The sequence below is a fragment of the Pseudoalteromonas sp. APC 3691 genome (genome assembly GCF_030408135.1).
GTDB lineage: Bacteria > Pseudomonadota > Gammaproteobacteria > Enterobacterales > Alteromonadaceae > Pseudoalteromonas.
In genome coordinates this window covers 1-57,671 of the sequence record NZ_JASDCB010000013.1, presented here as the reverse complement: position 1 = coordinate 57,671, position 57,671 = coordinate 1, and the positions used below count along the sequence as shown (strand labels likewise).

Genomic DNA, 57,671 nt, shown 5'->3' with positions numbered 1-57,671 from the left:
TTAATACCGTGGTTTTGATCTTCGTTGTCGCCAACTAAATCAACTAGCTTGCTAGCAGCACGTACAAGTGCAACACCGCCGCCAGGTACTACGCCTTCTTCAACCGCTGCACGAGTTGCATTTAATGCATCTTCAACGCGGTCTTTTTTCTCTTTCATTTCGATTTCAGTAGCAGCACCTACTTTGATAACTGCAACACCGCCAGCTAGTTTAGCCATGCGCTCTTGAAGTTTTTCTTTATCGTAGTCAGATGTAGCTTCTTCAATTTGTGCTTTAATTTGAGAAACACGACCAGTAATACCCGCTTCTTCGCCAGCACCATCAATGATAGTTGTATCATCTTTAGTGATAATTACGCGTTTAGCTGTACCTAGGTCTTCAACTGTTGCTTTTTCAAGCTCTAAGCCGATTTCTTCAGAAATAACAGTACCGCCAGTTAATACAGCAATATCTTGTAGCATTGCTTTACGACGATCGCCAAAGCCAGGTGCTTTAACAGCTGATACTTTAACAATACCGCGCATGTTATTAACTACTAATGTAGCTAGTGCTTCGCCTTCAAGGTCTTCTGCAATGATTAGTAGTGGTTTACTTGCTTTAGCAACCGCTTCTAATGTTGGTAATAATTCACGGATGTTAGATATTTTTTTATCTACAAGTAGAATAAATGGGTTATCTAGTTCAACAGTGCCTTTTTCTGGGCTGTTGATAAAGTAAGGAGATAAGTAACCACGGTCAAACTGCATGCCTTCAACAACATCTAGTTCGTTTTCAAGTGATTGACCTTCTTCTACAGTAATAACACCACTGTTGCGGCCTACTTTTTCCATTGCTTGAGCAATGATATTACCAATCTCTTGATCAGAGTTAGCTGAAATAGTACCTACTTGTGCAATTGCTTTAGTATCAGAACAAGGAACAGATAACGCTTTAAGCTCTGCAACAGCAGCAATAACTGCTTTGTCGATGCCGCGCTTAAGATCCATTGGATTCATGCCTGCTGCAACAGCTTTAAGGCCTTCATTAACAATAGACTGTGCAAGTACTGTAGCGGTAGTTGTACCATCGCCGGCTGCATCATTTGCTTTAGATGCAACTTCTTTAACCATTTGTGCGCCCATGTTTTCAAACTTGTCTTCAAGTTCGATTTCTTTTGCTACAGATACACCATCTTTAGTGATAACTGGAGAGCCAAATGATTTGTCTAGTACAACGTTACGGCCTTTAGGACCTAATGTAACTTTTACTGCGTTTGCCAGGATGTTTACGCCAGTTAGCATTTTAGCGCGTGCGTCACCTGCAAAAAGTACTTCTTTTGCTGCCATGTTTTAAATTCCTCTAAATTCTTAAATGTTTATAAACGAAAAGTAGGTTTAGCCTACAATGCCTAAAATATTATCTTCACGCATGATCAGGTACTCTTGACCTTCGATCTTTTCAACTTTTTCAACATATGAGCCAAATAACACAGTGTCACCGGCTTTAACTTCTAACGCTCTCACGTCACCGTTATCTAAAACGCGACCATTACCTACGGCTACAACTTCTCCGCGAGTTGATTTTTCAGCTGCAGAGCCAGTTAATACAATACCGCCAGCAGATTTTGTTTCTTCTTCTAGACGTTTAACGATTACGCGATCTTGTAAAGGACGAATGTTCATGTTTTTTAGTTCTCCTAACAGTTTCTGAACAGTACAGAAAAAAGCTTTTCTAATTTGCATTCATTAATGGGGGTAGAGTGTAAAATTCCAAGAGAAAAAATGATAAATTTTTAATCTTTTCGCTCATATTCGCCATCAATAGTCGTTGGTCGTTCCATTTGCCCTTGCTCTCGTTCAGCATGTTGCTGCCCAGCAAACGGCGATGGCCCTTGTTGCCTACCTGCGCTCATTCTAACAGTTGCTTGGCTAGCAAGACCTGCGGCCAGTTTGTTACGAATTGCAGGCGTTAATAATAGTAACCCAAACACGTCGGTCATAATGCCAGGGGTAAGTAATAATACCCCTGCAATTACAACGCATATTCCGGTAAATAATTCTTTGGCTGGCATTTGCCCTTGCGCCATTTGCGCTTGTACGTTTTGCAGCGCACCCATACCTTGTGTTTTAACCATTTTGGCACCTAAAATCGCGGTAATAACAACAAGTGCAATTGTTGCAAATCCGCCAATCACATCGCTTACTTGAATCAGCAAAGCGATTTCGATAATAGGGATGATGATAAACAACACAAATAAAAATCTAAACATAGCGCTCTCTAAATAATGACACTCAAAAGAGTTGATGAAATATAAATGAGGGTGACTAGGTCTCTTTTCAAGGTTAGGGCATAGGTATAGTCATTTTACTGATATTTAAGCGTCTACACATTGTATCGGCTATCAGATACTATGAAGCTAGACACTGTCCAATAAGAATAGGTTCATAATGACTACGCATTTTAAAATGATTTTTACGACTTGCAAAGACGAAGCAGAAGCACGCAGCCTAGCAAGGGCGTTGGTAGAAAAAAAGCTAGCAGCTTGTGTAAATATTTTACCTAACATGGGCTCTATTTATATGTGGGAGGGCGAAGTAGCAGAAGCAACTGAAGCCAAGCTACTTATAAAAACAAAAGCAGATAAAATGAACGATGTGTTTTTAACAATAAAAGAGCTACATAGCTACGAAGTGCCGGAGATTCAGGTTGTAGAAGTTTCAACCGGTAATTTGGCGTATTTTAATTGGATGGACGAGGTACTGAATTAATGCGTTTTTTCTTTTTATTGTTGGTTACATTATTAACTGTACCCGTAAAGGCTGCGACTAATAATGTGCTTGGTGATCTACTTGGGCCTCCGCAACAGACTTTTTTACCTGTAGACCAAGCGTTTGTTTTTGATTTTGACCAGCAAGGCAGTACCTTGTTTGTAGGTTGGGATATAGCGCCAGACTATTATTTATATAAAAAGAAAATAGAAATTATCGCCAAAGGTGCAAACATTCAAGTAGGCGATTCTGGCCGTGGCGAAATTATTGAAGATGAATTTTTTGGTAAAACAGAGGTTTTTTTTAATTCCGCGAGTGTTATTAGTAAGCTAAGTAATGTAACCGAAGGCGCTGTGGTTAAAGTTCGTTACCAAGGCTGTGCAAAAGCAGGGCTTTGCTATCCACCAGAAGTAATCAGCATCCCACTTAGTGTTATTAGTGGTGCACAGGTTAAAAATGTAGACCAAAATAACACTACAGATGAAGCAGCAACTGCGCAAAGCACATTTGCAGCACTCAACGAGCCAGCTACTGAACCTACAACAAATTCGGATGATACCGAAAAAGAACTTACTTTTACTGAACAGTTAGCAAGTCAGGGCTTAATAACTAATTTACTTATATTTTTTGTTGTTGGTGTAGGCCTTGCTTTTACGCCTTGCGTATTTCCAATGTTTCCTATTTTGTCGAGCTTAATTGCGGGTCAGCAAAACCTTTCAACTAAAAAAGCGTTTGCGTTGTCGTTTGTATATATACAAGGCATGGCAGTTACCTATGCAGCGCTTGGTTTAGTTGTTGCGGCGCTTGGTGGGCAAGTGCAGGGGTATTTACAGCATCCATTTGTATTAGTTAGCTTTAGTTTACTATTTGTATTATTGGCTATGTCGATGTTTGGTTGGTACGAAATAAAACTGCCAAGCAGTATGATGAGCAAGCTAACTCAAGTAAGTAACAATCAAAAAGGCGGCAACTACGTTGGCGTATTTTTAATGGGCGTACTGTCGGGGCTAATTGCATCACCGTGTACTACAGCGCCACTGTCGGCGGCGCTCTTATTTGTTGCGCAAAGTGGTGATTACTTAGTAGGTGGTTTAACACTATACGTGCTTAGTTTAGGTATGGGGTTACCACTTTTATTACTTGGTACATCTGGCGGTAAATTGCTGCCTAAAGCAGGTGGTTGGATGGAGCAAGTTAAAACCTTGTTTGGTTTTGTGATGCTCGTTGTGCCGCTTATATTACTTGAGCGACTAGTAAGCGCCGACATTATATTATTAATGGCAGGTGTGCTTGCATTAGCAACGGCACTTTACCTACATCACTGGCAAAGTAGCCAAACACAAAGCAAGTTAAAAACTGCATTATGGTTTGCTGCAACGCTATTAGTTATGACAGGGTTTACGTTAACTAAAAACTACTTTTGGCCAGTACAAGCTGTGCAAGTTAGCTCACAAAGTAATGAGTTTAAAAAGGTGGCGGATTTAGCTGAGCTAAAAGAAGCCGTAGCGCAAGCGAGTAATGAAGGTCGAATGGTTATGGTCGACTTATATGCTGACTGGTGTGTGGCGTGTAAAGAGTTTGAGCATTACACGTTTCCAGATGCCAAAGTGCAAAGTGAATTTAGCCATTATCAGCTAATTCAAGTTGATTTAACAAACAGTGACAATAAAACAATTGAGTTAATGGAAGAGTACACCGTGTTTGGTTTACCTAGTATTTTGTTTTTTAACACCCAAGGTAAAGAGCTAACTACACAACGTGTAACCGGCTTTTTAAACGCAGAAGATTTTGCTAAACACCTTGCTACAGTGCGCGCCAGCGCACAATAATAGTGCAATAGAGCCACTTGGATATACCAAGTGGCTTACGACTCCCTCCTAGTTCTTCGTTCCGAAAATAGAGATTGGACCAGTATTTTGCTGCTATTTACATCGAAATCACTATAATAGTTGGTTAACGTGAGAATTTGTTGCTACATTACTTTTTTCTGCTTACTTAAAAGCGAAAAACTACTTAGCAACCGCTTAACTCATTACTTATAGGATATATCGCGTATTATGGCTGCAAAATTTAACCTTTTAGTTATAAATGGTCCAAATTTGAACATGCTTGGCAAACGTGAACCGGATAAATACGGTTTTCAAACGCTAAGTGAAATTATGAGCGAACTAACCAGTGCCGCTGATAGTCTAGATGTTGAGTTAGCACATTTTCAAAGTAATAGTGAGCAAGCCCTCATTGAGCGAATACACAGTGCTTGGCAAGCGGTTGATTACATAATAATTAACCCTGCTGCATTTACGCATACAAGCGTTGCATTACGTGATGCATTGCTGAGTGTTGATATTCCGTTTTTTGAAGTGCACTTAAGTAATGTGCACGCACGTGAAGCCTTTCGTCATCATTCGTATTTTTCTGATGTGGCACAAGGCGTGATATGTGGATTAGGTGCAATGGGTTACCACGCAGCATTAAATGCCGCTGTGAGCCGGTTGAAAAACTCGATTTAATTTTAAATTAACACACAAACAAACAGGCGGGTCGTGTAATGGATATTCGCAAGATAAAGAAGCTTATCGAATTAGTAGAAGAATCAGGTATTGCTGAGCTAGAAATCACTGAAGGTGAAGAATCAGTACGTATTAACCGTAACAACATGAGCGCAGGCCCTGGTTACCCGCAATTTGCTCCACAGCAATATGCACCAGCGCCAGCAGCCCCTGCTCCAGTTGCAGCAGCTCCTGTAGCAGTTGAAGCAGCAGCTCCAGCAGAACCTACTGGCCATCAAGTTAAATCACCAATGGTTGGATCTTTTTATGCAGCAGCGTCTCCTGAAGCTCCAGCGTATGTAGAAGTTGGTCAGCAAGTTAAAGTTGGCGATACGCTTTGTATTATCGAAGCTATGAAAATGATGAACCAAATTGAGTCAGATAAAGCCGGTACAGTAAGAGCTATCTTAGCTGAAAATGGCGAGCCAATAGAATTTGATCAACCTCTATTCATCATTGAATAATAGCGTAACCTAAAAGGCCAACTCTAATGTTAGATAAAGTAGTCATTGCAAACCGAGGTGAAATTGCACTTCGTATATTGCGCGCCTGCAAAGAGCTTGGGATCAAAACGGTTGCTGTGCATTCAACGGCGGATCGCGATCTTAAGCATGTATTGCTTGCAGATGAAACCATCTGTATTGGTAGACCATCAGCAACTGAAAGTTATTTAGATATCCCGCGCATTATTGCTGCGGCTGAAATAACTGACGCTGTAGCGATTCATCCAGGTTACGGTTTCCTTGCAGAAAACGCTGATTTTGCCGACCAAGTTGAGCAAAGTGGTTTTGTATTTATTGGTCCAAAAGGTGACACTATTCGCCTTATGGGTGATAAAGTTTCTGCTATTTCAGCAATGCGTAAAGCAGGCGTTCCATGTGTACCAGGGTCTGATGGTCCGGTATCAGATGATAAAGAACGTAACATGCAAATCGCCAAACGAATCGGTTACCCGGTAATCATCAAAGCCGCTGGTGGCGGTGGTGGCCGTGGTATGCGTGTTGTTCGTAGCGAATCTGAACTTATTGATTCAATTGCATTAACACAGCAAGAAGCTAAGCAGTTCTTTGGTAATAGCATGGTTTACATGGAGAAATTCCTTGAAAACCCACGCCATATCGAAGTTCAAGTATTAGCAGATGGTCAAGGTAATGCAGTACATTTAGGTGAACGTGATTGTTCTATGCAACGTCGTCACCAAAAAGTAGTTGAAGAAGCACCAGCGCCAGGTATTACTGCAGAAACACGTAAATTTATTGGTGAACGCTGTACACGTGCATGTATCGAAATCGGTTACCGCGGTGCAGGTACGTTTGAGTTTTTATACGAAAACGGCGAGTTTTACTTCATCGAAATGAATACACGTATTCAGGTTGAACACCCTGTAACTGAAATGGTTACTGGTATTGATTTAATCAAAGAGCAGTTAAAAATTGCTGCGGGTCAACCATTATCATTCACGCAAGACGACGTTGTTATTCGTGGTCATGCTATTGAGTGTCGTATTAATGCTGAAGACCCTGAAACGTTTATCCCTTCACCGGGTAAAATTACACGTTTCCATCCTGCTGGTGGCTTAGGTATTCGTTGGGACAGCCATATTTACGCTGACTATACGGTTCCACCACATTACGATTCAATGATTGGTAAGTTAATCACTTACGGTGAAAACCGTGACGTAGCTATTGCCCGCGCGCGCAATGCACTTAACGAGCTAGTAATTGACGGAATTAAAACTAATACTCCTTTGCATAAGAGAATTCTTGCAGATGAAAACTTCCAAAATGGTGGTACTAACATCCACTATCTTGAGAAGAAATTAGGATTGTAATTCTAGCCTGTAAAAAGGCGTTTTATCTTAGTTAATAACCCGAGTTATTAAGCTGATTTAAATAATTGAAAATCCGATATCAGGAGACTGATATCGGATTTTTTAATGCCTGTAATTTAAGTTTTATAGGCAATAAAAAAGTCCATAAAATATACTGCAAAGAGTAAATTCGATGGACTCAATATTTATATAATATGTTGAACTAACATTACACTAATTTAGATTCAATTAACTGTAGTGCTTCTTCTAAAATTGTTTCTACTGCTTTTTTAGCGCGCTCAGGATCGCGTGACTTTATAGTCTCTAAAATATCAGCGTGCTTAGCAACATCTGCGCCCGGTACACCTTTAATGTGGTTTGTATAACGAATACTTACTCTAAGAGCTGTACTAATAAACTCAGTTAACTGCACAAAAAAGCGATTGTTACTGGCCACTAATATGCTGGTATGAAAAGCAATGTCGGCTTCTAATGGGTCGTCTAAGCCTTCGTCTGCTTCAGCCATACGGGCTAAGGCACTATCTATATCAGCGAGTTGTTCAGCAGTTGCATTTAGTGCTGCAAGAGCGGCCGCTTGTGGTTCAAGGGCTACGCGTACTTGAGTAAACTCTTTTAATAATGACAGTGACGGTTTGCTGCTTAAAATCCAACGTAGTACGTCGGTATCAAACATGTTCCAGCTACTTTCAGGTAATACACGAATACCTTGCTTAGGACGCGATGAAATTAACCCTTTAGCAGAAAGCATTTTTACCGCTTCGCGGGTAGCGCTGCGACTTACATCATACTTTATACATAAATCGGCTTCAGAAGGCAGGCCTTCGCTTACAGGGTAAACACCACGCACAATAGCAAAACCCAAATCGTGGGTTAATTGTTGTGTTAAATTTTGACGGGGTTGGCTTTTCATTGCGCAGGATTCCGAGTTGATACATTGCTTTATTATATATCATATATCATATATCATATTAATGTACTTAAGGATATGATATAAACTTTTAATTAGTTAAATATTTTAGCACAGCAATAACAACTTAGTTTGGCTCTTTATACTGTAAATGTAAGTTTATAAAGGGTTTAATTAAAATTGAAAATGCGCTGTATGGAGAGTTGAATTTGAACACCCTAGCTCAATATCATAGTCTTTCTGGTAAAGTTATTTTTATTACAGGCGGTGCATCAGGCATTGGTAGAGCAATGGTTAAATCCTTTGTAAACCAAAATGCAAAAGTAGCATTTATAGATATTGATGATAAGGCCGCGCAATCGCTTATTCGTGATTTACCCAATGCAAAACTATGGTATAGGCAAGTTGATGTAACTGACTCTCATGCACTTCAGCAATCACTTGTGGATGCATGCGCCGCTTTTGGTGCCATTAATGTACTAGTTAATAATGTAGCGAACGACCGCCGCCAAGCGAGCGAAGACGTTACAGTGCAAGACTGGGATCAGTGCTTACAAATAAACTTAAACCCTGCATTTTTTGCCTCTCAAGTTGCTATGTCTTTTATGAAAGGCGATGGAGCCGGCAGTATCATTAATTTTAGCTCTATTAACGCGATTATGGGCCAGCCACAAATGGCAGGCTATGTAACCGCAAAAGCAGGCCTTATTGGTATGACTAAGGCACTGGCTCGCGATTACGGCGAGTTTGGTATTCGCGTTAACGCTATTTTACCAGGGTGGGTGGCTACCGACCGTCAACTAGCAAGCTGGTTTACCGAAGAAGAGCAAGTTAAGTGGATGGAAGCCATGGCACTTAAAAAATTAGTAACTCCTGAAGATGTTGCTAATTTGGCACTCTTTTTAGCCGCCGATGAAAGCAGTATGATCACCGGGCAAAGTATTAAAATTGACGGTGGGAGGCTTTAAAGCTTGGCTACTTCATCTCTTTTTATTGCTGTTGACTGGGGCACGAGCCATTTACGCGCTTATTTGTGCGAAGTACGAGCGCAATCAACACTTAAACTATTAGCACAACGTGATGGCCCTGGTGTTGTTAAGGCAAATCAGAATTTTGAGCAAACCCTAATCGACACCATTGCGGTGTGGAAGCAAGAATATGGCAGCTTACCTATATATATTGCAGGACAAATTACCTCAAGCATCGGCTGGCACGAAACGCCTTATTTAGAATGCCCAATTAATCCCGAAGGGTTACTTAATGCTGCTGTTAGCTTTGATTGCGATGGACATATTACTAAAGCGTTACCTGGCACAAAGTGTACGCTGCAAAATGGCTTGTTTGATGTAATGCGCGGCGAAGAGCTGCAAATTTTAGGGTTTTTAAAGCAAAACCCAGAGTATCAACAAGGTAAAATATTACTCTGTTTGCCTGGCACACATACCAAATGGGTGCTTATAAACAATGGCGAAATCATTTGCTTTAAAACAGCCATGACCGGTGAGTTATATGATTTGTTATGTCATCAAAGTGTTTTAATTCCTAACGACTGCGCAGAAGGTGAGTTTGACTTTAAAGCATTTGAGCAAGGCTGTGAGCTAACTTTAGGTAGTGATAGCGGTAACTTGGCACATGGTATTTTTAGTGTGCGTACCCGCCAGCTTTCAAAGGAGTTAACGCCAGTACAAGCTAAAGCCTATTTGTCGGGCGTATTAATAGGGAGCGATGTACGAGCAGCTCGCCATGCAAGCGAGTGGCAATTATTGAGTGATACACAAGTTGTGGTGATTGGTACAAAGCAACTTAATATGTGTTTTACCACAGCACTTAAGCAAATTGGTGTTAAGTGTGTTGAGTTTGATATTAAAACTGCCACGCTAAGTGGCTTTAATTATTTATTTAATTTAGAGTCAAAAAATAAGCCCCTCTATAATAATCAATTATAAAGGGGTTGCACGGGAAGTTTTTAGGACTACAACAGCCAATTACTTTAGCGGTTATTAAGCAATTTTAGCCGCTTTGGTTTGCTCAATATAATCATTAAGCGTAGCAACTTGTGCCTCATTAAAACGTAGTCCTAATTTACTACGACGCCATAAAATATTGTATGCGTTTTCTGCCCACTCTTCATTTAGCAAGTAATTTACTTCTGCTGCAAATAAACCATGGCCAAAATCTTGGCCTAAATCACTCAGTCCAGTTGCACTACCTAGTATAATTTTAGCGCGAGTACCATAAGTGCGCACAAAGCGTTTAAGTGTTATTTCAGGTAGCCATTCATATTTCGCTTTTAGCTCTGATTTAAGAGCTTCTACAGAGCTAAAATCGCCACCAGGGAGTGAGCTGTGCTTAGTCCACGCTTCGCTCATTTGTGGGTAAAATTCTTCAAGCTTATTAACTGCAGCTTCGGCGAGTTTACGATAAGTAGTAATTTTTCCACCAAACACACTCAATAGTGGTGTTTGCTTGGCGTCACTCGAAAGCTCTAATTTATAATCGCGAGTAACGGCTTGTGCATTAACTGATTCGTCATCAAGTAATGGGCGTACACCCGAGAAGGTATGTACTATATCTTCGCGTTTAATATGGTTTTTAAAGTAACTGTTAGTAATATCAATTAAGTAATCGATTTCTTCATCACTAATTTTAACGTCTTGCGCTTCACCTGTGTGTTCTACATCGGTTGTGCCAACAAGTGAGAAGTCATCTTCAAACGGAATAACAAATACAATACGCTGATCTTTATTTTGTAAAATGTAAGCTTGCTTCTCATCGTGAATGCGCGGCACCACTATGTGGCTGCCTTTCACAAGGCGAATATTTTGTGGCGACTTTTCTGCTAGCGCTTCATCAAATAATTTAGCAACCCAAGGGCCCGCAGCGTTAACAATACCTTTGGCAGAAATGCTGTATTTAGCTTTACTTTTTTGCTGATCAAGCGTTACCTGCCACTTACCTTGCTCGCGTTTGGCATTTACACACTTAGTTTACGTGGTAATAACGGCGCCTTTTTGCTGCGCTGCTAAGGCATTTAAAACGACTAAGCGAGAGTCATCAACCCAGCCGTCTGAGTATTCAAAACCTTTGGTAATAGAAGGTTCTAGTACGCTATTTTCGCCAAACTTGATGCTTCGAGAACCCGCTAGTGTTTCACGCTTTGCTAGATTGTCATACATAAACAAACCAATGCGAATCATCCATGCAGGGCGTAAATGCTTTTGATGGGGTAATCTAAAAGTAAGTGGCCACATAATATGAGGTGCGTTTTTAAGTAGCACTTCACGCTCGGCTAAGGCTTCTTTTACTAATCTAAATTCGTAGTGCTCAAGGTAGCGCAGACCACCGTGGATCAGCTTAGAACTGTTTGAAGATGTTGCACAGGCAAGGTCTGATTGTTCGCACAAGAGTACTTTTAATCCTCTGCCTGCTGCATCAGCTGCTATTCCAGTGCCGTTTACACCGCCACCGATGACTAGTAAGTCATATTCGTTATCTGCTAATTCCACCGAGCTAACCTTTTTATTTGTAATATAAATAAGATATAAGCATCATAAAGCTGCTGTTTTCATTTGACAATAGAAAACCCAGTTTTTTATTCGTAAATTTTGACGCTGATCCATTTTCAATTTAAAGCAGTAAAGCATCCCTTTTAAATCTAGCTATTGGCTAAGTTAAAAAGGCGAAGTGGCTAAAGTATTCGCTTAGCCACTTAGTACTTACTCCGGACAGTTTTTATTCGTTAAACATACTTGAGCAACGCAGTGCTGCCATTTTGCATATAAATCATTACGTTCGTCGGCGCTCATAGTTGGCTCAAAACGACGGTCGCATGTCCACATTTTAGATAACTGCTCGGTTGACTCGTACACACCTGTTTGTAAGCCAGCTAAATATGCTACGCCTAAAGAGGTCGTTTCGGTCACAGTTGGGCGCTCAACTGTTGCGCCTAAAATATTTGATAAGAAGGTCATAACCCAGTTATTTTTTACCATACCGCCATCTACACGAAGCACACTTGGGCGAAGACCATCACGCTCCATCGCTTTTTGTAAATCTTTGGTCTGGTAACCAACTGATTGCAGAGCAGCCGCAACAATAGTGCTAATACCTGAATCGCGTGTTAGGCCTAAAATAGCGCCACGTGCATTAGGATCCCAATAAGGAGCACCTAAACCCGTAAACGAAGGCACTAAAAATACACCATGATCGAGCGGTACATCTTTAACCATCGATTCACTTTCGCCAGCATGGCTAAGTAGTTTTAAGCCTTCAACAATCCACTGCATCGTTGCGCCAGCCATAAATATGCTGCCTTCAATGGCGTAAGTTGGCTTGCCATTTAATCTATAGGCAACAGTGGTCAGTAAGCGATTTTCTGAGGTCAGTGCTTTTTCGCCAGTATTAAGCATTAAAAAACAGCCTGTACCGTAAGTGCTTTTTGCCATGCCTTGTTCAAAACATGCGTGGCCAACAAGTGCAGCTTGCTGATCGCCTGCAATACCACAAACACGAATTGGCGCGCCAAAAATGTCAGCACTCGTTGAACCAAACTCGTCAGCTGAATCCATTACTTCTGGCAGCATAGATTCTGGAATATCGAATAACTCTAGAAGCTCTTGATCCCACTGCTGGGTGTGAATATTAAATAACATGGTGCGCGATGCATTGGTTGCATCGGTGCGGTGCTCTTTGCCGCCTGTTAGCTGCCAAAGTAGGTAAGTGTCAACCGTACCGAAGGCGAGCTCACCTGCAAGGGCTTGTTCGCGTGCGCCTTCAACGTTATCTAAAATCCAACGAATTTTAGTGGCCGAAAAATAAGGGTCGAGCAATAAGCCTGTTTTATCGCTTATCGTTTGGCAAAGCTCATCAGTTGTTAGGCTTTCGCAATAGTCACTTGTGCGACGGTCTTGCCATACAATAGCGTTATAAATTGTTTTGCCTGTTTTTTTGTTCCACACTAAAGTGGTTTCGCGCTGGTTGGTGATACCAATGGCAATAATTTCTTCAGGCTTTACATCGTTTTTAGTTAACACTTCGCGACTAGTGCTAAGCACTGTTTGCCAAATATCGTTAGGGTCGTGTTCTACCCAACCATTTTGTGGAAAATGCTGCGAAAATTCTTGTTGTGCTGTACCAAAAACGTCTGCATCTTTTGTAAACAAGATGGCCCGAGAGCTTGTGGTTCCTTGATCAATTGAGAGTATGTATTTGGACATGATATTTGTGTTATTTATCTTATCTTATATATGACTAGATTGCCTTTAACCGAAGTTATGGCAATGGTTTTTTCTTAAAATAGCAGATTAAAAAATAAACACGCTAATATTTTCTGGTAACTCTTTTATATAAAAGGCGTTTTATTTTTGCATTATTTTAAGGGCGTACGCGGCTATTGATTAAAACAGCCGCTTAAAGCTTATTATTACTTGGTGTGAGGTTTAGCTTGTTGCCAATCCATACCGGTAGAAAAGCGATTATCAAACCCGCGCCACTGTGGCAGCGGTTTACCATCAACAACAGCTTGGTCGCCGTTTTGTGGTAAATCTAAGTATTTACACTCGCTGGCTATGCCTTTTACGTGGCAATCCATCATGGCAAGTACAAAGTGTTTGTTAATTTCGTTTAGTGTACGCATAGACCACGAAGGCTCGTAGTAATGGCCTATATCTAGCTCACTGCTACTTTGTGCAATAGCAGGGGCTGGGTGTGGTGCAATATTATGGCGTGCATTTTTGTAAGTAAGCATGTACTTATCTTTGCTGCCTGTTTGTTCATAAAGACTTTTAATGCTTTCATAGCCTGAAATGTCATCTAAGTTACCGGCTATATAAAGCGAAGGTACTTTAATATTTTCCATTGCTTTGGCATCAAATATAGTGTGCTGTCCGCCCCATGGCGCAAAGGCCACCATCGCTTTTATACGTGGGTCTACTTTTGGGTTTTGGTATTGTCCACCAGCGCAGCTGTTTAGTAATTGCTGTACTTGTTTAATTTGAGCAGGGTCTTTCATACCCGTAAACATAGCTGTAGTTTGCTCATTAAAAGCGTAACAACCACCTATCGTATTTACAGCGCCATAGCCACCCATTGAGTAACCAATTACGCCTGCGCTTTTGTTATCTACCTGCTTGCTTGCAAAGTTGTTTTGCTCATTAAAGTAATTAATAACAAACTGCTGATCGCGTGAGCGATTTATAAGCGTGCTAAAAAAGCCAGAGAACGGTGCATTTTTAAAATCAACATCGGCATTGGTTGAGTCAGTATGATCAATAGCTACCACAATGTAACCGTGCGACGCTAAATGCTCGCCAAGGTAGTACATAATTGTACGGTAACCGGTATAACCGTGCGAAAGCACTATCACAGGGTAGTGCTCTTTATTATTAATGGCGACATCACGCATTGCATCGGCTTGCAGAATAAACTCTTTACCTGAGCGAGTTTGATCGGTGTAGCTGGTAAGTGGCGCTTTTGCTGTATTTGCAGCCGGATACCACACCTCTACTTTTAAAGGACGATCTTTTTGGCCTTGTGTAGCGGGGTCAAATTGCGCAGGGTTAACTAAATCAAGTGTTTGCACACCTACATTGTAGCTACCTTTAGCTGCAAGCTCTGGCAGTACTTCGCTAGTGATTGGCGGGTATAGCTGCTCTGGTTTATTAGATTCAGCAACAGCTACACTGGCAGATAAACTGCACGTAGCAAGTAATATAGCTTTTGAAAGCGCCTTGAGTGTGTGTGTCATTGTGTGTCCTTGTTGTGTATTTTTATTTCTTAATTTGTCAGTTCAGCCGACTCAATAGCATTGCTATATTGCAGCTGCCATTGTGCTCGCAAGGTATCCATTATGTTCATAACCCGTAAGCTAGTACCCAGTGGTAATACGCTGCTTTGGGTTTGTTTTTGTAATATACACTGCGTGACATGTGCAATTTCAAACTTAAAGTTTTCATCGTCACTAAAGTTGTATTCAAAGTACTGAGGGTCTTGGTCTTTTATGTGTAGCTCTAGCGTTTGTGCACCTACAAACTGAGGTATTCGAATATAGCCAAGCTCACCATTAATACATGCTTCTGTTGGGCCATTTTGCTGCAGTGCGCTGGCAAGAGATGCAAATTGCCCGTTACCGTAATCAACTATAGCAGTGCTTCGCTCATCAACGCCGGTTGTGCTTTTATGTACAAAGGAGTTGATGTGTTCAGGGGCTTTATTAAATACCACATCAGCAATCGAAATAGGATAAATACCTAAATCGAGCAGGGCGCCACCCGCTGTTACAGGGTTCATTAATCGATGAGTATCTGCAAAGCTGCCAGGTAAACTAAAGTTAGCATTAACACTGTGTACATTACCAATAACACCTTCACTTAGGAGCTGTTGTAATTTTACTATGGCAGGTAAAAATCGCATCCAAACGCCTTCCATTAAAAAGCAGTTTTGTTGTTTTGCAAGCTCAGTGAGACTTTGCAACTGCTTAGCATTAACGGTAATTGGTTTTTCGCTTAGCACGTGCTTATTGTGTTTTAAGCATTGGGCTATCGTTTTAAAGTGTTGATCGTGGGTATTGGCAATATAAATAGCATCTATATTTGGGCATTGCATAAGAGCTTGATAGCTTTCATAGCCTTGAATATTGTACGGTGTGGCAAATTCTTTAGCGCGCTGCTCACTCGTTGATGCAGCGCCAATAAGCTGTGCATCACTGCAATGCGCAATGCTTTTAGCAAAGGTGTGAGCTATATTGCCACACCCAATAATTCCCCAATTAACCTTTGCCATGCTTATTCCTTAAGTTTATTTAAAAAGACGTTATTTGTAATCCTGAACCCGCTGAACATACGTAAATATCAGCATTTAAGTTAAAGCGTTCAAAGTAATGCTTTTCTACCGCTGCTTTAATTAGTGGTACTTCCGCATCACGACATAAACATACAATTGCGCCACCAAAACCACCCCCTGTCATACGAACTGCGCCACGCTCGCCCATCGCTTCTTTACAAATTTCTACTAAGCCATCGGTTGCAGGTACGGTTACTTCAAAGTCGTGTTTAAGTGATTGATGCGATGCTGCCATTAGCGTGCGAAGTGCATCCATATCGTTATTTTGTAGTGCAGTAGTTGCTGCAATTACACGGTCGTTTTCGCTAATTACGTGGTGTGCACGTTTATATTCGTTTTCGCTTAATGTCGCTTTTACTGCTTGCAGGCCAGCCATGGTGGCTTGGCGAAGTGTTTCTACACCCATTTTTACAGCAGCTTGTTCGCAGTCAATACGGCGCTGGTTGTATTCGCTATCAACCAACTTACGCGGGTAGTTTGAATTAACAATAACAATATTTAAATCATCAGGAACTTTAACTGATTTGGTTGCGAGGTTTTCACAGTCGATTAATAGTGCATGACCATTCTCGCCTTTAGCTGAAATAAGCTGATCCATAATGCCGCATTGGCAATGCATAAAGTCGTTTTCGGCTTCTTGACCAAATAGCGCAATTTGCTCTGGCGGTAAACCAAGCTGTGCAATATGGTTAAACATACCGCCTACAGCAACTTCTAGTGCGGCCGATGACGACAAGCCACTACCTTGCGGTAAGTTGCTGTCAATAAGTAGGTCGGCGCCACGCAGTGTGTAGCCCGCTCTTTTAAGAACATAAGTAACAGCACGAATGTAGTTACCCCATTGCGACTGGCCTTCAGTGATTTCTTCATCAACGCTAAAGCTGTCTTTTTCGCCAGGGTAATTTAAAGAATGCACAGTAATAATATTGTCGTCGCGCTCTTTAAACATTACTTGGGTACGAAACTCTAACGAACACGGTAAAACAAAACCATCGTTGTAGTCGGTAAATTCGCCAATAAGGTTTACACGCCCCGGTGCTGCTGCAATACCTTGAGCAGGCGCGCCATACAGTGACAAAAATTGTTGTTGGAATTCGTTAAGCTTCATCTGTGTGTCCTGCTGTATCTTTATAGTGTGTTGTACTGGCTGCTTTTAAAATAGAAGCAGCGGTTTCTGCGCTTAAATCGCGTTGGCTTTCGCCTAGCATTTCGTAGCCTACCATGTGTTTTTTAACAGTAGCAGAGCGAAGTAGCGGCGGATAAAAGTGTGCATGCAAACGCCAATGTTGCTCATCAGAGCTTCTATCAGCAGGTGCATTGTGCCATCCCATTGAGTATGGGAAGCTGCAATTAAATACGTTGTCGTACTTAGTGGTTAATACTTTAAGTGCCTGAGCCAAAGAGTCGGTTTGCGCATCGTTTAGCTGGCTAAAGTTTTGAATGTTATCTTTAGTTACTAGCATTGTTTCAAACGGCCACGCTGCCCAAAATGGCACAACAACAAGCCAATGTTCGTTTTCAAATACAACACGTGTTTGATCTGCTTGCTCTTTTTGCGCGTAATCGGCAAGCATGGCTGTGCCATGCTTTTTATAATAGGCAAGCTGCTGGTTATCTTCGGCTTCTATTTCGGTTGATAAATGCGAGTGAGCCCATACTTGGCCGTGAGGATGAGGTTGCGAACAACCCATGATCTCGCCTTTATTTTCAAAAACTTGTACGCATTCGTACTGCTGTGCAAGCTCTGTGTAATTTTGTTTCCAGGTTTTTACTACTTCGTGCAATGCGTTTTGGCTAAGCTCTGGTAGTGTTTTATTATGCTCTGGAGAAAAACAAATTACGCGGCATTCGCCGCTGGCTTCGTCGGCAATAAATAAATCGCTGTCTGATTCTAAGCTTTGTAATTGCTCGCTGGCATTAGGCGTTAATGCGCCAAAATCATTTCTAAATACGTGTGTGTATTTATAATCAGGGTTACTGTCACCATTTGCACGGGTATTACTTGGGCAAAGTGGGCAGCTTTCATCGTGTTTTGGTAGTACGTTTTCGTTAACGGCTTCTGTTGCGCCTAACCATGGGCGGTTATTACGATGTGGTGACACTAATACCCAACGACCCGTTAGCGGATTTTTACGTCTGTGAGTACTTTCTAATAAAGCCATATTAACTCTCCAACCCACTTGGGTAATTAGTTTGCCAGCGCCATGTGTCGTTTGTCATGTCGCTAAGTGTTAGTTCTGCGTGCCAGTTAAGTGTGTTTTGCGCTTTTGTGGCATCGGCGTAGTTACAGGCAATATCACCTGCACGGCGCGGTGCAATCTTATACAGAATATCTTTATTGGCTGATGCGCTAAATGCTTTAATCATATCAAGCACAGAATAACCTTGCCCGGTGCCTAAGTTGTAAGCATGAAAGGCGGTATCTGTTTTATGCTGCATAAATGCCGCAACATGACCTTTCGCTAAATCTAAAACATGAATATAGTCGCGCACGCCTGTGCCATCTTCGGTGTCGTAGTCGTCACCAAAAATATTAACCACGTCGCGTTTGCCTACTGCAGTTTGAGCAATAAAAGGCATTAAGTTATTAGGAATACCATTAGGGCTTTCACCTAATAAACCACTTGGGTGTGCACCTACTGGGTTAAAATAACGAAGCGCAATACCCATAAATTGACTGTTGGCATTACATACGTCTTGCATGGCTTGTTCAACCATGACTTTAGTCCAACCATAAGGGTTAGTTGCGCGTATAGGATGCTTTTCGTCAATAGGGAGGTAGTCTGGCTCGCCGTACACCGTAGCCGATGAGCTAAATATAATATGGTTAACGCCTTCATCTTGCATGTTTTGTAGCATGCTTAATGTGCCCGACACATTATTTTGATAATAACGCAGTGGTTGCTCAGTTGATTCGCCAACGGCTTTTAAAGCCGCAAAGTGAAAAACAGCTTCGGCTTTAGTCTGTTTTAGGGCGAGCTTAAATTGTTGCTCGTCTTGAATGTCACCTAAAATAAACTCAAACCGAGTACCTGTAATCTTTTCGAGTTGGTCAAGTACCCGCGCACTTGCATTAGACAAGTTATCATAAATAACAGGTGTAATACCTGCTTCATGCAATGCAATACATGTGTGGCTACCTATGTAACCCATGCCGCCAGTAACTAAAACTCTCATATTATTTCTCGAAAAGTGTATTTATATGATAAATACTACTATTAAGGGGGTTTAAAAACAATAGTTATGATTGCTGGGTAATTCAAATAAAAGCATAAAAAACATTCAGCTTAAACACTTACCTGCCTTTTAAAGGAATGCTTTTATATTAACTAACATAGGCTTAGCTTTATCAATTAATTCTATAAACTGATTCAACTATTGGCCTAATTATCAGCAGTAAGTCGGGGTGCTAATATAGCGAAAATAAAGTAAGGAGAGATCAACATGAACAAAACAATTTTACTTACCGGCGCAACCGATGGCATTGGGCTAGAAACGGCAAAGATGTTATTAGCACAAGGTCACACCGTATTATTACATGGCCGCAGCCAAGCAAAGCTAAATGCGCTACAAGTAGCTTTAACCGAGCAATACCCAAATGCAAGTACACATACTTATATTGCTGATTTAAGCGATATGAGCCAAGTTCAAACTTTGGCAAAAAATGTATTAGCCGATTTGGCCGAAAATAATAACCAGCTTGACGTACTTATTAATAATGCAGGCGTTTATCAATTAGTTGATGCTACAACAATTGACGGCCTTGATGCTCGCTTTGTTGTAAACACGATTGCGCCATATCTTCTTACAAAACTATTGTTACCTGTTCTTGGTCATGATTCGCGAGTGGTTAATGTGTCATCAGCTGCGCAATCAAGCGTTAACTTAAATGCACTTATAGGTAACACTGAACTTTCTGATAGTGCGGCTTATGCACAAAGTAAATTGGCTATTACTATGTGGTCGCGTCATTTAGGGCTTGAGCTTAAAGATACTGGGCCATTAGTTGTATCGGTAAACCCTAAATCGTTACTGGGAAGCAAAATGGTAAAAGACGCTTACGGTATAGATGGTGGGGATTTAAAAATTGGCGCAAATATTTTTTGTCGCGCAGCGCTTAGTGATGAATTTAAAGATGCCGCAGGCCTGTATTTTGATAACGATACAGGACGCTTTGCGCCTCCTCATGTTGATGCACTTGATAATGCTAAAAATCAACAACTCGTAGATACGTTAGACAGTATTTTAGCACAGCTTAAATTAGGTAAAGCATAATGAAAAATCATGTTACCTGGACAGTACAAGGCCAAATTAAAGAAGGTAAATACGATGAGTTTTTACTGGTAATGGCACAATTAGTTACTTTGGCTAAAAGTGAAGCGGGCACTTTAATGTATGAGTGGACAGTAAGTGAAGACAAGCGCAATGTACATATTTACGAGCGTTACCAAGATGAAGATGCTGCTAAAGCGCATCTTGCTGGTTGGGGCGAAAGTGGCCCACTATTTTTAAGCGTAGTTGATATGGATAAAGTAACGGTATTTAGTCAATTATCAGAAGAGTTTGCACAAGCCTTTGCAGGCCCAAGCAGTGTATTTATGAAACCTGTGGGTGGCTTTGTAAAGTTTTAGAGAAAATACCCATTGTTGATCTAAAGAGCTCACCTCATCAGTGAGCTCTTTTTTTAGTGGCATTACTGCTCTTGCTGCAAGCGCTCGTATAGCCAATCTTTTAATTCTGTACGTTCGTGTTTTAATAGATGCATTTGTTCATCGCTTATGGGCGCATCTTTGAGCTCTAACACTCTAATCTCTTTATCTAGCTTGTCGTACTTATCTGCTTTTTTTGCAAATTCAGTATCGCTTTCATTTAACTCGGCAATGGTCTTTAAGTACTCTGGAAAGTCATTTGTTAATGAGTGGTCTTCGCCTAACATATTCGCTCCTTAGTAGGATATAAATGAGCTCACAAGTAAGTGAGTTGTATAAGTGAATTACTGCCTTTCATATAATACACTGGGGCTTACATAGATATAATTCAACCATCGAGCCGCTAATTTGATGTAGCACAAGCAATCTGTTTATTTTGCTCAGTAAGGCATTTCACCAAAGTATTTAATAGTGCGATCAATAAATGCACGTACTTTAGAGGTCAATAATTTATTGTTGGGGTATACAGCCTACGTAGGTGTGTTAACTACTCGCGAAAAGCTTAAAACTCGATATTATTGCTCAAGGTGCAAGGAATCTCTGGCTTGAGAGAATAAATTTAAATATCACCATGATTTAATACGTTAATAAATCTCTTAACCAGAGTTCGGGTTAAGTGAACCAGTACCCACTAAAGACTTTAAAGAACTTTTAGCAAAAACAGTTAATTTTTAACGCTTTTTGCTAATTTATGTTGGCTAGTTAATAGTGGTAGAATGCAACGCTTAGTACCGCTTGCGTGAAGTAAGTGGTCAATAATTTATAAGGTTTGTTGTGTAATGCTGTTAATGATCGATAACTACGATTCGTTTACTTACAACTTAGTGCAATATTTTCAGCGTTTAGATCAAGACGTTTTAGTAAAACGTAATGACGAGCTAAACATTGCACAAATAAAACAGTTAAACCCGCAGCACATCGTGTTATCGCCGGGACCATGCACGCCTAACGAAGCGGGTATTTCATTAAATGTTGTTGAGCAACTAAAAGGGCAATATCCTATTTTAGGGATTTGCTTGGGGCATCAAACTATCGCGCAAGCTTTGGGGGGAGATGTAATTCGTGCTAAAAAAGTTATGCACGGTAAAACATCACCCATAGTTCACACTAATAAAGGTGTGTTTAAAGGTTTAGCTAACCCGTTAACAGTATGTCGTTATCATTCTTTAGTGGTTAAAGCGCAAACTCTACCTAAAGAGCTTGAAGTAACAGCATGGACTCAGACTGAGCAAGGCGAGTTTGACGAAATTATGGGATTACTTCATAAAGAATTAGCAATCGAAGGTGTGCAGTTTCATCCCGAAGCTATTTTAACTGCTCAAGGCTTAGAACTGCTTGATAACTTTTTAACTCGCTTCTAATGTTATAATACACATAGCATTTTATACTTTATTAATGGATGTCATGACTGAACTTGTAGCCCAGCAGCGTACTGCCAAAATACTAAGCCAACGAGCTCATGACTTATTGCTTGGGCATAGCTTTGCGCATCAGCAAATTGGTTTCATTCATACATTAGATATAGATTACGGCGAACCCATGAAGCAGCGTACCTTGCTTCAGGTTGAAGTGGCCGCACAGAATAAACGCCAGCAAAGCAGTACTGCACATCATAAATATCGCGCGCAAGCAAGTGAGCAACTACACAAAACAATTGAAACAGCTATATATAAGCAGCTCGAAGATATAGATGGTGTAATTCATAGCACCATAGGTATTGAAGATGGCATTGCCAATATACTCGATATATTAGCGGTAAAGTCGGCATCGGTAGGGCGTTTAGAGCCATTGGTTAATGATTTAAGCTGGTTGGGTAGGGAGTTAGTAACGCTCGTTAATTTACCTTACTATCGTAATCAACGTAGTAAAAACACGTCTGTAAAAGTAGATAAGCCATCGCTTGCTCTTCGCTATATTGGTCTTGATAACTTACAGCTAGTTATACCTACATTTGCTGCGCGTCATTGGATGCCACATAGCACCGAGCCATTTTCATTATTAAAACGCCGGCTACGCGACAGCGCGATGGCAAACGCGATTGCTGCGCAAAAAATTGCACAAATTAATAATGTGAACGACGTTCATGCATTTACCCTTGGTATGCTTTTAGATGTAGGGCGAATTGCATTGGTGCGTTTGTACTTAAAAACGTTTGAGAAAGTATGGCAACGTAAAGTGCAGTTAGCCCGAAATGAAAACCAAAAAGATTTACACACCGCATTATTAGAGCTACAGCCCGACCCGCTATTTTTAACCACTCTACTTAGCAATAAGTCGATAGAGGTAAGCGCCAAAGTAATAGACAAAATGGCTTTTAAATATTTACCGTTTAAAGGTGTAATGCAGCAGCTAGTAAATGGGGTAGATAAGGGCGATACATTACTGCCGTTAACACAAGTAATGCTAAAGGCACGTTGCTACTCTCAATATCTTAATCTAAAAGAGCATCAACTTATTGAGCCTGACGAAACTCTAAGCTGGTTTTCGTACTTTAAGTTCACTAAAACGGAACTAAAAACCCTCCAATCGAGTAATTTTACCAATTTAGCTATTCAAATTGACTAAAAATCTGAATTTTTTGTTAATTTTTTTGCGACTAACCATTCATTCTCACTCTATTTTTATATTGCATATTTGCCGATTAAAGCGTGTGCGCCTCTGTACTCATGCGGTTAGTTGCCTAAAAATAAGCATAAATAGCTATGCAAATAGTTATTCACTATCTATGAAATAATATCTTTAGCCCTTTATTTTCAAGGGATACATGAAAGTTTTTAACGAGACAGATATAAGTAATTCTGAAATAATGTGCGTCTGAAAATTGAACCACAAAGCAATTTTGCGCAATTATCAGGTTACTGATCTTGCCTATAAAGTTGGTTACAAATATTAACCAAACACCTATTTTGATGTTTTGTGTTGCTCACAATTAAGAGGAAATAAAATGACAGTCAATCGCGAATTATTTGATCACGTAATGGTTCCTAACTACGCACCTTCAAGCGTAATTCCTGTTCGAGGCGAAGGCTCTCGCGTATGGGATCAACAAGGTCGAGAGTTTATCGACTTTGCTGGTGGTATTGCAGTTAACTGTCTTGGCCATTGCCACCCTGCATTAGTAGGCGCATTAAAAGAGCAAGGCGAAAAAATCTGGCATCTATCTAACGTAATGACCAATGAGCCGGCACTTCGCCTAGCTAAAAAAATGGTTGATGCGACATTTGCTGAAAAAGTTTACTTTGCCAACTCTGGCGCAGAAGCAAACGAAGCCGCGCTTAAATTAGCGCGTCGTTTTGCACTTGATAAGTTTGGCGCAGAAAAATCACAAATCATCGCGTTCAACAAAGGTTTCCACGGTCGTACATTCTTTACCGTAACTGTTGGCGGCCAAGCTGCATATTCAGATGGTTTTGGCCCTAAGCCTGGCGACATTATACATTGCGATTACAACGACCTAGCTGCTTTTGAAGCACTTATCAGCGATAAAACATGTGCCGTAATGATGGAACCTCTACAAGGTGAAGGCGGTATTGTTTCACCAACTGATGAGTTTGCTCAAGGTGTTCGCGATTTATGTACTAAACATAACGCACTGCTTATTTTTGATGAAGTTCAAACAGGTGTTGGTCGTACTGGCGATTTATATGCATACCAAGGCTTAAACGTAGTACCTGATATTTTAACTTCGGCTAAAGCACTTGGCGGCGGTTTTCCTATTGGCGCTATGATCACAACAACTGAAATTGCACAGCACCTTAAAGTAGGCACACATGGTTCTACTTATGGCGGTAACCCGCTTGCGTGTGCTGTTGCAGAAGCGGCATTTGATACAGTAAATACCCCAGAAGTACTGGCTGGCGTAAAAGAAAAAGCCGCATTATTTAATGAACTACTTAGCGCGGTTAACGAAAAATACAACGTATTTAGCGAAATCCGTGGCCAAGGTTTATTAATTGGTGCAGTAGTGAACGAGCAATACAAAGGTCGTGCAAAAGAGTTTTTAGTGGCAGGTACTGAGCAAGGCCTTATGTCACTAGTTGCCGGTGCAGACGTAGTACGTTTCACTCCATCTTTAGTAATTCCTGAAGCGGACATTCGCGAAGGTATGGCACGCTTTGAAAAAGCAGTAGCAAGCGTAGTAAACGCATAAGCGACTTAAGCCAACCAATTAAGGGCAAGCACCGCTTGCCCTGCAATTCCTATTTACCGTTATTTATAAGGGAGCAAGCGGACTCATGATGATCCTTCGCCCAATCCAGCAAAATGATTACTCAGCATTACTGAAAATTGCCCACGAATCTGGGCATGGTTTTACGTCTTTGCCATTAAACGAAGAACTATTGCAAAAGAAAATAGACCATTCTGTAAGTTCATTTGCTAAGCAAACGTCACAACCCGGTGACGAAGGCTACCTGTTTGTTCTTGAAGATAGCGAAACCGGTGATGTTGTAGGTACGTCTGCAATTGAAGCTGCGGTAGGGCTTGATGATGCATTTTATCATTATCACTTAAGTAAAGTGATTCACTCTTCGCGCACATTAGACGTATACAAAGCGGTTGATATTTTAACGCTATGTAACGACTACACAGGCGCTACAGAGCTTTGCACATTGTTTTTAAAAGATGGCTATCGTAAAAATTGTAACGGTAAGCTACTTTCCAAAGCGCGCTTTATGTTTATAAAGCAGCATCAAGAGCGTTTTGCACAAACAGTGATTGCAGAAATGCGCGGTGTGTCTGACGAAAACGGCAGTAGCCCTTTTTGGCAGTGGCTTGAAGAGCACTTTTTCTCAATGGATTTTCCAACAGCCGACTACCTAACAGGTATTGGCCAAAAGGTTTTCATTGCTGAACTAATGCCTAAATACCCAATTTATGTAAATTTGCTAAGTAAAGATGCGCAAGCCGTAATAGGTAAAGTACACGACAACACACGCCCAGCAATCGAGTTATTAAAAAGCGAAGGCTTTACGTTTAATGGCTACGTAGACATTTTTGACGGCGGCCCAACGGTTGAAGCAAAAGTAGATAACATTGCGACGATTCGTAATGCAAATAACTTTAACGTTGAAATTGGCGAAATGACTGGCGACACCATGGTGTTACTAGCTAACGAAAAGCTTGAAGATTTTAGAGCAACCGTTGCACCAATGACATTTGACGAGCGCGCAAAAAGCCTTATTTTATCGCAAGAAGTAGCAGATGCATTGCATTTGCAAACTGGCGATATTGTTAGTGCAACCACGATTTAATTTAGGAGAAAGTATATGACTCATCCTGCACAATTTATTAATGGTCAATGGTCACAAGGCCAAGGCACAGAATTTAATTCAGTAAACCCTGCAAATAACGACGTTATTTGGCAGGCATCATCAGCAACTGCGGCGCAAGTAGACACCGCAGTAAATGCAGCGCGCGAAGCGTTTTATGCATGGGCTGATAAAAGCTTTACTGAGCGTTTAGAAATAATTAAAGCATTCGCAGCGCAATTAAAAGAAAACAGCGAAGAGCTCGCTATTACTATCGCACAAGAAACAGGTAAGCCACTGTGGGAAACTCGCACAGAAGCGGGTGCTATGGTTGGTAAAATTGCCATTTCTGAAAAAGCATTTTTAGAGCGCACTGGCGACGTAGAAAACGCAATGCCACTTGGCCGTGCGATGATTCGTCATAAGCCACATGGGGTTGTAGCCGTATTTGGTCCGTATAACTTTCCGGGTCACTTACCTAATGGCCACATTGTGCCAGCGCTTTTAGCAGGTAACACGGTTGTATTTAAACCGTCTGAACTGACTCCTAAAGTTGCCGAGCTTACGCTTAAACTGTGGGAAAAAGCAGGCTTACCAGCCGGTGTAATCAACCTCATTCAAGGTGAAGTAGAAACGGGTAAAGCCCTTGCTGCTCACAAAGGGATTGATGGCTTGTTCTTTACGGGTTCTTCGCGTACTGGTCATATTTTACATGAACAGTTTGCGGGTCAACCGGGTAAAATTTTAGCGCTAGAAATGGGTGGTAATAATCCACTTATTATTACTGACGTTGAAGACACTAAAGCGGTTGTTCACGATATTATTCAATCAGCGTTTATTTCAAGCGGCCAGCGTTGTACATGTGCACGTAAACTGTTTTTACCTAAAGGTAGCAAAGGCGATGTAATTTTAGAGCGCCTTATCACTGCAACTAAAGCGATTAAAGTAGGTAACTACGATGATGCAGACCAGCCATTTATGGGCTCTATGATCTCATCAGCGGCAGCAGCGGGCATGGTTAAAGCGCAAAACGAGCTTGTTGAGCTTGGCGCTCAAGTATTAGTAGAGCTTGAGCACACAGCTAATACTGGCTTTGTAACACCAGGTATTATTGAGTGTACAAATATTAGTGACTTCCCAGATGAAGAGCATTTTGGACCACTTTTAAAAGTATTCCGCTTTGACGACTTTGACCAAGCCATTGATAAAGCAAACGATACAACCTTTGGTTTATCGGCTGGTTTATTAAGTGATAGTGCAGCAGATTACGACCATTTTTTACGTCGTATTCGCGCTGGTATTGTTAACTGGAACCGCCCAATTACTGGCGCGTCAAGCGCAGCACCATTTGGTGGTATTGGCGCATCGGGCAATCACAGAGCAAGCGCGTATTACGCAGCTGATTACTGTGCATACCCAGTTGCTTCAGTAGAGCTTGAAAAAGTAGCGATGCCAGCAACACTAAGCCCAGGCTTAAAAATAGATTAAGCAGTAATACTACTTAATCATTACAAAAGCAGCTTCGGCTGCTTTTTTTGTATTGCTATCGTACAAGGCTAGTAATTATCGACTCTTTCTGCTTAAATCAGCATAATTAAATATATTTAGGTGGTTCGCATAATGGTTTTAGATAGGCAAGGGTACGATGATTTGATCATGTATCTAACTCAAAATTTAGCATTGTTTGAGAAGCCAGGCGAAATAAAACCAGGCGCTCCAACAGTAATGGAATTAATCGAAGACGTCATTGCACAAAATGTGATGCTTATTTGCGAGCAGCACACAAACCTCAACACAGAGCAGCGTAGTCAAATTGTACGTGAAGTTGATGGCATAGTTTACGATTTAGAAGAAGTCCTCAGCAGCATCACCTCACAGCCTGTCACGGTTGAACAGCATGCCTTTATAGATGAATTTGCAGGTTTAGTAAAAAACCTCTTTGATAGCGCTTTAGCACAACAATCTTAGCCATTTTATAGCCCTGCGTTGCATTTTCATTTGCAACTACGGCTAAGTTGCTTACAATCAAGAAAATATTTTTTTGAGATATAACAATGCAAGCAAATGTAAAATGGGTTGAAGGCGATACGTTTATTGGCCGTTCTAATTCTAACCACAATGTTGTGTTTGATGGCGGTAGCGATAGCGCAGCACCAAGCCCAATGGAAATGGTTTTAATGTCAGTTGGCTGTTGCTCATCAGTTGATGTGGTTAGTATTTTAAAAAAAGCTAAACAAGATTTTTCAGACGTACAAGTGCAACTCAGTGCAGAACGCGCCGAAACAGCACCGCGCGTGTTTACCAAAATCAACTTACACTTTGTTGTTAAGGGTAATAATGTGTCTGAAAAGCACCTTGCACGTGCAGTTTCACTCTCTGCTGAAAAGTATTGCTCGGTTGCATTAATGCTTGATAAAACAGTAGAAATTACGCATAGCCACGAAGTTGTGCAAGATCAAGCAAAATAACGCTTTTTCCACGAGGAAAATTCGTATAAAATCCGCGAACTTTTCATTCTGCAGGTGCAGAACCCACTAATTTATAGGTTGGTTTATTATGAACAAACCCTTCGATAAACTTAAACTTCATGGCTTTAACAATTTAACCAAAAGTTTAAGCTTTAGTATTTATGATATTTGTTACGCAAAGACCGAGCAACAACGTAAAGAATATATTGAATATATCGATGAGCAGTACAGTGCAGATAGACTAACCGATATTTTAGGTGAAGTTGTTGATATTATTGGTGCTAACATTTTAAATGTAGCGCGCCAAGATTATGAACCGCAAGGCGCAAGTGTAACTATTTTGGTTTCAGAAGAACCAGTAGAAGAGCAGCAAAATTACGATGCTGACGAAGCACCAGGCCCATTACCTGATTCAGTTGTTGCACACCTAGATAAAAGCCACATTTGTGTACACACATACCCAGAAGCTCACCCTGATGATGGTATTTGTACATTCCGTGCTGATATTGAAGTATCTACCTGTGGCATTATTTCGCCACTTAAAGCGTTAAACTTCTTAATTCATAGCCTTGAGTCAGACGTAGTAACAATAGACTACCGCGTTCGTGGTTTTACCCGCGACATAAACGGTGTTAAGCACTACATTGATCATGCTATTAGCTCGATTCAAAACTTCATGACAGAAGATACCAAAGAAGCGTACCAAATGATGGACGTGAACGTGTATCAAGAAAACCTGTTCCATACTAAAATGATGTTAAAAGAAACCGACTTAAATACCTATTTATTCGGCCTTTCTACTGATGAGTTATCGGACGAAGAAGAAGACGAAATTCGCTCTAAGCTGACTCGCGAAATGCAAGAAATATTCTATGGCCGTAACCTGCCAGATACAGAATAATAGCAACGAATTAAATTAAAAATGGCGCTCAGTGAGCGCCATTTTTTTATGGCTAAAAAAGCCCAGCTAATTAAATTAGCTGGGCTTTTGAATATATAGCGTATTAATTAATCATGCTGTAAATAAGTGCAAATACAGCAAGTGAGCCAACCGCTAATATAAATAGCGTGCTTAATCGGTTGCGGTATTTATGAAGTGCAGGCACTTTATAAACTGCAATCATTGGCATGATGAATAAAATCATTGCGATGATAGGGCCCGATAACTGATCCATCATGTCTAAAATACTTGGGTTTTTAACAGCGCAAAACCAAATAGCTAAAAACATAATTAACACACCAATTTTATCGGCCGCTTTTGTGCTTAAGCTTGTTTGTTTAGTTACTAAACCCGTAAAGCTCTCACGTGCCCCTAAAAAGTGACCCAAAAACGACGATGTAATAGCAATAAAGGCAACAAGCGGCCCAAGTGTGGCAATAAACGAGTTATCAGTAATATTAGCAAGGTAGGATAAAACCGATACGTTAGCGGCTTTAGCCGCTGCCATTTGCTCGCCTGTAAGCGACAGCACGCAAGAGAACACAAATAACAGTACAAAGGTAATAAGTAGTAAGCTAGTGCGCTTTAAAATCGCCTCAGACTTATGTGTAGCTTGTTCACCGTAGTGACCGCGTTGCACGTTTACAAAGCTTGAGATAGCCGCTGCGTGGCTAAACGAAAACACAATAATAGGAATCGATAACCACAATGTTTTTCCAAAGCTGCCCATTTCAGGCATTGTCATATCTGGCATTTGCCAACTTGGGATTAAATAAAGTGATAAAAAGAACAATATACCCACAAGCGGGTAAACTAAAATAGCAAAGGCACGCAGCATTAAGCGCTCGCCGCCCATCATTAAGCTAATCATACCTGCAACTAATACACCCGAAAGCAACACGCGAGAAGGTGATTCCATCCCCATTTGATTAACCATAAAGCTATCAACGGTATTAGTTAAGCCCACACCGTAAATAAGCAAAATTGGGAATATAGATAAAAAGTATAATAAAGAAATTAACCGCCCCGCAGTCACACCAAAGTGCTCTTCAACTACATCGGTAAAATCGGCATCTTTATTTTTTGATGAAAGTACAAAACGCGCTAATCCACGGTGTGCACAAAAGGTCATTGGAAATGCTAAGCATGCCAAAATAATTAACGGCCAAAAACCGCCAATGCCAATATTAATAGGTAAAAATAAAATACCCGCACCAACGGCGGTACCAAAAAGGCTTAAAGTCCACTGCGTATCGTGCAGGTTCCATTTAGAAGTGGGTGTGTTTGAAGGTGTGTGTGCACCTGTTGTTGATGCATTTGAAAGCGTTGCATCTTGAGATGTTGTCATGTGTGTGTTTATCCATTATTTAAATAACAATCGCGCGCAAGAATATAGTTTTTAGCTAAAAATTTCATGTTTTGAGAGGATTTGTAGACTAATTAATTAGACCAAATTGAAGGGTAAGTGTCATGAATACGAAACAGCGGTGTAAAAGTGAGCAACACCCTTAAGCGGCAGCACCACATTATAATTTTAAAGTAGGTTGGTTTGAGGGCAGCGAAACCCAACACGCTATAGTGTCACGCGAGCAGCAAAGCCGAGGTAGGCGGTTTTCATAACGTAAAAATAGGGACTGGTCATTTTTATTGGTTTTCATTTAAAAATCAGAATCTGCACCGAAAAGCTGTTAAGTAGAAGCCATTGATCTGAACTTCATAAGAGATTTTTATTAAACTCCGTTATACTTCCTGTAATTGAATATGCCAAACGAAGTAAATAGGCCACTAACTGCAATGAGCAAAGAGATTCTCTTCCATACTACTTTTGCGCACGAAACCAGTAAAACATGGGTTGTATTTGTCCATGGAGCAGGTGGTAGCTCGGCAATTTGGTTTTGTCAGCTTAAGGCCTATAAAAAAGAATATAATGTGTTGTTGCTAGATCTTCGTGGTCACGGTAAATCGAATAACTTAGTACAAAACTTTGTTGATAATAATTATTCATTTAATAATGTCTCTAAAGACATCATTGATGTGTTAGATCATAACAATATCACCAGCGCACACTTTGTTGGTATTTCATTGGGCACAATACTCATTCGAAATATTGCTGAAATTGCGCCGCAATATGTTTCTAGCATGGTGCTAGGTGGAGCGGTTACTCGTTTTAATACGCGCAGTAATACATTGGTTTATTTAGGTAATACTTTTAAACACTTCTTGCCTTATATGTGGCTGTATCGTTTATTTGCTTTTATTATGATGCCTAAAAAGCGCCATAAAGAATCTCGACTTTTGTTTGTTCGTGAAGCAAAACGCTTGTGCCAAAAAGAGTTTATAAAATGGTTTAAATTAGCCATGGACGTAAATCCTTTAATGCAATACTTCAAAGAAAAAGACATTGATATTCCCATTCTTTACATTATGGGCAAAGAAGATCATATGTTCCTTGGCCCTGTTAAAGAAATGGTAAAGCGCCATAAAAATAGCGTACTGCAAACTATTCACCATTGCGGCCATGTTTGTAATGTGGAACGTCCTGACTTATTTAATCAGCACTCGCTTGCGTTTATCGCCCAGCAAAATCGTTAAGGGTTGTAGAAGGAATAGCCTACTCCATCTTTTTGACTTTCCTCCTAAACTAAAAATAAAACCTGATCTAAAGGGATTATTATGAGTGTGGTATGTAGTAATCGAGAAGGTAATAAAAACGCATGCTTTTTTGCTTGCACATTACTATTGAGAAGCAATGTTTACATTAGAGCTTTCTGATGTGAATATAAGATTAGTTTTTTGAGTTGACCTTTCAATGCTGGAATCGGAGAAGAATACATAAATGGAATTTAAATCACATAAAATAATTATTGATCCAAACGACCCTTTTGAGAATGACAAGCTTGGACGAAAACCTCATATCGAAAACTTTACTACACTCCTCAAAAACATTAGCTCACCGATTGTTTTATCCGTGAATGCTCCTTGGGGGCAAGGTAAAACTACATTTTTGGAGATGTTAAAAGCTAACCTACAAATAAATGATTGTTCGGCAATTTACTTTAGTGCCTGGGAAACTGATTTCGTTAATGATCCACTGCAAGCATTTCTGGGCGAGGTTAATAAAAAAATAGAGTCTCTTGTTGAGGGAGATAAAGAGAAAAGTAAAGCATGGGTTAATGCAAAGAGTGCAGGTGCACAAATTTTAAAAAAAGGTTTACCCGTGTTAGTAAAGCTTGCTACTGCTGGAATAATTGACGCTGAAAAAGTAATTGAAGCTGAAGCAGCCAAATTCACGGAGGGATTATCTAAAGATTTTTTGGATGATTATACAAAGAGTAAAGAGGCTATTACTTCATTTAAAGAGAATGTATCAAAAGCTTTAAAAAATGAAGATGGAGCTACAAGCCAATTATTTATTATTATTGATGAATTGGATCGGTGCAGACCTACTTACGCAATTGAGTTACTAGAGAGAATAAAACATCTTTTAGATATTGAAGGTCTTGTATTTGTAATTGCAATGGACAAACTTCAGCTGTCTCATAGTGTTAAAGGGGTCTATGGTGCAGGGTTTGAAGCAATGGGTTATCTTAGGCGGTTTATTGATATTGAGTATATTTTACCTGAGAGTGATTTAGACGCATTTATAGAACAGCTTTATATAATATTTGAGTTTGATATTTTCTTTCAGAAAAGAACTCAATACCAAGCATTTAGATACGAAAAAGATCACTTAAAGAATACCTTTAAACTATTGGCAAAAGCTAAAAAACTGTCTTTAAGGGAAGTAGAGCAGTTATTTGCGAAAGTAAATTTAGTAGTTAAATCTACAGCGGAAAATGTGTGTCTACATCCTGACTTACTAGCATTCTTGATTGTAGCTAAAGAGTACTATTACGGAAGCTATAGTGGGTATATTAATGGAGGAGATACACCAGAAAAGCTGATTCAAGTTCTTCATTCAATAACCCCTAGTTTGAAATCAATAGATTCTAGAGCGTGCGCAGTAATTGAAAGTTCTTTAATTGGTGCAAAAAACGACAGATACCACGGTAATATTGGAGACGCACTAAAGCACCATGAGGATATGATTTCTGATGAAAGTTCTAGTACAGAAGAACAAGGCTATTCGAATGATGTGATACAATTAACAAAAAGTTTTGACGGGTTTCGTAATTCAATTAATTTAGAGAGCTTAAAGCAGAGGATAGAAATGTTAGAAAGCTTCAAATTTAATAGTTAAAATAAATTACTACTGTAGTTAAGCTATCACTTATCTTGCTGACAACTGATAGCTAACCACTCAAAACTGCTCTTATCCCTCTAAAGCCGAAACCACAAAATACGGATTTAAGTACTCATCTTTAGTGTTATAAATAAGCGGGCTGCCATCAAGCTTAGTGACTTTAGCACCGGCTATTTCGGCGATTGCATGGCCTGCACCTGTATCCCATTCGCAAGTTGGACCTAAGCGCGGGTAAATATCGGCGCTGCCCTCAGCGACTAAACAGAGTTTTAGTGAGCTGCCTTTAGACACCATTTCAACCTCATCAAAGCGTTTCACAAACTCGGCTAAATCGGGTGATGGGTGCGAGCGACTGCCTACAACACGAATTAACCCTTTGTTAGGTTTAGTTGTTACTTTAAGCTCAATTCGCTCATCGCCTTTATCTTTAAATGCGCCAATGGCTTCGGCAGCTAAGTACGATACGCCAAGGGCAGGTGCATCTACTACGGCTAAAATAGGAATGCCGTTTTTAATTAGGGCGATGTTTACGGTAAATTCACCGTTCTTTTTGATAAATTCTTTAGTGCCGTCGATTGGGTCAACTAACCAGTAGCTTTTCCACGTTTGGCGTACATCCCAGCTTATGTCGGCGTTTTCTTCACTGAGTATTGGAATATCAGGTGTGAGCTGTTGAAGCCCTGCCACAATCAGTTTATGAGCTGCTAAATCGGCGTCGGTTACGGGGCTTTCATCGGCTTTGTACTCAACGTTAAAATCCTTTTCGTAAATTCCCATTATCGCTTGGCCTGCTTTGCGGGCAAGGATGAGGGTTTCTTCTAGCAGTTCGGTTTGATTCATGGGGTTAACCTATATTATGTGCTTTTGTTTTAGATACGTTATCAGTTGTGTAACCGATTGGTCTAGGGTGTTTTTACTTGTATCTAAAATTATTTCTGGATTGTTTGGCACTTCGTAGCTTGAATCGATACCAGTGAAGTGTTTTATCTCTCCAGCGCGGGCTTTTTTGTATAAGCCTTTTGGATCGCGGCTTTCGCATACATCCAGTGGGGTATCGATAAATACTTCAATAAACTCGCCGTCATCTACTAAGCTGCGCACCATGTCGCGTTCTGCTCTAAAAGGCGATATAAACGCAGTAAGTACTAACAAGCCAGCGTCGGTCATTAGTTTTGCGGTTTCGCCTACGCGGCGTATGTTTTCAATGCGGTCTTCGTCGCTAAAGCCTAGATCTTTACACAAACCGTGGCGTACGTTGTCGCCATCGAGCAGGTAAGTGTGCGTACCTTGCTGATTAAGCGCCGCTTCTAGTGCGTTTGCTACGGTGCTTTTGCCAGAGCCTGAAAAGCCGGTAAACCATAAAATAGCGGGCTTATGTTTTTTTTGCTCACTACGCTGTGCTTTTGTCGTTGCGTAGTTATGCCAAACTATATTTTCATCCATAGTGAGAGTCTCTTATGCTGTGAGCGCAGGTATTAAAACGGAAATACCAGCGGGATCAGGGTTAATACCGTGATTGAATAAATAATAGAAAGGGGTAAGCCCATCACTATGTAATCTTTTAAGCGATAGTTACCCGCGCTATAAACCATTAGGTTAGTTTGATACCCAAATGGCGATATAAAGCTGGCTGATGCGCCAAAGGCAACCGCCATAATAAACGGTAGTGGGTCTACATTAAAACCAACCGCGAGCGAGTAAGCAACAGGGAACGACAAGGCAGCTGCTGCGTTATTAGTAATAAGCTCGGTAAATAATACGGTCATTAAAAATATGGCAATAAACGCGCCGTACGGACCAAAGTCGCCAAGTACCATAAACATGGCGTCGGATATTTGCCCGGCAAGTCCGGTGCCTATCATTAATTTAGCAAGGCCAATGGCGCTACCTACAACCACCAATAACTCGATAGGGAAACGGCGTTTTACTTCGTTAAGTTTTATGGTGCCACTGAGCATTAAGCCAATCAGTAACACTAATAAGCCTTTAACTAGCGGCACTATGCCAATAATGCTTAAACCCAGTACTGCAGCAAAGCTTAGTAGCACAATGTTTGATTGTTTAGGCGCAAGGTGGGCTTGTAAGTCAAACCCTGAAATATACACAAATTCGCGCTTTAAATTAGGCAAAGTGTAAAAGTTTTTGCCTGGTGCGAGTATAAGTGAGTCGCCAGCTTGTAATTGCACTTGCCCAAGGCCGCCTTGTAAGCGGTCATGTCCACGGCGAATGGCAATAACGGCTGCATGAAACTGCTCTCTAAAGCGGGCTTCTTTTACGGTTTTACCAATAAATTTTGAAGATTGACTTACGACTACTTCTACTAAGTGTTCTATGTCTTTTTGATGATTCTCGTGCACTACTTTTAAACCGTCGAAACGGGTAAGTAATGGCACCGATTTTATGTCACCTACAAACAGCAGCACGTCGTCTTTTTGAATAATTTGCTGTGGAGTGACTGCGCAAATGCGGCTCTCGTCGCGAATAATTTCAGCAAGGAATAAGTCTTTTAAATCACGTAGGCCGTTTTCTTCTACGGTTTGGCCTATTAATTTTGAGCTTGCTTGTACTTTACCTTCTAGGTAAAAAGGCACGACTTCTTGGTCGCTTTTACCGTTGTCGGGTAAGTATTTAAGCATCACTAAAATGGTAATTAGGCCTACGCTTAACGCGCCTAAACCCACTAAGGTAAAGTCAAAAAAGCCCAGCGGTTCCATTCCCGCATCTACTGCAAAGCCATTAACGATTAAGTTGGTTGATGTACCAATAAGCGTAATGGTGCCGCCCAAAATAGCAGTGTACGACAGCGGTAATAATAGCTTTGAAGGGGAGTGATTAGGGTTGTCTTTTATCGCGGTAATAAGCGATGCAACAACGGCAGTATTGTTAGTAAACGACGATAAAAAGGCGGTTGATAACCCTAATTTTGTTACCGATTTTACTAAACTACCTTTAGATAGCGATTGCGCTAACTTTTGAATTAGGGTGGTTTTTTCTATTGCGGTCGACACTAACACCAACAGTACTAAAGTGATAAGCGACGGGTTAGCGTAGTTAACTAACATACTTTCAAGATCAATTAGCCCTGCTAAGTAGCTGGTACCAATAGCGCTTACAAATAACCATGCTGGATTAATACGGGTGCCAAAAAGGCACCCGACTAAGGTAAGCATAATGCCTGTTAAAACGAGCTGTTCTACCATGCTTTTAAATTCCTAACAGGCTAAAGTTAACTTATAACTTAGAAATATCAAGCGCTTGCCAATGCGGGAAGTGCTTGCGTACTAAGCTGTTAAATTCAACTTCAAATTCGCTAAAGTTACTTTGCTTTGTTTGGCTTTGCAGTACTTGCTCAATCATACCGGCAGCAACAGTTAGGTTTGATAAGCGATCGATTAGGATAAACGAGCCTGTTTCGTGATTGCTGTGGTACTCGTCTGCCAAAATAGTTTCGGTTAGTTCAAGCGTTACAATCGCAATTTCGTTTAACTGCAGTGAGTCGCTAGTGCCGTGCTCAAGCGTGTTTACATCAATTGTGTAGTCAATCTTTTTAACAATAGCTGAGGTGTTTTTGCTACCTAGTTTTAGGTTATAGCTTTTACCTAACACTAATGGCGATTCATGCATCCACACAATTTTAGCTTGCAACTGGTTAGTTACAGCGGCCGTTGAATTTGCAGGTACGATTACATCACCTCGGCTAATATCAATTTCGTTATTTAGGGTAACGGTAATTGCTTGGCCTGCTTCGGCGCTGTCTAGGTTGCCATCAAAGGTAACAATTTCTTTAATGCTTGATGTTTTACCCGACGGTAATACTCTTATAGCATCGCCTACGTGCATCTTGCCCGATGTCAGTGTGCCCTGAAAACCACGGAAGTTTAAGTTAGGACGCACGACATATTGCACCGGTAGGCGCGCTTCAAAGCCTGTATCTATTTCGGCTGCTGGCGAATCTTCTAGTAACTCTAGTAGCGGCTTGTCGGTGTAATACGGTGTATGTGCAGAGCGTGTTACTACGTTGTCGCCTTTAAGCGCCGACATAGGCACAAACTTAATGTTTGATACGTTAAGTTGCTCAGCAAATTTAAGGTAATCGGCCTTAATTTTTTCATACACGGTTTCGTCAAAATCAACGATATCCATTTTATTAACGGCAACAACAAACTGCTTAATGCCCAGCGAGTCACAAATAAAGCTATGGCGCTTAGTTTGTACTTGTACGCCGTAACGCGCATCAACCAAAATAATGGCGACATCGCTTGTTGATGCACCGGTTACCATGTTGCGCGTGTATTGCTCGTGCCCAGGTGTGTCGGCAATAATAAATTTACGCTTAGCCGTTGAAAAGTAACGGTACGCTACGTCAATGGTAATACCTTGCTCACGCTCAGCTTGTAGGCCATCAACTAATAAAGCAAGGTCAAGATCTTCACCTGCATTACCTACTTTCTCGTTATCTTTATGAAGGGCAGCTAGCTGATCTTCATAAATTTGGTGGCTGTCGTGCAGTAGGCGGCCAATCAGTGTTGATTTACCGTCATCTACGCTGCCACAAGTAAGCATGCGTAATAAGCTTTTGTCTTGTTGGCGTGCTAGGTAGGCGTCTATGCCTATTTCTTTTACTTCGTTAAATGTATCGTTATTTTGGCTAGACATTAAAAATACCCCTCACGTTTTTTCTTCTCCATTGAGCCGGCTGAATCATGGTCAATAACACGACCTTCACGTTCAGATGACGTAGATAGCAGCATTTCTTCGATGATTTCGGTTAAAGTACTGGCTGTTGATTCAACTGCACCGGTAAGTGGGTAGCAGCCTAATGTACGAAAACGTACAGATTTCATTTGCGGTACTTCACCTTCATTAAGAGGCATACGCTCATCGTCAACCATAATCAAAGTACCGTCGCGCTCAACTACTGGGCGATCTTTAGCTAGGTACAATGGCACCATTTCGATGTTTTCTTGATAAATGTATTGCCAAATATCAAGCTCAGTCCAGTTAGATAATGGGAAAACACGAATGCTCTCACCCGGATTAACTTGGCTGTTGTAGGTATTCCAAAGCTCTGGGCGTTGGTTTTTAGGGTCCCAACGGTGGTGTTTGTCGCGGAACGAATAAACACGCTCTTTTGCGCGTGACTTTTCTTCGTCTCGGCGTGCGCCACCGAATGCTGCATCAAAGCCGTATTTATCTAGCGCTTGCTTTAAGCCTTGGGTTTTCATTATGTCGGTATGTTTACCCGAGCCATGCGTAAACGGGCCTACGCCCATTTCAATGCCTTCTGGATTTTTGTGTACCAGTAGATCAAAGCCGTATTCTTTAGCTATACGGTCGCGAAACTCAATCATTTCACGAAACTTCCAGTTGGTGTCTACGTGTAATAACGGAAACGGAATTTTTGCAGGGTAAAATGCTTTACGCGCTAAGTGCAAAAGTACCGACGAATCTTTACCAATAGAGTAAAGCATTACTGGGTTCTCAAACTCAGCGGCGACTTCGCGCATGATTTTGATACTTTCAGCTTCAAGTTGCTGAAGGTGAGTTAAAGCCATTGTTAGTCGTCCTACTAAAATGATTAAAAGTTACAAATTTAAAATTCGGTTATGTATTTGATACATCTGTTAGCGGCTGTGCAAAGCTGCTTGTTTGCTCGTTTTTCCCAAACCACGCTAGTTGCGAGTGCAGGGCGGCTACTTCACCAATAATGAGTAGCGCAGGCGATATAATGCTGTTGCGTTCAATTAAGTCAGCAAGTTCGCCTAATTGGCCTGTTACTACACGCTGATTTTTACGTGTACCGTTTTCGATAATGGCAACAGGGGTGTCGGCTTTGCGGCCATGTTTTAAAAGCTCGCCTTGTATGTGCGGCGATTTAATTACGCCCATGTAAATAGCCAGCGTTTGATTTGCTTTTGCCAGCGATTGCCAATCAAGTTCTTGACCGTCTTTTTTACAGTGGCCAGTTACAAATTGAATGGCTTGTGCATGGTCGCGATGCGTAAGCGGAATACCCGCGTAAGCACTACAACCTGCAGCGGCTGTAATACCTGGAACAATTTGATAATTTACGTTGTTAGCAGCCAGTACTTGTACTTCTTCGCCACCACGGCCATAAATAAACGGGTCACCACCTTTAATGCGGCACACTTTTTTGCCTTGTTTAGCAAGGTCGACCAGCATTTGGTTGGTATCTTCTTGAACAACACTATGATCGCCCAAACGTTTACCTACACAAATAAGGTCAGCATCGCGGCGCACTAGTTCCATAATTTCGTCAGAGACTAAAAAGTCGTAAACGACGACGTCGGCTTGTTGCATAAGTTGCAGTGCTTTAAGTGTTAAAAGCTCTGGATCGCCAGGGCCTGCACCTACTACATATACTTCGCCTTCAGGTTCTGCTTTTGCATCTAGCATTTGCTCTAGTTGCTGCTGTGCGGCTTGGGTATCGCCGGTTTGTACTTTACTCACAACAGATGAGTCGAACACGCCTTCCCAAAATTGGCGGCGGTCTGAAAAATGCTTAAAGCGTTTTTTTACTTTGTCTCTAAAGCCACCGACAAGTGTTGCAAGTGGGCCAATATGATGTGGAATAAGAGTTTCGAGCTTTTCGCGTAAGCGACGTGCAAGTACGGGCGCTGTGCCAGCACTTGATATAGCAATCGTAATTGGGTCACGGTCTACAATGGATGGAAATATAAACGTACATTTAGGTTGGTCATCAACCACGTTTACAAACACATTGCGGGCATTGGCAAGTTCAAATACGTTGTTGTTTACTTCATCGCGGTCGGTTGCTGCAATAACAAGCATTTTGCCATCAAGGTGCGATTCATCAAAATAAGCATCAATAAGCGTTACTTCATTATTATGTGCATGCTCTTTTAGTTCGTCGCAAAACCAAGGTGCTACTAAAGTAACGCTTGCTCTCGCTTTTAAAAACGCGCGACATTTGCGTAATGCGACCTCTCCACCGCCAACAACCAATACTGGTTTGTTGTCGAGTTTGGTAAAGATAGGTAAATACTGCACGTTAATAAGACCCCTAAACAAATTCAAATATAAGAAAACGCTTTATTCTGATAAGCAGAATATAGCGGCTATCAATAAGTAAAAAATAATTAAAACCAAGTTGATATAACCAAAAGTTATAATAGGTGGGCTTTTTAGGCCTAAGAGTTAGTTAACAAGGGATTGCGCCGAGTTACAAGTGAAATATACAGCTTATAGTGTTTGGTTATGAGCTATAGCGAGTTTGATTTAATTTGTTAATATGGAGACATATTCTATTTTGTACTTATACCAATTGCATTAAATTAGTGATCTATTATAGCGACAAGAAAATAGCTCAATAACAAGGCTAAAATTATGATACATAGTTGTTCTATATAAATAATTTTTAACGTAGTTAGTGAGTTATTTAATACGCTAAAATGATTATTTTTTTAATAAAATTGGTATTACATAAGCAACGGAGCTCTAATGACACAACACCAAAAAGATGCCGCATTAGCAGTCGCACTGATGGATTTAACAAGCTTAAACACTAGCGATACCAGCAAAAGCATTCAAGCGCTTGTTGATAGTATAAACCCGACGCTGGGCACGCCTGCCGCAGTATGTGTTTACAGCGACTTTGTTGATGATGCAAAAATAGCACTCGCAGCACGTGAGCTTAACCACGTAAAAGTTGCAACGGTCACTAATTTTCCAACGGGTGATGCACCACTGAGTGATGTAATTAACGAAACACTTATTGCTATAGAGCGCGGCGCTGACGAAATTGACCTCGTTATCCCTTATAAAAAGTTAATAGCGGGCGATGTTCAAACAGTACTTAGCTATGTAAGCGAAAGTAAAAAAGTGTGTGGGTCGCATGCCCAGCTAAAAGTAATAATAGAAAGCGGCGAGCTAAAAACCGAAGCGCTCATAACACAAGCCACGAAGCTTGCAATTGAAGGCGGTGCTGATTTTGTAAAAACCAGTACGGGTAAAGTAGCCATTAATGCGACCCTTGAATCAACAAAAATTATGCTAACAGCCATTAAGAACTCGGATAAACGTGTTGGCTTTAAAGCTGCCGGTGGTGTTAAAACAGTGGCTGATGCTAGTGATTATTTAACGCTAGCACGCGCAATAATGGGTGATGATTATTTGCAAGCAAATACATTTAGGTTTGGCGCTTCAAGCTTGTTAAGTGACGTTTATAAAACCATAGGGAAATAATCAATATCTTTGGATTGTAGGTTTATCTAACCGATTAAATTATTAGCAGTTTAAACAATAATGTAATTAATTAATTAGATTTTCCAATGTGGGTATCTTTTAGGCTTGTGTTAATGAACTGCGTAAGTATAATAGGCATCCACTTTGCAGGGGCGTAGTTCCAATTGGTAGAACAGCGGTCTCCAAAACCGATGGTTGGGAGTTCGAATCTCTCCGCCCCTGCCAGTTTTACTTGTTATTTGAGTAGTCTGAGATTAAAAACCGGTTTAAATTAAGTCTGTTTTTAAGTTTAGATTTTAATGGATTAACCCTGCCGTAGTGTAGGGTTGTTGTGTCTGTAGTTAAGGTAATAATATTATGAGCACGAATGTAGAAACACCATCAAGTGCGATGGAGTCAGTAAAGTGGTTAGTAGCAATCGCGCTACTTGCAGGCGCAGTTGTTGGTAATCACATGTATGCAGATCAATCTGTATTACTACGTGCTATTGGCGTTGTTGTTGCAATAGCGGCCGGATTAGCAATTGCCTCGCAAACATTTAAGGGACGTAACTTTCTTGCTTTCGCTAAAGAAGCTCGAATTGAAGTACGCAAAGTTATTTGGCCAACGCGCCAAGAAACTACCCACACGACATTAATTGTAATGGTTGCAACAGTGATTATGGCACTTATCCTTTGGGGATTAGATGGCATTTTATTCCGCGCTGTAGGCTTTTTAACTGGATTGGAGATCTGATCCCATGTCGGATGAGAACGAGAACAAAGAAATTAAGTTACGTTGGTATGTAGTACAAGCCTTTTCTGGTTACGAAAAGCGTGTAGCTCAAACGTTAACTGAACACATTAAAATCGAAGGTCTTGAATCGAGCTTTGGTGAGATACTAGTACCAACTGAAGAAGTTGTTGAGATGCGCGCTGGCCAAAAGCGTAAATCTGAGCGTAAATTCTTTCCAGGTTATGTATTAGTACAAATGGATATGAACGACGCAAGCTGGCACTTAGTGAACAGCACTGAACGTGTAATGGGCTTTATTGGTGGAACGTCTGATCGTCCTGCTCCAATCAGTCCTAAAGAAGCAGAACGCATTCTTAATCGCCTTCAAGAAAATGCTGAAGCACCTAAACCTGCTACATTATTTGAACCAGGTGAAGTTGTTCGCGTTACTGATGGACCATTTGCAGATTTCAGTGGTGTAGTTGAAGAAGTTGACTACGAAAAGAGCCGCGTAAAAGTATCTGTACTTATTTTTGGTCGTTCTACGCCAGTTGAGCTTGAATTCGGTCAAGTTGAGCAAGATAAGTAATTGATTAAAAAAGCTTCGCTAATTTTTATTTAAATTTTGGCATGAAGCTTGAAAAAGGCCGCTGATTAACTTATAATCAGCGGCCTTTTGTATTAAGGTAAAATTTATTTTTACTGTGCAAAAAGTACGAAACCAATTTTTAAACTGGGAAGCCGTTAGAGTACGCGTCCTCGCGCGCACAAGGCTGAGACCCACCAAATGAGGTATTTATAATGGCTAAAAAAGTTGAAGCTCTAATCAAGCTACAAGTTGCCGCTGGTATGGCTAATCCTAGTCCTCCAGTAGGTCCTGCACTAGGTCAACACGGTGTAAACATCATGGAATTCTGTAAAGCGTTTAACGCACGTACAGAGTCTATCGAAAAAGGCGCTCCAGTTCCTGTAGTGATCTCTGTTTACGGTGACCGTTCATTTACGTTCGACATGAAAACGCCACCTGCTGCTTACTTACTTAAGAAAGCTGCTGGTATCAAGTCAGGCTCAGGCCGTCCTAACACTGATAAAGTAGGCACAGTAACTCGTGCTCAACTTGAAGAAATTGTTGAGACAAAACGAACTGACCTTACAGCTGCCGATATGGACGCAGCGGTTCGCACTATCGCAGGTTCTGCGCGTGCGATGGGCTTGAACGTAGAGGACTAAGAAATGGCTAAATTAACTAAACGTATGCGTACTATCCGCGAAAAAGTGGAAGTAACTAAAGATTACGAAATCAATGAAGCAGTTGCTCTTTTAAAAGAGTTAGCGACAGCTAAATTCGTAGAAAGTGTTGACGTTGCCGTTAACCTTGGTATCGATGCTCGTAAATCTGATCAAAACGTTCGTGGTGCTACTGTACTACCTAACGGTACTGGTCGTGACGTTCGTGTTGCTGTATTCACACAAGGCGCTAATGCAGAAGCTGCAAAAGAAGCCGGTGCTGAATTAGTAGGTATGGAAGATCTTGCTGAACTAGTTAAAAAAGGCGAGATGAACTTTGACGTTGTTGTTGCATCACCAGACGCTATGCGTGTTGTTGGTCAACTAGGTCAAATCTTAGGCCCACGTGGTCTAATGCCAAACCCTAAAACTGGTACTGTAACGCCTAACGTTGCAGAAGCAGTTAAAAATGCTAAAGCAGGTCAAGTACGTTACCGTAATGACAAAAATGGCATCATCCATACTACTATTGGTAAGGTTGATTTCACTGCAGAGCAGTTGCAACAAAACCTTGAAGCTCTAATTGTTGCGCTTAAGAAGGCTAAACCTTCTCAAGCTAAAGGTGTTTACTTGAAGAAAGTAACTATCTCTACAACAATGGGCGCAGGTGTTTCTGTTGACCAAAACACTTTAAGCACTATTGTTGCTTAATTGAGTGTTTACATGGCGTGAAATTTGTACTATAATTTCGCGCCATTTTGTTGATTAATTTATTAATTTATTAATTTGCAAAGTAAAGAATTCGGGTTGAAGTCCATAATTTCGTTAAGCCTTCGGGGTTAACGATAAATTGGGCTTCCGTCCAAGACCGTAGGTGGCTTCGGCCTTAATATTCACCTACGTAGACGGTGTAGACCCCAGATAGATTTTTCCTAATCCTTCTGGCTCTCGCCGTAAAAAGCATCTCTACCTTGTTTGGTAGGGAAGAGTAGAACAGGGGAATCCGATAATCGGTACCCCCATTAAACCAGGAGTAACACCCATGGCTTTAAATCTTCAAGGCAAAAAAGCAATAGTTGCTGAAGTCAACGAAGCAGCCAATGGTGCTCTATCTGCAGTTGTTGCAGATTCTCGTGGTGTAACAGTTGGCGCAATCACTGCCCTTCGTAAAGAAGCTCGTGCAAATGGTGTTTGGATGAAAGTTGTCCGTAACACTTTAGCAAAACGTGCTCTTGAAGGAACAGATTTTGAGTGTCTTTCTGATTCATTTGTTGGTCCAAGCTTAATCGCTTTCTCATCAGAGCACCCAGGTGCTGCTGCGCGTATCTTTTCAGATTTCGCGAAAAAGAATGAGAAATTCGAGCTTAAAACGGCCGCTTTTGAAGGAAATGTTGTTGATGCAGCAATGCTTGCTACATTACCTACATACGATGAAGCTGTTGCACGCTTAATGAGTGCTATGAAAGAAGCGTCTGCTGGCAAATTGTGTAAAACAATTGAAGCAGTACGTGTACAGAAAGAAGAGCAAGCTGCTTAATTTTAAGCTGTTTAATCTCACTTTCGGTGTAAAATTTATTTGGACGTAATGTCCGTTAATTATTAGGAAATTTGTAATGTCTGTATCTAAAGACCAAATCCTTGACGCAATTGCTGAAATGTCAGTAATGGACGTTGTTGCTCTTATCGAAGCAATGGAAGAAAAATTCGGCGTAACTGCTGCAGCTGCAATGGTAGCTGGTCCAGCTGCTGAAGCTGCTGAAGAGAAAACAGAATTTGACGTAATCCTTACTGGCGCTGGCGCTAACAAGGTTTCTGCAATCAAAGCTGTTCGTAGCGCAACTGGCCTTGGCCTTAAAGAAGCGAAAGCTCTTGTTGAAGCTGCTCCTACACCTGTTAAAGAAGGTGTATCTAAAGAAGAAGCTGAAGCACTTGCAAAAGATCTTACTGAAGCTGGTGCTGAAGTTGAGGTTAAGTAATTTAGCTTTTGCTAAGTTCGCTGCCTGAGAAATCAGGCAAGGGCTGGTGATTATTTAATCACCGGCCTTTTTGCGCTATAGAGTGATGCACTCTTTTAGTTCAAATAAAATCTGATTTTTTCTTTACTTTCAACGCTTTATAGTTTGCTAGTGTTAAAGTGGGATCTAATTAGAACAACAGTTAAATGTTGTAAAATCTTGGCATAGCTGCCAGTTAAGTCTGTTCTTACAAGAACAGGTCGGGTCAAAGATCAGCAAGCTGAGGAACCCCATGGCTTACTCTTATTCTGAAAAGAAACGTATCCGTAAGGATTTTGGTAAACGTCCACAAGTTTTGGATATACCTTTTTTACTGTCTACACAGTTAGAATCGTTTAAAAAATTCTTAGTGCCGGACGCTGATGGCGATCATGGTTTGGAAGCTGCCTTCCGTTCTGTGTTCCCTATTAAAAGCTACTCGGGAAATTCTGAGCTTCAATACGTAAGTTACCGTATTGGTGAGCCAGTTTTCGATGTAAAAGAATGTCAAATTCGCGGTGTGACTTATTCTGCTCCACTTCGCGTGAAACTGCGTCTTGTTGTTATGGACAAAGAAGCACCAGGCACAGTTAAAGACATTAAAGAGCAAGAAGTTTACATGGGCGAAATTCCGCTCATGACAGATACCGGTACTTTTGTAATCAATGGTACAGAGCGTGTTATCGTTTCTCAGCTACACCGTAGCCCTGGTGTATTCTTTGATAACGACCGCGGTAAAACCCACTCATCGGGTAAAGTATTATATAACGCACGCGTTATACCTTACCGTGGTTCATGGTTAGACTTCGAATTTGATGCAAAAGATAACTTATATGTACGTATTGACCGCCGTCGTAAATTACCGGCGTCCATCATCCTACGTGCACTAGAGTATTCTAGCGAAGAAATCCTAGATATGTTCTTCGATAACACTACGTTTGAAGTAACGAATGGTAAAGTTCTTATGGAACTTGTACCTTCGCGTTTACGTGGTGAAACTGCCGCTTTTGATATCAAGAGCGAAGACGGTGAAGTATTTGTTGAAAGCGGTCGTCGTGTTACGGCTCGCCACATCAAGAGCATCGAGAAGAAAGGCATTAAGCAATTAGAAGTACCACATGAGTACATCATTGGCCGTATTGTAGCTAAAAACTATGTTGATGAGTCAACTGGTGAAGTTATTGCAAATGCAAATGACGAGCTAACTCTAGAGCTAATGGCTGAATTGGTTAAAGCCGGTCACACTAAAATTGATACTTTATATATCAATGAAGTGGACAGCGGTGCTTACATGTCAAATACATTGAACATTGACTCTTCAAGCAGCCGTTTAGAAGCACTAGTAGAAATTTACCGCATGATGCGCCCAGGCGAGCCACCGACGAAAGACGCGGCTGAAGCCTTATTCCAGAACTTGTTCTTTTCTGAAGAGCGTTATGACTTATCAACTGTAGGTCGTATGAAGTTCAATAGCCGTGTTGGTTACGATACAGACACAGGCCCAGGCACATTAAGCAAAGAAGACATCGTGTCTGTTATGAAAGTATTAATTGCTATTCGTAACGGTCAAGGCGATGTTGATGATATCGATCACTTAGGCAACCGTCGTATACGTAGTGTTGGCGAAATGGCTGAGAACCAATTCCGTGTTGGTCTAGTACGTGTTGAACGTGCTGTACGTGAGCGTTTAAGCTTAGGTGACCTTGACGCGATAATGCCACAAGATCTTATTAACGCTAAGCCTATTTCGGCAGCGGTTAAAGAGTTCTTCGGCTCGTCTCAGTTATCACAGTTTATGGACCAAAATAACCCACTATCAGAAGTTACGCATAAACGTCGTATCTCTGCATTAGGTCCGGGCGGTCTAACTCGTGAACGCGCAGGCTTTGAAGTACGAGACGTTCACGTAACTCACTATGGTCGCGTATGTCCAATCGAGACTCCTGAGGGTCCAAACATCGGTCTAATTAACTCGTTGTCTACGTACGCACGTACAAATGACTACGGTTTCTTAGAAACACCTTACCGCAAAGTGGTAGATGGTGTTGTAACTGATGAAGTTGATTACTTATCAGCCATTGAAGAAGGTCAGTTTGTTATCGCACAGGCGAACTCAAACTTAACTGAAACCAATGAGTTTGTTGATGAACTTATCCCATGTCGTCACAAAGGTGAATCTACCTTTATGGGTCGCATGGACCAGCAGTATATGGATGTATCACCACAACAGGTGATCTCTGTAGCGGCAGCACTTATCCCGTTCCTAGAACACGATGATGCTAACCGTGCATTGATGGGTTCAAACATGCAACGTCAAGCAGTACCAACATTGAAAGCGGATAAACCGTTAGTAGGTACTGGTATTGAGTTAACACTAGCGAAAGACTCTGGTGTAACTATCGTTGCTAAACGTGGTGGTGAAGTAATGTATGCTGACGCAAGTCGCATCGTTGTAAATGTACATGAAGAAGAACGCATCCCTGGTGAAGCGGGCATCGACATCTACAACTTAACCAAATACACACGTTCTAACCAAAATACATGTATTAACCAAAAACCAACTTGTATGGTTGGCGAACCGGTTACTCGTGGTGACGTGTTAGCAGATGGTCCTTCGACTGACTTAGGTGACTTAGCCCTTGGTCAAAACCTTCGCGTGGCATTCATGCCATGGAACGGTTACAACTTCGAAGATTCAATCTTGTTATCAGAGCGCGTAGTTGAAGAAGATCGTCTAACGACTATCCATATTCAAGAACTACAGTGTGTTGCCCGTGATACTAAATTAGGTCCTGAAGAGATCACTGCAGATATCCCGAATGTGGGTGAGTCTGCGCTAGGCAAGCTTGATGAATCAGGCGTTGTATATATTGGTGCTGAAGTTAAAGGCGGCGATATCCTAGTAGGTAAAGTGACTCCTAAAGGCGAGACACAGCTTACACCTGAAGAGAAGCTACTACGTGCTATCTTCGGCGAAAAAGCGTCTGACGTTAAAGACAGCTCTTTACGTGTACCAAACTCTGTAACTGGTACTGTAATTGACGTGCAAGTTTTCACCCGTGATGGTGTTGAAAAAGATAAACGTGCGTTAGAAGTTGAAGATATGCAGCTTCGCGAAGCGAAGAAAGACTTCAACGAAGAGTTCCGTATTTTAGAAGCAGGCGTTTTAGACCGTGCACGCAAGCTACTTATAGCTGCTGGTTTTGATGAAGAAAAACTTGCATCTCTTAATGCTGAAAAAGTACTTACGCAAAGCCTTGCTGAAGAAGACAAGCAAGCTGAGCTTGAGCAACTAGCTGCACAGTACGATGAGCTTAAAGCTGAATACGATAAAAAGTTTGAAAACAAACGTCGTAAAATTACCCAAGGTGATGATTTAGCACCAGGCGTACTTAAGATTGTTAAAGTATACCTAGCTGTTAAACGTCGTATCCAACCGGGTGATAAAATGGCGGGTCGTCACGGTAACAAAGGTGTTATCTCGACTATCGTACCAGTAGAAGATATGCCTTACGATGACAAAGGTCGTACGGTAGATATCGTATTGAATCCACTAGGTGTACCATCGCGTATGAACATCGGTCAGATCCTTGAAACACATATGGGTCTTGCTGCACGTGGTATCGGTGAACGTATTGAAGAGATGATGAAAGAACAACGTGAGCTTCATGAGCTGCGTGAATTCATCAAGCAAGCTTACGAAATTGGTGAATCTCGCCAAGTTGTAGACATTGCTAGCTTCACTGATGACGAAATTCGTCGTCTAGCTGAAAACTTAAAAGGTGGTTTACCAATAGCTACTCCTGCATTTGATGGCGCGAAAGAAAGCGAAATCAAAGACATGCTTGAGCTTGGTGGATATCCTCGAAGTGGTCAGGTTACACTTTATGATGGCCGTACTGGCGATCAGTTTGAACGTCAAGTAACTGTTGGTTACATGTATATGCTTAAACTTAACCACTTGGTTGACGATAAGATGCACGCACGTTCTACTGGTTCTTACAGCCTTGTTACTCAGCAGCCGCTGGGTGGTAAAGCACAGTTCGGTGGCCAGCGTTTTGGTGAGATGGAAGTATGGGCACTTGAAGCTTACGGTGCTGCTTACACTCTACAAGAAATGCTAACAGTGAAATCGGATGACGTGAACGGTCGTACTAAGATGTATAAAAACATCGTTGATGGTAACCATAAAATGGAACCAGGTATGCCAGAATCGTTCAACGTATTGTTGAAAGAAATCCGCTCACTGGGTATCAACATCGAGTTGGAAGAAAATTAAGCCAATTAGATGCTGCAGTTAACGCTGCAGCATCTGTTACGGCTGAATAGAATGTAGGGACGAGACTATCCGTCCTCAAGATTAACTCCGACAGGAGAGCTAAGGTGAAAGACTTACTTAAGTTTCTGAAGCAACAAAATAAGACCGAAGAATTCGATGCAATTCGCATTGGTCTTGCTTCACCAGACATGGTTCGTTCATGGTCATACGGTGAAGTAAAGAAACCTGAGACTATTAACTACCGTACTTTCAAGCCTGAGCGCGACGGCTTATTCTGTGCCCGTATTTTCGGCCCAGTGAAAGATTATGAGTGTTTATGTGGTAAATATAAACGCCTTAAACACCGTGGTGTGATCTGTGAAAAGTGTGGCGTTGAAGTAACACTCACTAAAGTGCGACGCGATCGTATGGGTCATATCGACCTTGCGAGCCCAGTTGCACATATATGGTTTTTAAAATCATTACCGTCACGTATTGGCTTAATGCTAGATATGACGCTTCGTGATATTGAACGTGTTCTTTACTTCGAATCATTCGTAGTAACTGAGCCTGGTATGACAACGCTTGAGCGTGGTCAACTATTAGGTGAAGAAGAATACTTAGATTCACTAGAAGAGCACGGTGATGAATTTGAAGCGAAGATGGGTGCTGAAGCAGTTTTAGACTTGCTTCGTGAACTTGATCTTGCTCAATTAATTGCTGAGATGCGTGAAGAGTTACCAACAATTAACTCTGAAACTAAGCGTAAAAAAATCACTAAACGTCTTAAGTTAATGGAATCGTTCCACCAATCAGGTAATAACCCTGAGTGGATGATCATGACAGTACTTCCAGTATTGCCACCTGATCTTCGCCCATTAGTACCATTAGACGGTGGTCGTTTTGCGACATCTGATCTAAACGACCTTTACCGTCGTGTTATTAACCGTAATAACCGTCTTAAGCGTCTACTAGATTTAGCAGCACCAGACATTATTGTACGCAACGAAAAACGTATGTTACAAGAAGCGGTAGATGCGCTACTTGATAACGGTCGTCGTGGTCGTGCAATTACAGGTTCTAACAAACGTCCTCTTAAATCTCTTGCTGATATGATCAAGGGTAAGCAAGGTCGTTTCCGTCAGAACTTACTTGGTAAGCGTGTAGATTATTCAGGCCGTTCTGTAATCACAGTAGGTCCTACTCTTAAGCTTCACCAATGTGGTCTTCCTAAGAAGATGGCACTAGAGTTATTCAAACCATTCATCTATGGCAAATTAGAGCGTCGCGGCATGGCTACGACAATCAAAGCAGCTAAGAAGATGGTTGAACGTGAAGTTCCGGAAGTATGGGATGTACTTGACGAAGTAATTCGTGAACATCCAGTATTACTTAACCGTGCACCAACACTTCACCGTTTGGGTATCCAAGCGTTTGAACCTGTGCTTATCGAAGGTAAAGCGATTCATTTGCATCCATTAGTATGTGCGGCCTACAACGCCGATTTCGATGGTGACCAAATGGCGGTACACGTACCGTTAACAATCGAAGCACAGCTTGAAGCTCGTGCCTTAATGATGTCAACAAACAACATTCTATCTCCTGCGAATGGTGAGCCAATCATCGTTCCTTCACAGGATGTTGTATTGGGTCTTTATTACATGACTCGTGACCGCATTAACGCTAAAGGCGAAGGCGCGATATTTAAAGATCCAAAAGAAGCAGAAAAAGCATACCGCAGTGGCAATGCTGACCTTCACGCAATCGTGAAAGTACGTATTAGCCAATCAGTTAAAAACGAAGACGGCATAGTAGAAGACACTGTTACTGTAATCGATACAACTGTTGGTCGTGCAATTCTATCTTTAATTTTACCTAAAGGTATGCCGTTTGAGTCAATCAACCAAGCATTAGGTAAAAAGCAGATTTCTAGCTTATTGAATGAATGTTACCGTCGTCTAGGTCTTAAAGACACTGTTGTTTTTGCTGACCAAGTTATGTACACCGGTTTCCATTATGCAATGAAATCAGGTGTTTCTATCGGTATTGATGACTTAGTTATCCCACCGGTTAAAGCACAGATCATTGAATCAGCTGAAGCTGAAGTTACTGAAATCAACCAACAATTCCAATCAGGTCTTGTAACGGCTGGTGAAAAGTACAATAAAGTTATCGATATCTGGTCACGTGTAAACGAAAACTTGTCACGTGAGATGATGGCTAACTTGTCAAAAGACACAGTTATTAATGCTAAAGGTGAAGAAGTAGAGCAACCGTCATTTAACTCAGTGTTTATGATGGCCGACTCAGGTGCTCGTGGTAGTGCTGCACAGATTCGTCAGTTGGCGGGTATGCGTGGTCTAATGGCACGTCCAGATGGTTCAATCATCGAGACGCCAATCACAGCTAACTTCCGTGAAGGTCTAAACGTACTTCAGTACTTCATCTCAACGCATGGTGCGCGTAAAGGTCTTGCCGATACTGCACTTAAAACAGCTAACTCGGGTTACCTAACGCGTCGTCTAGTAGACGTTGCACAAGATTTGGTAATCAACGAAGATGATTGTGGCACAGAAGATGGCTTAACAATGAAACCGCTTATTGAAGGTGGTGATGTTGTAGAAGCACTTCGTGAACGTGTTCTTGGTCGTGTTGTTGCTGAAGATATTGTAATTCCAGGTACTAATACTGTACTTGTTGAGCGTAATATCATGCTTGACGAAAAACTGTGTGACCTTTTAGAAGAGCACTCAGTGGATGAAGTTCGCGTACGTTCTGTTATCACATGTGATAACGACTTTGGTGTATGTGCTAAGTGTTATGGTCGTGACCTTGCACGTGGTCATATCATCAACGCGGGTGAATCAGTAGGTGTTATCGCGGCGCAGTCAATCGGTGAGCCGGGTACACAGCTTACGATGCGTACATTCCACATCGGTGGTGCGGCATCAAGAGCGTCAGCTGAAAATAATGTACAAGTTAAAACTAACGGTACATTAAAACTTCATAACGCTAAATATGTATTAAATACAGATGGTAAGATTGTTATTACCTCACGTTCTACTGAGATCACTATCATTGATAGCTATGGTCGTGAAAAAGAACGTTATAAAGTACCTTACGGTGCGGTATTAACAGTGCAAGACAATGCTGAAGTTCAAGGTAACGACATCGTTGCTACTTGGGACCCGCATAGTCACCCAATCGTTCTTGAGCATAAGTCAAAAGTATCGTTTAGCGACATCGATGACTCAAATACTGAAGCACAGACTGATGAACTAACAGGTTTAACCCGTGTAGTTGTTAAAGATCTTGCTAAAGTAAATACTAAAGAACCTAAGCTTATCATTGAAAGTGAAGAGCGCGGTCTGCAAGAAACACGTCTTCCTTCATTCACTACGATTGAAGTTATTGACGGCGTTACAGCAAACCCTGGTGACGTGTTAGCACGTATACCACAAGAAGGTTCGAAAACTCGTGATATCACGGGTGGTCTACCACGCGTAGCCGACTTATTTGAAGCGCGTAAACCTAAAGAGCCAGCTATCTTAGCTGAGATCACAGGTACTATTAGCTTCGGTAAAGAGACTAAAGGTAAGAAACGTTTAGTTATTACTCCAGCTGAAGGTGATCATTACGAAGAAATGATTCCTAAGTGGCGTCAACTTAACGTGTTTGAAGGTGAGCAAGTGTCTAAAGGTGAAGTTATCGCCGATGGTCCTGAATCGCCGCATGACATCTTACGCCTACGTGGTGTGACTCATGTTGCTAACTACATCGTTAACGAAGTGCAAGAGGTTTACCGTTTGCAAGGCGTTAAGATCAATGACAAGCACATTGAAACAATTATCCGTCAGATGATTCGTAAATGTACCATTATACACGGCGGTGATACTGACTTCTTAGCCGGTGAACAAATCGAAGTGGCGCGCGTTAATATCGCAAACCGTGACCTTGAAAAACAAGGTAAGATACCAGCTAAGTTTGAAATCCAGTTAATGGGTATCACAAAAGCATCACTAGCAACAGAATCTTTCATCTCTGCAGCGTCTTTCCAAGAGACAACACGTGTTCTTACAGATGCGGCAGTGAATGGTAAGAGCGATGAGCTTCGCGGTCTTAAAGAAAACGTAATTGTGGGTCGTTTGATCCCAGCCGGTACCGGTTTTGCGTATCATCAAGAACGTATGGCTCGCCGTAAACAAAGCAAAGTAGTAGTAGAAGAGCAAACAGTAAGTGCAGAAGAGGCGACTCAAGCACTTACAGACGCTCTAAATGCTGATTTGTCTGGAAATCAATAAACTGTTCTTAATCAATAGATTAAGTGATCGTAAGGCAGTTATATGCTGTCTTACGATTAGTTTAGGTTGACAGGTTAAACTTTGCTCATTAAAATTCCGCCACCCATTTACTTGTGTGCTTAATGCAGGCTCGTAAATAAAGGGCGGATTTTTTTATTTTTTTCAGTAGTAATTTTAATTTCAGGAGCTATTTAAATGGCAACTATTAACCAGCTAGTGCGTAAGCCACGCCGTAGCAAGGTTACGAAAAGTAACTCAGCTGCACTAAAAGCGTGTCCGCAAAAGCGCGGTGTATGTACTCGCGTATATACAACTACACCTAAGAAACCAAACTCGGCGTTACGTAAAGTAGCTCGTGTACGTTTAACTAACGGTTTCGAAGTAACTTCATACATTGGCGGTGAAGGTCATAACCTTCAAGAGCATAGTGTAATCCTAATCCGTGGTGGTCGTGTTAAAGATTTACCAGGTGTGCGTTTTCACACTGTTCGTGGTGCACTTGACTGTGCAGGCGTTAGCGATCGTCGTCAAGCTCGTTCTAAATACGGTGCAAAACGCCCTAAAGGGTAATTGTATTCCGTTAGTAAGGCCAAGCACTAAATATTTATAATTATTGTTTTGGGTGATTGACTCGAAAGAGCAAACCTGAATAAACCGGAGATACAAAATGCCTAGAAGACGCGTAATCGGTCAACGTAAAATTCTTCCAGATCCTAAGTTCGGATCGGAACTTCTTGCTAAATTCGTTAACATCGTGATGTTAGACGGCAAGAAATCTACTGCTGAAAAAATTGTTTATGGTGCGCTAGACGTGGCTGCTGAGAAATCAGGCAAGTCGCACCTAGAAATCTTTGAAACTGCACTTGATAACATCCGTCCACAGGTAGAGGTTAAATCTCGCCGTGTTGGTGGTTCAACTTATCAAGTACCAGTTGAAGTACGTCCAGTTCGTCGTAACGCATTAGGTATGCGTTGGTTAGTAGACGCTGCACGTAAGCGTGGCGAAAAATCTATGGGCTTACGTTTAGCTCAAGAAATCGTTGACGCTTCAGATAATAAAGGCACTGCGGTTAAGAAACGTGAAGACGTTCACCGTATGGCTGAAGCGAATAAAGCATTCGCTCATTACCGTTGGTAATCTGTCTTTAACCTTTAAGAGGATCATATGGCACGTACAACTCCACTTGAGCGCTATCGTAATATAGGTATTGTTGCTCACGTAGATGCAGGCAAAACCACCACAACAGAACGTGTTCTGTTCTACACAGGTCTTTCTCATAAGATCGGTGAAGTACATGATGGCGCTGCAACTATGGATTGGATGGAGCAGGAACAAGAGCGTGGTATCACAATCACTTCTGCTGCAACAACGTGTTTTTGGAAAGGGATGGACGCTCAATTTGACGCCCATCGTATCAATATTATTGATACTCCAGGACACGTAGATTTCACTATCGAAGTAGAGCGTTCTTTACGCGTATTAGATGGTGCGGTAGTTGTTCTTTGTGCTTCATCTGGTGTACAGCCGCAAACTGAGACAGTTTGGCGTCAAGCGAACAAATACGAAGTTCCGAGAATGATCTTCGTAAATAAAATGGATCGCACGGGCGCAGACTTCTTAGCAGTGGTCAGCCAGGTGAAATCTCGTCTTGGAGCAACGCCTGTTCCAATTCAGTTGCCTGTAGGCGCTGAGGACGACTTTAAAGGTGTTATTGACCTTATAAAAATGAAAGTGATTAACTGGAACGAAGCGGACCAGGGTATGACTTTCTCTTATGAGGCAATACCGGCAGAACTTCTGGAATTAGCTGAAGAATGGCGCGCTCATTTAGTTGAAAGCGCTGCTGAAGCAACAGAAGAACTAATGGATAAATACTTAGAAGGTGAAGAGTTAAGTGAAGCAGAAATTAAAAATGCTTTACGCCAACGAACATTAGCAAATGAGATTGTTCCAGTTACTTGTGGTAGCGCATTTAAAAACAAAGGCGTTCAAGCTGTGCTTGATGGCGTTGTTGAATATATGCCGTCACCAGAGCAAGTGAAACAAATCCAAGGTATCTTAGAGAATGGTACTGAGGAAGAACGTCCAGCTAATGATAAAGCGCCGTTTGCTGCACTCGCATTTAAGATTGCAACAGACCCGTTCGTTGGAACCTTGACCTTTTTCCGTGTTTACTCTGGTACTGTTAAACAGGGTGACACGGTATATAATCCAGTAAAAAGTAAGCGTGAGCGACTTGGCCGTATCGTACAGATGCATTCAAACTCTCGTGAAGAGATCAAAGAAGTTTTCGCAGGCGACATCGCGGCAGCTATTGGTCTTAAAGACGTAACAACAGGTGAAACACTGTGTGATCCGAATTCTATTATTACGCTTGAGCGTATGGAATTCCCAGAACCAGTAATCTCTATTGCGGTTGAGCCCCGCACTATAGCTGACCAAGATAAGATGGGTATCGCACTAGGTAAACTAGCTGCTGAAGATCCTTCTTTTCGCGTACAAACTGACGAAGAATCAGGCCAGGTTATAATCTCTGGCATGGGTGAACTTCACCTAGATATCATCGTCGACCGTATGAAACGTGAATTCAGTGTTGAATGTAACGTTGGTAAGCCGCAGGTCTCATACCGAGAAGCTATTCGTTCAACTGTTAAGGTTGAAGGGAAGTTTATACGTCAGTCAGGTGGTCGTGGCCAATATGGACACGTTTGGATTAAACTTGAACCGATGGATATTACGGATGATGAGTCACCAATTTACGAGTTCGTTAACGAAACCGTAGGTGGTTCAGTTCCTAAAGAATTCGTTCCTGCGGTAGACAAAGGTATCCAAGAGCAAATGTCTCAAGGTGTACTGGCAGGCTACCCATTACTTGGCGTTAAAGCGACTTTATATGATGGTTCATTCCATGATGTAGATTCGAATGAAATGGCATTTAAAATAGCAGGTTCACTGGCAATGAAAAACGGGGCGCTTGAAGCTAACCCTGTACTTTTAGAGCCAGTAATGAAGGTTGAAGTACTCACTCCTGATTCAAATATGGGTGATGTAGTTGGCGACTTAAACCGTCGCCGCGGCATAATCGAAGGCATGGAAGATGCATTAGGTGGACTTAAGCAAATTAATGCGCAAGTTCCTCTTTCTGAAATGTTTGGTTATGCAACTGCTTTACGATCTGCAACACAGGGCCGTGCCTCATACTCTATGGAGTTTGTGAAGTACGCTGAAGCCTCTAAAAATGTCGCAGATACAATAATTTCAGCTCGCGCTGTTATATAATTTTAGCTTGTCTGGCTCAATAGTGAGTCAGGCTTTAATTTCTTTATTAGGAATTTTTTAAGATGGCAAAAGAAAAGTTTGAACGCGTAAAACCGCACGTAAACGTTGGTACAATCGGCCACGTTGACCACGGTAAAACTACACTAACTGCAGCAATCACTAACGTACTTGCAAAAGTATACGGCGGTG

At 41.3% G+C, this 57,671-nt stretch carries 50 protein-coding genes, 1 tRNA gene and 1 pseudogene (1 of these 52 running past the window's edge); 33 read left to right on the top strand and 19 right to left on the bottom strand.

The window, feature by feature from the left end; genetic code table 11:
- The 3 genes from groL to QL998_RS06450 all read right to left on the bottom strand — a co-directional run.
- Window positions 1-1,325 carry the 5' portion of a chaperonin GroEL gene (gene groL / locus QL998_RS06460; protein ID WP_002958835.1) on the bottom strand. Its footprint begins 325 nt before the window's first position, so only the first 1,325 of its 1,650 coding nucleotides appear in the window; its start codon is at window positions 1,323-1,325; the stop codon falls past the left edge of the window.
- Between the two features lie 48 nt (window positions 1,326-1,373).
- On the bottom strand, window positions 1,374-1,661 hold the full coding sequence (locus tag QL998_RS06455) for a co-chaperone GroES (protein WP_002958836.1): 288 nt from the start codon (window positions 1,659-1,661) through the stop codon (window positions 1,374-1,376).
- Between the two features lie 110 nt (window positions 1,662-1,771).
- Window positions 1,772-2,248: an FxsA family protein gene (locus QL998_RS06450; RefSeq protein ID WP_002958838.1), complete on the bottom strand. Its 477-nt coding sequence runs from the start codon at window positions 2,246-2,248 to the stop codon at window positions 1,772-1,774.
- A gap of 178 nt (window positions 2,249-2,426) precedes the next feature.
- On the opposite strand from QL998_RS06450, the gene cutA reads away from it, so the two are divergent.
- The 5 genes from cutA (at window position 2,427) to accC (ending at window position 7,127) form a co-directional block, all read left to right on the top strand.
- On the top strand, window positions 2,427-2,747 hold the full coding sequence (gene cutA / locus QL998_RS06445) for a divalent cation tolerance protein CutA (RefSeq protein WP_002958839.1): 321 nt from the start codon (window positions 2,427-2,429) through the stop codon (window positions 2,745-2,747).
- Window positions 2,747-4,576: a protein-disulfide reductase DsbD gene (locus QL998_RS06440; RefSeq protein WP_024606504.1), complete on the top strand. Its 1,830-nt coding sequence runs from the start codon at window positions 2,747-2,749 to the stop codon at window positions 4,574-4,576. The genes cutA and QL998_RS06440 overlap by 1 nt, the downstream gene beginning before the upstream one ends.
- Window positions 4,577-4,804: 228 nt before the next feature.
- Window positions 4,805-5,257 (top strand): type II 3-dehydroquinate dehydratase, encoded by a 453-nt coding sequence (gene aroQ / locus QL998_RS06435; RefSeq protein ID WP_002958841.1) that lies wholly within the window; start codon window positions 4,805-4,807, stop codon window positions 5,255-5,257.
- A 38-nt stretch (window positions 5,258-5,295) separates the two neighbouring features.
- The gene (gene accB, locus QL998_RS06430; RefSeq protein WP_002958842.1) at window positions 5,296-5,760 is read left to right on the top strand and encodes an acetyl-CoA carboxylase biotin carboxyl carrier protein; all 465 of its coding nucleotides are present in this window, start codon (window positions 5,296-5,298) and stop codon (window positions 5,758-5,760) included.
- A 26-nt stretch (window positions 5,761-5,786) separates the two neighbouring features.
- Window positions 5,787-7,127 (top strand): acetyl-CoA carboxylase biotin carboxylase subunit, encoded by a 1,341-nt coding sequence (gene accC / locus QL998_RS06425; protein ID WP_002958843.1) that lies wholly within the window; start codon window positions 5,787-5,789, stop codon window positions 7,125-7,127.
- 208 nt (window positions 7,128-7,335) lie between these two features.
- On the opposite strand, the gene QL998_RS06420 is transcribed toward accC, so the two are convergent.
- Window positions 7,336-8,037 carry a FadR/GntR family transcriptional regulator gene (locus QL998_RS06420; RefSeq protein WP_024596672.1) on the bottom strand — a complete coding sequence of 234 codons (702 nt, stop codon included), beginning with the start codon at window positions 8,035-8,037 and terminating at the stop codon, window positions 7,336-7,338.
- Window positions 8,038-8,243: 206 nt separating this feature from the next.
- Here QL998_RS06420 and QL998_RS06415 point away from each other — a divergent pair, with 206 nt between their 5' ends.
- Window positions 8,244-9,002, top strand: a complete 759-nt coding sequence (locus QL998_RS06415) for an SDR family NAD(P)-dependent oxidoreductase (protein WP_002958845.1) — start codon at window positions 8,244-8,246, stop codon at window positions 9,000-9,002.
- 3 nt (window positions 9,003-9,005) lie between these two features.
- Complete coding sequence (locus tag QL998_RS06410; protein WP_290192334.1) at window positions 9,006-9,980, top strand: 2-dehydro-3-deoxygalactonokinase; 975 nt, start codon at window positions 9,006-9,008, stop codon at window positions 9,978-9,980.
- A gap of 54 nt (window positions 9,981-10,034) precedes the next feature.
- On the opposite strand, the pseudogene glpD reads toward QL998_RS06410, so the two are convergent.
- The 7 genes and pseudogenes from glpD to galE all read right to left on the bottom strand — a co-directional run bounded on the left by glpD (window position 10,035) and on the right by galE (window position 19,050).
- Window positions 10,035-11,540, bottom strand: a pseudogene (gene glpD / locus QL998_RS06405) (glycerol-3-phosphate dehydrogenase).
- 210 nt (window positions 11,541-11,750) lie between these two features.
- Window positions 11,751-13,250: a glycerol kinase GlpK gene (gene glpK / locus QL998_RS06400; RefSeq protein WP_033012289.1), complete on the bottom strand. Its 1,500-nt coding sequence runs from the start codon at window positions 13,248-13,250 to the stop codon at window positions 11,751-11,753.
- A 206-nt stretch (window positions 13,251-13,456) separates the two neighbouring features.
- The gene (locus tag QL998_RS06395; protein WP_182193703.1) at window positions 13,457-14,779 is read right to left on the bottom strand and encodes a dienelactone hydrolase family protein; all 1,323 of its coding nucleotides are present in this window, start codon (window positions 14,777-14,779) and stop codon (window positions 13,457-13,459) included.
- A 29-nt stretch (window positions 14,780-14,808) separates the two neighbouring features.
- Window positions 14,809-15,813: a Gfo/Idh/MocA family oxidoreductase gene (locus QL998_RS06390; protein ID WP_182193701.1), complete on the bottom strand. Its 1,005-nt coding sequence runs from the start codon at window positions 15,811-15,813 to the stop codon at window positions 14,809-14,811.
- 19 nt (window positions 15,814-15,832) lie between these two features.
- Window positions 15,833-16,981 (bottom strand): galactokinase, encoded by a 1,149-nt coding sequence (gene galK / locus QL998_RS06385; protein ID WP_024606495.1) that lies wholly within the window; start codon window positions 16,979-16,981, stop codon window positions 15,833-15,835.
- On the bottom strand, window positions 16,971-18,035 hold the full coding sequence (locus QL998_RS06380; RefSeq protein ID WP_290192333.1) for a UDP-glucose--hexose-1-phosphate uridylyltransferase: 1,065 nt from the start codon (window positions 18,033-18,035) through the stop codon (window positions 16,971-16,973). Before QL998_RS06380 ends, galK begins: the two co-directional genes overlap by 11 nt.
- A 1-nt stretch (window position 18,036) precedes the next feature.
- Complete coding sequence (gene galE, locus QL998_RS06375; RefSeq protein WP_182193697.1) at window positions 18,037-19,050, bottom strand: UDP-glucose 4-epimerase GalE; 1,014 nt, start codon at window positions 19,048-19,050, stop codon at window positions 18,037-18,039.
- Window positions 19,051-19,317: 267 nt separating this feature from the next.
- Here galE and QL998_RS06370 point away from each other — a divergent pair, with 267 nt between their 5' ends.
- Complete coding sequence (locus QL998_RS06370) at window positions 19,318-20,148, top strand: SDR family NAD(P)-dependent oxidoreductase (RefSeq protein ID WP_002958854.1); 831 nt, start codon at window positions 19,318-19,320, stop codon at window positions 20,146-20,148.
- Window positions 20,148-20,504, top strand: a complete 357-nt coding sequence (locus QL998_RS06365; protein WP_002958855.1) for an antibiotic biosynthesis monooxygenase — start codon at window positions 20,148-20,150, stop codon at window positions 20,502-20,504. Before QL998_RS06370 ends, QL998_RS06365 begins: the two co-directional genes overlap by 1 nt.
- A gap of 62 nt (window positions 20,505-20,566) precedes the next feature.
- Here QL998_RS06365 and QL998_RS06360 read toward each other — a convergent pair whose 3' ends face one another.
- A complete protein-coding gene (locus QL998_RS06360; RefSeq protein ID WP_002958856.1) occupies window positions 20,567-20,809 on the bottom strand; it encodes a YdcH family protein in 243 nt (80 codons plus the stop codon).
- 552 nt (window positions 20,810-21,361) lie between these two features.
- Between QL998_RS06360 and QL998_RS06355 the strand changes: the two genes are divergently transcribed.
- From QL998_RS06355 to speD, 8 genes are all read left to right on the top strand, one after another.
- Window positions 21,362-21,943, top strand: coding sequence for an aminodeoxychorismate/anthranilate synthase component II (locus tag QL998_RS06355; protein ID WP_024606492.1), 582 nt, complete (start codon window positions 21,362-21,364; stop codon window positions 21,941-21,943).
- Window positions 21,944-21,986: 43 nt separating this feature from the next.
- The gene (locus QL998_RS06350) at window positions 21,987-23,147 is read left to right on the top strand and encodes an HDOD domain-containing protein (protein WP_024606491.1); all 1,161 of its coding nucleotides are present in this window, start codon (window positions 21,987-21,989) and stop codon (window positions 23,145-23,147) included.
- A 379-nt stretch (window positions 23,148-23,526) separates the two neighbouring features.
- Window positions 23,527-24,732, top strand: coding sequence for an aspartate aminotransferase family protein (locus tag QL998_RS06345; RefSeq protein ID WP_024606490.1), 1,206 nt, complete (start codon window positions 23,527-23,529; stop codon window positions 24,730-24,732).
- A gap of 85 nt (window positions 24,733-24,817) precedes the next feature.
- Window positions 24,818-25,834, top strand: a complete 1,017-nt coding sequence (astA, locus tag QL998_RS06340; protein WP_002958860.1) for an arginine N-succinyltransferase — start codon at window positions 24,818-24,820, stop codon at window positions 25,832-25,834.
- A gap of 15 nt (window positions 25,835-25,849) precedes the next feature.
- Complete coding sequence (gene astD, locus QL998_RS06335; RefSeq protein ID WP_182752948.1) at window positions 25,850-27,319, top strand: succinylglutamate-semialdehyde dehydrogenase; 1,470 nt, start codon at window positions 25,850-25,852, stop codon at window positions 27,317-27,319.
- Window positions 27,320-27,451: 132 nt separating this feature from the next.
- A complete protein-coding gene (locus QL998_RS06330; RefSeq protein ID WP_282114676.1) occupies window positions 27,452-27,799 on the top strand; it encodes a DUF3802 family protein in 348 nt (115 codons plus the stop codon).
- A gap of 86 nt (window positions 27,800-27,885) precedes the next feature.
- Window positions 27,886-28,299, top strand: a complete 414-nt coding sequence (locus QL998_RS06325; RefSeq protein WP_002958863.1) for an OsmC family protein — start codon at window positions 27,886-27,888, stop codon at window positions 28,297-28,299.
- 88 nt (window positions 28,300-28,387) lie between these two features.
- Complete coding sequence (gene speD / locus QL998_RS06320) at window positions 28,388-29,200, top strand: adenosylmethionine decarboxylase (RefSeq protein ID WP_024597058.1); 813 nt, start codon at window positions 28,388-28,390, stop codon at window positions 29,198-29,200.
- Between the two features lie 103 nt (window positions 29,201-29,303).
- Here the strand turns inward: speD and QL998_RS06315 are convergent, their stop codons facing one another.
- Window positions 29,304-30,587, bottom strand: a complete 1,284-nt coding sequence (locus QL998_RS06315) for an aromatic amino acid transport family protein (protein WP_290192332.1) — start codon at window positions 30,585-30,587, stop codon at window positions 29,304-29,306.
- A 446-nt stretch (window positions 30,588-31,033) separates the two neighbouring features.
- Here QL998_RS06315 and QL998_RS06310 point away from each other — a divergent pair, with 446 nt between their 5' ends.
- On the top strand, window positions 31,034-31,831 hold the full coding sequence (locus tag QL998_RS06310; RefSeq protein ID WP_290192331.1) for an alpha/beta hydrolase: 798 nt from the start codon (window positions 31,034-31,036) through the stop codon (window positions 31,829-31,831).
- Between the two features lie 244 nt (window positions 31,832-32,075).
- On the top strand, window positions 32,076-33,479 hold the full coding sequence (locus QL998_RS06305) for a P-loop NTPase fold protein (RefSeq protein ID WP_290192330.1): 1,404 nt from the start codon (window positions 32,076-32,078) through the stop codon (window positions 33,477-33,479).
- 72 nt (window positions 33,480-33,551) lie between these two features.
- Here QL998_RS06305 and cysQ read toward each other — a convergent pair whose 3' ends face one another.
- The 6 genes from cysQ to cysG are packed head-to-tail and all read right to left on the bottom strand — an operon-like array spanning window position 33,552 to window position 40,514.
- The gene (cysQ, locus tag QL998_RS06300; RefSeq protein WP_290192329.1) at window positions 33,552-34,322 is read right to left on the bottom strand and encodes a 3'(2'),5'-bisphosphate nucleotidase CysQ; all 771 of its coding nucleotides are present in this window, start codon (window positions 34,320-34,322) and stop codon (window positions 33,552-33,554) included.
- Window positions 34,323-34,331: 9 nt separating this feature from the next.
- The gene (gene cysC, locus QL998_RS06295) at window positions 34,332-34,925 is read right to left on the bottom strand and encodes an adenylyl-sulfate kinase (protein WP_010555008.1); all 594 of its coding nucleotides are present in this window, start codon (window positions 34,923-34,925) and stop codon (window positions 34,332-34,334) included.
- 32 nt (window positions 34,926-34,957) lie between these two features.
- The gene (locus QL998_RS06290) at window positions 34,958-36,682 is read right to left on the bottom strand and encodes an SLC13 family permease (RefSeq protein ID WP_165743935.1); all 1,725 of its coding nucleotides are present in this window, start codon (window positions 36,680-36,682) and stop codon (window positions 34,958-34,960) included.
- Window positions 36,683-36,713: 31 nt separating this feature from the next.
- On the bottom strand, window positions 36,714-38,138 hold the full coding sequence (gene cysN, locus QL998_RS06285; RefSeq protein WP_182712487.1) for a sulfate adenylyltransferase subunit CysN: 1,425 nt from the start codon (window positions 38,136-38,138) through the stop codon (window positions 36,714-36,716).
- A complete protein-coding gene (cysD, locus tag QL998_RS06280) occupies window positions 38,138-39,037 on the bottom strand; it encodes a sulfate adenylyltransferase subunit CysD (protein WP_002958873.1) in 900 nt (299 codons plus the stop codon). The genes cysN and cysD overlap by 1 nt, the downstream gene beginning before the upstream one ends.
- Before the next feature lie 49 nt (window positions 39,038-39,086).
- Complete coding sequence (gene cysG, locus QL998_RS06275) at window positions 39,087-40,514, bottom strand: siroheme synthase CysG (protein ID WP_002958874.1); 1,428 nt, start codon at window positions 40,512-40,514, stop codon at window positions 39,087-39,089.
- Between the two features lie 450 nt (window positions 40,515-40,964).
- Between cysG and deoC the strand changes: the two genes are divergently transcribed.
- The 14 genes from deoC to QL998_RS06205 form a co-directional block, all read left to right on the top strand.
- A complete protein-coding gene (deoC, locus tag QL998_RS06270) occupies window positions 40,965-41,708 on the top strand; it encodes a deoxyribose-phosphate aldolase (RefSeq protein ID WP_290192328.1) in 744 nt (247 codons plus the stop codon).
- 148 nt (window positions 41,709-41,856) lie between these two features.
- Window positions 41,857-41,933: transfer RNA gene (locus tag QL998_RS06265), tRNA-Trp, on the top strand.
- 132 nt (window positions 41,934-42,065) lie between these two features.
- Complete coding sequence (gene secE / locus QL998_RS06260; protein ID WP_002958877.1) at window positions 42,066-42,443, top strand: preprotein translocase subunit SecE; 378 nt, start codon at window positions 42,066-42,068, stop codon at window positions 42,441-42,443.
- Window positions 42,444-42,447: 4 nt separating this feature from the next.
- Window positions 42,448-43,011: a transcription termination/antitermination protein NusG gene (gene nusG, locus QL998_RS06255; protein ID WP_024600085.1), complete on the top strand. Its 564-nt coding sequence runs from the start codon at window positions 42,448-42,450 to the stop codon at window positions 43,009-43,011.
- Window positions 43,012-43,223: 212 nt separating this feature from the next.
- Window positions 43,224-43,652, top strand: a complete 429-nt coding sequence (rplK, locus tag QL998_RS06250) for a 50S ribosomal protein L11 (RefSeq protein WP_002958879.1) — start codon at window positions 43,224-43,226, stop codon at window positions 43,650-43,652.
- Between the two features lie 3 nt (window positions 43,653-43,655).
- Entirely contained in the window at window positions 43,656-44,360 is a 705-nt protein-coding gene (gene rplA / locus QL998_RS06245) for a 50S ribosomal protein L1 (protein ID WP_002958880.1), read from the top strand.
- Between the two features lie 331 nt (window positions 44,361-44,691).
- Complete coding sequence (gene rplJ, locus QL998_RS06240) at window positions 44,692-45,186, top strand: 50S ribosomal protein L10 (protein ID WP_002958881.1); 495 nt, start codon at window positions 44,692-44,694, stop codon at window positions 45,184-45,186.
- 76 nt (window positions 45,187-45,262) lie between these two features.
- Complete coding sequence (rplL, locus tag QL998_RS06235; RefSeq protein WP_002958882.1) at window positions 45,263-45,625, top strand: 50S ribosomal protein L7/L12; 363 nt, start codon at window positions 45,263-45,265, stop codon at window positions 45,623-45,625.
- 271 nt (window positions 45,626-45,896) lie between these two features.
- On the top strand, window positions 45,897-49,922 hold the full coding sequence (gene rpoB, locus QL998_RS06230) for a DNA-directed RNA polymerase subunit beta (RefSeq protein WP_024597281.1): 4,026 nt from the start codon (window positions 45,897-45,899) through the stop codon (window positions 49,920-49,922).
- A 104-nt stretch (window positions 49,923-50,026) separates the two neighbouring features.
- Window positions 50,027-54,202 (top strand): DNA-directed RNA polymerase subunit beta', encoded by a 4,176-nt coding sequence (gene rpoC, locus QL998_RS06225; protein WP_165743938.1) that lies wholly within the window; start codon window positions 50,027-50,029, stop codon window positions 54,200-54,202.
- 195 nt (window positions 54,203-54,397) lie between these two features.
- On the top strand, window positions 54,398-54,772 hold the full coding sequence (rpsL, locus tag QL998_RS06220; protein WP_002958885.1) for a 30S ribosomal protein S12: 375 nt from the start codon (window positions 54,398-54,400) through the stop codon (window positions 54,770-54,772).
- A gap of 97 nt (window positions 54,773-54,869) precedes the next feature.
- Window positions 54,870-55,340 carry a 30S ribosomal protein S7 gene (rpsG, locus tag QL998_RS06215; RefSeq protein WP_010555004.1) on the top strand — a complete coding sequence of 157 codons (471 nt, stop codon included), beginning with the start codon at window positions 54,870-54,872 and terminating at the stop codon, window positions 55,338-55,340.
- Between the two features lie 27 nt (window positions 55,341-55,367).
- Window positions 55,368-57,482 (top strand): elongation factor G, encoded by a 2,115-nt coding sequence (gene fusA, locus QL998_RS06210; protein WP_002958887.1) that lies wholly within the window; start codon window positions 55,368-55,370, stop codon window positions 57,480-57,482.
- A gap of 62 nt (window positions 57,483-57,544) precedes the next feature.
- The coding region (locus QL998_RS06205) for a GTP-binding protein (RefSeq protein WP_033023824.1) at window positions 57,545-57,671 on the top strand (127 nt) is incomplete at its 3' end.

Excerpts from the sequence above, each read along its gene's own strand:
- QL998_RS06455 (WP_002958836.1), bottom strand. The coding sequence starts at position 1,661 with ATGAACATTCGTCCTTTACAAGATCGCGTAATCGTTAAACGTCTAGAA.
- QL998_RS06450 (WP_002958838.1), bottom strand. The coding sequence starts at position 2,248 with ATGTTTAGATTTTTATTTGTGTTGTTTATCATCATCCCTATTATCGAA.
- cutA (WP_002958839.1), top strand. The coding sequence starts at position 2,427 with ATGACTACGCATTTTAAAATGATTTTTACGACTTGCAAAGACGAAGCA.
- QL998_RS06440 (WP_024606504.1), top strand. The coding sequence starts at position 2,747 with ATGCGTTTTTTCTTTTTATTGTTGGTTACATTATTAACTGTACCCGTA.
- aroQ (WP_002958841.1), top strand. The coding sequence starts at position 4,805 with ATGGCTGCAAAATTTAACCTTTTAGTTATAAATGGTCCAAATTTGAAC.
- accB (WP_002958842.1), top strand. The coding sequence starts at position 5,296 with ATGGATATTCGCAAGATAAAGAAGCTTATCGAATTAGTAGAAGAATCA.
- accC (WP_002958843.1), top strand. The coding sequence starts at position 5,787 with ATGTTAGATAAAGTAGTCATTGCAAACCGAGGTGAAATTGCACTTCGT.
- QL998_RS06420 (WP_024596672.1), bottom strand. The coding sequence starts at position 8,037 with ATGAAAAGCCAACCCCGTCAAAATTTAACACAACAATTAACCCACGAT.
- glpK (WP_033012289.1), bottom strand. The coding sequence starts at position 13,250 with ATGTCCAAATACATACTCTCAATTGATCAAGGAACCACAAGCTCTCGG.
- QL998_RS06395 (WP_182193703.1), bottom strand. The coding sequence starts at position 14,779 with ATGACACACACACTCAAGGCGCTTTCAAAAGCTATATTACTTGCTACG.
- QL998_RS06390 (WP_182193701.1), bottom strand. The coding sequence starts at position 15,813 with ATGGCAAAGGTTAATTGGGGAATTATTGGGTGTGGCAATATAGCTCAC.
- galK (WP_024606495.1), bottom strand. The coding sequence starts at position 16,981 with ATGAAGCTTAACGAATTCCAACAACAATTTTTGTCACTGTATGGCGCG.
- QL998_RS06380 (WP_290192333.1), bottom strand. The coding sequence starts at position 18,035 with ATGGCTTTATTAGAAAGTACTCACAGACGTAAAAATCCGCTAACGGGT.
- galE (WP_182193697.1), bottom strand. The coding sequence starts at position 19,050 with ATGAGAGTTTTAGTTACTGGCGGCATGGGTTACATAGGTAGCCACACA.
- QL998_RS06370 (WP_002958854.1), top strand. The coding sequence starts at position 19,318 with ATGAACAAAACAATTTTACTTACCGGCGCAACCGATGGCATTGGGCTA.
- QL998_RS06365 (WP_002958855.1), top strand. The coding sequence starts at position 20,148 with ATGAAAAATCATGTTACCTGGACAGTACAAGGCCAAATTAAAGAAGGT.
- QL998_RS06360 (WP_002958856.1), bottom strand. The coding sequence starts at position 20,809 with ATGTTAGGCGAAGACCACTCATTAACAAATGACTTTCCAGAGTACTTA.
- QL998_RS06355 (WP_024606492.1), top strand. The coding sequence starts at position 21,362 with ATGCTGTTAATGATCGATAACTACGATTCGTTTACTTACAACTTAGTG.
- QL998_RS06350 (WP_024606491.1), top strand. The coding sequence starts at position 21,987 with ATGACTGAACTTGTAGCCCAGCAGCGTACTGCCAAAATACTAAGCCAA.
- QL998_RS06345 (WP_024606490.1), top strand. The coding sequence starts at position 23,527 with ATGACAGTCAATCGCGAATTATTTGATCACGTAATGGTTCCTAACTAC.
- astA (WP_002958860.1), top strand. The coding sequence starts at position 24,818 with ATGATGATCCTTCGCCCAATCCAGCAAAATGATTACTCAGCATTACTG.
- astD (WP_182752948.1), top strand. The coding sequence starts at position 25,850 with ATGACTCATCCTGCACAATTTATTAATGGTCAATGGTCACAAGGCCAA.
- QL998_RS06330 (WP_282114676.1), top strand. The coding sequence starts at position 27,452 with ATGGTTTTAGATAGGCAAGGGTACGATGATTTGATCATGTATCTAACT.
- QL998_RS06325 (WP_002958863.1), top strand. The coding sequence starts at position 27,886 with ATGCAAGCAAATGTAAAATGGGTTGAAGGCGATACGTTTATTGGCCGT.
- speD (WP_024597058.1), top strand. The coding sequence starts at position 28,388 with ATGAACAAACCCTTCGATAAACTTAAACTTCATGGCTTTAACAATTTA.
- QL998_RS06315 (WP_290192332.1), bottom strand. The coding sequence starts at position 30,587 with ATGACAACATCTCAAGATGCAACGCTTTCAAATGCATCAACAACAGGT.
- QL998_RS06310 (WP_290192331.1), top strand. The coding sequence starts at position 31,034 with ATGAGCAAAGAGATTCTCTTCCATACTACTTTTGCGCACGAAACCAGT.
- QL998_RS06305 (WP_290192330.1), top strand. The coding sequence starts at position 32,076 with ATGGAATTTAAATCACATAAAATAATTATTGATCCAAACGACCCTTTT.
- cysQ (WP_290192329.1), bottom strand. The coding sequence starts at position 34,322 with ATGAATCAAACCGAACTGCTAGAAGAAACCCTCATCCTTGCCCGCAAA.
- cysC (WP_010555008.1), bottom strand. The coding sequence starts at position 34,925 with ATGGATGAAAATATAGTTTGGCATAACTACGCAACGACAAAAGCACAG.
- QL998_RS06290 (WP_165743935.1), bottom strand. The coding sequence starts at position 36,682 with ATGGTAGAACAGCTCGTTTTAACAGGCATTATGCTTACCTTAGTCGGG.
- cysN (WP_182712487.1), bottom strand. The coding sequence starts at position 38,138 with ATGTCTAGCCAAAATAACGATACATTTAACGAAGTAAAAGAAATAGGC.
- cysD (WP_002958873.1), bottom strand. The coding sequence starts at position 39,037 with ATGGCTTTAACTCACCTTCAGCAACTTGAAGCTGAAAGTATCAAAATC.
- deoC (WP_290192328.1), top strand. The coding sequence starts at position 40,965 with ATGACACAACACCAAAAAGATGCCGCATTAGCAGTCGCACTGATGGAT.
- secE (WP_002958877.1), top strand. The coding sequence starts at position 42,066 with ATGAGCACGAATGTAGAAACACCATCAAGTGCGATGGAGTCAGTAAAG.
- nusG (WP_024600085.1), top strand. The coding sequence starts at position 42,448 with ATGTCGGATGAGAACGAGAACAAAGAAATTAAGTTACGTTGGTATGTA.
- rplK (WP_002958879.1), top strand. The coding sequence starts at position 43,224 with ATGGCTAAAAAAGTTGAAGCTCTAATCAAGCTACAAGTTGCCGCTGGT.
- rplA (WP_002958880.1), top strand. The coding sequence starts at position 43,656 with ATGGCTAAATTAACTAAACGTATGCGTACTATCCGCGAAAAAGTGGAA.
- rplJ (WP_002958881.1), top strand. The coding sequence starts at position 44,692 with ATGGCTTTAAATCTTCAAGGCAAAAAAGCAATAGTTGCTGAAGTCAAC.
- rplL (WP_002958882.1), top strand. The coding sequence starts at position 45,263 with ATGTCTGTATCTAAAGACCAAATCCTTGACGCAATTGCTGAAATGTCA.
- rpoB (WP_024597281.1), top strand. The coding sequence starts at position 45,897 with ATGGCTTACTCTTATTCTGAAAAGAAACGTATCCGTAAGGATTTTGGT.
- rpsL (WP_002958885.1), top strand. The coding sequence starts at position 54,398 with ATGGCAACTATTAACCAGCTAGTGCGTAAGCCACGCCGTAGCAAGGTT.
- rpsG (WP_010555004.1), top strand. The coding sequence starts at position 54,870 with ATGCCTAGAAGACGCGTAATCGGTCAACGTAAAATTCTTCCAGATCCT.
- fusA (WP_002958887.1), top strand. The coding sequence starts at position 55,368 with ATGGCACGTACAACTCCACTTGAGCGCTATCGTAATATAGGTATTGTT.